Source organism: Lysinibacillus sp. 54212, from assembly GCF_036662795.1.
GTDB lineage: Bacteria > Bacillota > Bacilli > Bacillales_A > Planococcaceae > Lysinibacillus_B.
Map to the genome: position 1 here is coordinate 57,672 of NZ_JBAFWZ010000002.1, position 56,741 is coordinate 114,412.

At 37.4% G+C, this 56,741-nt stretch carries 62 protein-coding genes and 1 other annotated feature (2 of these 63 cut by a window edge); of the genes, 48 read left to right on the forward strand and 14 right to left on the reverse strand.

Annotated elements, in window-relative coordinates; genetic code table 11:
- Window positions 1-721: the 3' portion of a DegV family protein gene (locus tag V4T18_RS02045; protein WP_332646004.1), read on the forward strand. 131 nt of this gene lie to the left of the window's left edge; the window shows 721 of its 852 coding nt (coding positions 132-852); its start codon lies beyond the left edge, outside the window; its stop codon occupies window positions 719-721.
- A gap of 93 nt (window positions 722-814) precedes the next feature.
- Here the strand turns inward: V4T18_RS02045 and V4T18_RS02050 are convergent, their stop codons facing one another.
- Window positions 815-1,210, reverse strand: a complete 396-nt coding sequence (locus V4T18_RS02050) for a cobalamin biosynthesis protein CobN (RefSeq protein ID WP_332646007.1) — start codon at window positions 1,208-1,210, stop codon at window positions 815-817.
- A 191-nt stretch (window positions 1,211-1,401) separates the two neighbouring features.
- On the opposite strand from V4T18_RS02050, the gene V4T18_RS02055 reads away from it, so the two are divergent.
- The 5 genes from V4T18_RS02055 to V4T18_RS02075 all read left to right on the forward strand — a co-directional run bounded on the left by V4T18_RS02055 (window position 1,402) and on the right by V4T18_RS02075 (window position 5,440).
- Window positions 1,402-1,911, forward strand: coding sequence for a YfiT family bacillithiol transferase (locus V4T18_RS02055; protein ID WP_332646009.1), 510 nt, complete (start codon window positions 1,402-1,404; stop codon window positions 1,909-1,911).
- 208 nt (window positions 1,912-2,119) lie between these two features.
- Entirely contained in the window at window positions 2,120-2,308 is a 189-nt protein-coding gene (locus V4T18_RS02060) for a hypothetical protein (protein ID WP_332646011.1), read from the forward strand.
- Between the two features lie 173 nt (window positions 2,309-2,481).
- Window positions 2,482-3,018: a hypothetical protein gene (locus tag V4T18_RS02065; protein ID WP_332646012.1), complete on the forward strand. Its 537-nt coding sequence runs from the start codon at window positions 2,482-2,484 to the stop codon at window positions 3,016-3,018.
- 239 nt (window positions 3,019-3,257) lie between these two features.
- Window positions 3,258-3,941 (forward strand): serine/threonine protein kinase, encoded by a 684-nt coding sequence (locus tag V4T18_RS02070; RefSeq protein ID WP_332646013.1) that lies wholly within the window; start codon window positions 3,258-3,260, stop codon window positions 3,939-3,941.
- A 644-nt stretch (window positions 3,942-4,585) separates the two neighbouring features.
- Complete coding sequence (locus tag V4T18_RS02075) at window positions 4,586-5,440, forward strand: malate synthase (protein WP_332646015.1); 855 nt, start codon at window positions 4,586-4,588, stop codon at window positions 5,438-5,440.
- Window positions 5,441-5,554: 114 nt separating this feature from the next.
- On the opposite strand, the gene splB is transcribed toward V4T18_RS02075, so the two are convergent.
- A complete protein-coding gene (splB, locus tag V4T18_RS02080; protein ID WP_332646017.1) occupies window positions 5,555-6,583 on the reverse strand; it encodes a spore photoproduct lyase in 1,029 nt (342 codons plus the stop codon).
- 226 nt (window positions 6,584-6,809) lie between these two features.
- Here splB and V4T18_RS02085 point away from each other — a divergent pair, with 226 nt between their 5' ends.
- The 3 genes from V4T18_RS02085 to V4T18_RS02095 all read left to right on the forward strand — a co-directional run bounded on the left by V4T18_RS02085 (window position 6,810) and on the right by V4T18_RS02095 (window position 10,171).
- Window positions 6,810-7,637 carry a GNAT family N-acetyltransferase gene (locus V4T18_RS02085; RefSeq protein ID WP_332646019.1) on the forward strand — a complete coding sequence of 276 codons (828 nt, stop codon included), beginning with the start codon at window positions 6,810-6,812 and terminating at the stop codon, window positions 7,635-7,637.
- A 126-nt stretch (window positions 7,638-7,763) separates the two neighbouring features.
- Window positions 7,764-8,891 (forward strand): DUF4261 domain-containing protein, encoded by a 1,128-nt coding sequence (locus V4T18_RS02090; protein ID WP_332646022.1) that lies wholly within the window; start codon window positions 7,764-7,766, stop codon window positions 8,889-8,891.
- Between the two features lie 311 nt (window positions 8,892-9,202).
- Complete coding sequence (locus V4T18_RS02095) at window positions 9,203-10,171, forward strand: tRNA dihydrouridine synthase (RefSeq protein ID WP_332646024.1); 969 nt, start codon at window positions 9,203-9,205, stop codon at window positions 10,169-10,171.
- 375 nt (window positions 10,172-10,546) lie between these two features.
- On the opposite strand, the gene V4T18_RS02100 is transcribed toward V4T18_RS02095, so the two are convergent.
- Window positions 10,547-11,446 carry a LysR family transcriptional regulator gene (locus V4T18_RS02100; RefSeq protein ID WP_332646026.1) on the reverse strand — a complete coding sequence of 300 codons (900 nt, stop codon included), beginning with the start codon at window positions 11,444-11,446 and terminating at the stop codon, window positions 10,547-10,549.
- Window positions 11,447-11,569: 123 nt separating this feature from the next.
- Here V4T18_RS02100 and V4T18_RS02105 point away from each other — a divergent pair, with 123 nt between their 5' ends.
- The 8 genes from V4T18_RS02105 to V4T18_RS02140 all read left to right on the forward strand — a co-directional run bounded on the left by V4T18_RS02105 (window position 11,570) and on the right by V4T18_RS02140 (window position 22,796).
- Window positions 11,570-12,625: a 2,3-butanediol dehydrogenase gene (locus tag V4T18_RS02105; protein ID WP_332646029.1), complete on the forward strand. Its 1,056-nt coding sequence runs from the start codon at window positions 11,570-11,572 to the stop codon at window positions 12,623-12,625.
- Between the two features lie 176 nt (window positions 12,626-12,801).
- On the forward strand, window positions 12,802-13,488 hold the full coding sequence (locus V4T18_RS02110; RefSeq protein ID WP_332646031.1) for a response regulator transcription factor: 687 nt from the start codon (window positions 12,802-12,804) through the stop codon (window positions 13,486-13,488).
- Window positions 13,488-14,756, forward strand: a complete 1,269-nt coding sequence (locus V4T18_RS02115) for a HAMP domain-containing sensor histidine kinase (protein ID WP_332646033.1) — start codon at window positions 13,488-13,490, stop codon at window positions 14,754-14,756. The genes V4T18_RS02110 and V4T18_RS02115 overlap by 1 nt, the downstream gene beginning before the upstream one ends.
- A 404-nt stretch (window positions 14,757-15,160) precedes the next feature.
- Window positions 15,161-15,922 (forward strand): ABC transporter ATP-binding protein, encoded by a 762-nt coding sequence (locus V4T18_RS02120; protein ID WP_332646036.1) that lies wholly within the window; start codon window positions 15,161-15,163, stop codon window positions 15,920-15,922.
- 1 nt (window position 15,923) lies between these two features.
- The gene (locus V4T18_RS02125) at window positions 15,924-18,269 is read left to right on the forward strand and encodes an ABC transporter permease (RefSeq protein ID WP_332646038.1); all 2,346 of its coding nucleotides are present in this window, start codon (window positions 15,924-15,926) and stop codon (window positions 18,267-18,269) included.
- Window positions 18,270-18,440: 171 nt separating this feature from the next.
- Window positions 18,441-18,998 (forward strand): DUF4256 domain-containing protein, encoded by a 558-nt coding sequence (locus tag V4T18_RS02130; RefSeq protein ID WP_332646040.1) that lies wholly within the window; start codon window positions 18,441-18,443, stop codon window positions 18,996-18,998.
- A 1,232-nt stretch (window positions 18,999-20,230) separates the two neighbouring features.
- The gene (locus tag V4T18_RS02135; RefSeq protein WP_332646042.1) at window positions 20,231-21,478 is read left to right on the forward strand and encodes an MFS transporter; all 1,248 of its coding nucleotides are present in this window, start codon (window positions 20,231-20,233) and stop codon (window positions 21,476-21,478) included.
- A gap of 4 nt (window positions 21,479-21,482) precedes the next feature.
- Window positions 21,483-22,796, forward strand: coding sequence for an alkaline phosphatase family protein (locus tag V4T18_RS02140; RefSeq protein ID WP_332646044.1), 1,314 nt, complete (start codon window positions 21,483-21,485; stop codon window positions 22,794-22,796).
- A gap of 156 nt (window positions 22,797-22,952) precedes the next feature.
- Here the strand turns inward: V4T18_RS02140 and V4T18_RS02145 are convergent, their stop codons facing one another.
- Window positions 22,953-23,078, reverse strand: a complete 126-nt coding sequence (locus V4T18_RS02145) for a hypothetical protein (RefSeq protein ID WP_332646047.1) — start codon at window positions 23,076-23,078, stop codon at window positions 22,953-22,955.
- Window positions 23,079-23,223: 145 nt separating this feature from the next.
- Between V4T18_RS02145 and V4T18_RS02150 the strand changes: the two genes are divergently transcribed.
- From V4T18_RS02150 to V4T18_RS02160, 3 genes are all read left to right on the forward strand, one after another.
- Window positions 23,224-23,967, forward strand: coding sequence for a MerR family transcriptional regulator (locus tag V4T18_RS02150; protein WP_332646049.1), 744 nt, complete (start codon window positions 23,224-23,226; stop codon window positions 23,965-23,967).
- 71 nt (window positions 23,968-24,038) lie between these two features.
- Window positions 24,039-24,773 carry an ABC transporter ATP-binding protein gene (locus V4T18_RS02155; protein WP_332646051.1) on the forward strand — a complete coding sequence of 245 codons (735 nt, stop codon included), beginning with the start codon at window positions 24,039-24,041 and terminating at the stop codon, window positions 24,771-24,773.
- The gene (locus tag V4T18_RS02160) at window positions 24,760-25,503 is read left to right on the forward strand and encodes an ABC transporter permease (RefSeq protein ID WP_332646053.1); all 744 of its coding nucleotides are present in this window, start codon (window positions 24,760-24,762) and stop codon (window positions 25,501-25,503) included. The genes V4T18_RS02155 and V4T18_RS02160 overlap by 14 nt, the downstream gene beginning before the upstream one ends.
- A 402-nt stretch (window positions 25,504-25,905) precedes the next feature.
- Here V4T18_RS02160 and hepT read toward each other — a convergent pair whose 3' ends face one another.
- Both hepT and mntA read right to left on the reverse strand, forming a co-directional pair.
- Complete coding sequence (gene hepT, locus V4T18_RS02165; RefSeq protein ID WP_332646285.1) at window positions 25,906-26,313, reverse strand: type VII toxin-antitoxin system HepT family RNase toxin; 408 nt, start codon at window positions 26,311-26,313, stop codon at window positions 25,906-25,908.
- A gap of 91 nt (window positions 26,314-26,404) precedes the next feature.
- Window positions 26,405-26,716: a type VII toxin-antitoxin system MntA family adenylyltransferase antitoxin gene (gene mntA / locus V4T18_RS02170; RefSeq protein ID WP_332646056.1), complete on the reverse strand. Its 312-nt coding sequence runs from the start codon at window positions 26,714-26,716 to the stop codon at window positions 26,405-26,407.
- A gap of 112 nt (window positions 26,717-26,828) precedes the next feature.
- Here mntA and V4T18_RS02175 point away from each other — a divergent pair, with 112 nt between their 5' ends.
- Window positions 26,829-26,978, forward strand: coding sequence for a hypothetical protein (locus V4T18_RS02175; protein ID WP_332646059.1), 150 nt, complete (start codon window positions 26,829-26,831; stop codon window positions 26,976-26,978).
- Window positions 26,979-27,352: 374 nt separating this feature from the next.
- Here V4T18_RS02175 and tyrS read toward each other — a convergent pair whose 3' ends face one another.
- Together tyrS and V4T18_RS02185 are read right to left on the reverse strand one after the other, a co-directional pair.
- Window positions 27,353-28,567: a tyrosine--tRNA ligase gene (gene tyrS, locus V4T18_RS02180; RefSeq protein WP_332646062.1), complete on the reverse strand. Its 1,215-nt coding sequence runs from the start codon at window positions 28,565-28,567 to the stop codon at window positions 27,353-27,355.
- A gap of 83 nt (window positions 28,568-28,650) precedes the next feature.
- Window positions 28,651-28,894 (reverse strand) — a binding site (T-box leader).
- A gap of 110 nt (window positions 28,895-29,004) precedes the next feature.
- Entirely contained in the window at window positions 29,005-29,157 is a 153-nt protein-coding gene (locus V4T18_RS02185) for a BH0509 family protein (RefSeq protein ID WP_332646065.1), read from the reverse strand.
- Between the two features lie 184 nt (window positions 29,158-29,341).
- Between V4T18_RS02185 and V4T18_RS02190 the strand changes: the two genes are divergently transcribed.
- The 4 genes from V4T18_RS02190 to V4T18_RS02205 all read left to right on the forward strand — a co-directional run bounded on the left by V4T18_RS02190 (window position 29,342) and on the right by V4T18_RS02205 (window position 31,295).
- Window positions 29,342-29,608 (forward strand): alpha/beta-type small acid-soluble spore protein, encoded by a 267-nt coding sequence (locus V4T18_RS02190; protein ID WP_332646067.1) that lies wholly within the window; start codon window positions 29,342-29,344, stop codon window positions 29,606-29,608.
- A 289-nt stretch (window positions 29,609-29,897) separates the two neighbouring features.
- On the forward strand, window positions 29,898-30,296 hold the full coding sequence (locus V4T18_RS02195; protein ID WP_332646068.1) for a GyrI-like domain-containing protein: 399 nt from the start codon (window positions 29,898-29,900) through the stop codon (window positions 30,294-30,296).
- Between the two features lie 80 nt (window positions 30,297-30,376).
- Window positions 30,377-30,610 carry a hypothetical protein gene (locus tag V4T18_RS02200; RefSeq protein WP_332646071.1) on the forward strand — a complete coding sequence of 78 codons (234 nt, stop codon included), beginning with the start codon at window positions 30,377-30,379 and terminating at the stop codon, window positions 30,608-30,610.
- A gap of 100 nt (window positions 30,611-30,710) precedes the next feature.
- Complete coding sequence (locus V4T18_RS02205; RefSeq protein ID WP_332646073.1) at window positions 30,711-31,295, forward strand: helix-turn-helix domain-containing protein; 585 nt, start codon at window positions 30,711-30,713, stop codon at window positions 31,293-31,295.
- Window positions 31,296-31,358: 63 nt separating this feature from the next.
- On the opposite strand, the gene V4T18_RS02210 is transcribed toward V4T18_RS02205, so the two are convergent.
- Window positions 31,359-32,429, reverse strand: a complete 1,071-nt coding sequence (locus V4T18_RS02210) for a nucleotide kinase (RefSeq protein WP_332646076.1) — start codon at window positions 32,427-32,429, stop codon at window positions 31,359-31,361.
- A 173-nt stretch (window positions 32,430-32,602) separates the two neighbouring features.
- Here V4T18_RS02210 and V4T18_RS02215 point away from each other — a divergent pair, with 173 nt between their 5' ends.
- Complete coding sequence (locus V4T18_RS02215; protein ID WP_332646079.1) at window positions 32,603-32,887, forward strand: DUF5316 domain-containing protein; 285 nt, start codon at window positions 32,603-32,605, stop codon at window positions 32,885-32,887.
- 31 nt (window positions 32,888-32,918) lie between these two features.
- Here the strand turns inward: V4T18_RS02215 and V4T18_RS02220 are convergent, their stop codons facing one another.
- Window positions 32,919-33,044 carry a hypothetical protein gene (locus tag V4T18_RS02220; RefSeq protein ID WP_332646081.1) on the reverse strand — a complete coding sequence of 42 codons (126 nt, stop codon included), beginning with the start codon at window positions 33,042-33,044 and terminating at the stop codon, window positions 32,919-32,921.
- A 349-nt stretch (window positions 33,045-33,393) separates the two neighbouring features.
- On the opposite strand from V4T18_RS02220, the gene V4T18_RS02225 reads away from it, so the two are divergent.
- The 15 genes from V4T18_RS02225 to V4T18_RS02295 all read left to right on the forward strand — a co-directional run bounded on the left by V4T18_RS02225 (window position 33,394) and on the right by V4T18_RS02295 (window position 49,885).
- Window positions 33,394-34,020, forward strand: a complete 627-nt coding sequence (locus V4T18_RS02225; RefSeq protein ID WP_332646083.1) for a TetR/AcrR family transcriptional regulator — start codon at window positions 33,394-33,396, stop codon at window positions 34,018-34,020.
- 132 nt (window positions 34,021-34,152) lie between these two features.
- Window positions 34,153-36,471: an ABC transporter permease gene (locus V4T18_RS02230; RefSeq protein WP_332646085.1), complete on the forward strand. Its 2,319-nt coding sequence runs from the start codon at window positions 34,153-34,155 to the stop codon at window positions 36,469-36,471.
- A gap of 4 nt (window positions 36,472-36,475) precedes the next feature.
- Window positions 36,476-37,234, forward strand: coding sequence for an ABC transporter ATP-binding protein (locus V4T18_RS02235; protein ID WP_332646088.1), 759 nt, complete (start codon window positions 36,476-36,478; stop codon window positions 37,232-37,234).
- A 118-nt stretch (window positions 37,235-37,352) separates the two neighbouring features.
- Window positions 37,353-38,375 (forward strand): serine hydrolase domain-containing protein, encoded by a 1,023-nt coding sequence (locus V4T18_RS02240; RefSeq protein WP_332646091.1) that lies wholly within the window; start codon window positions 37,353-37,355, stop codon window positions 38,373-38,375.
- Window positions 38,376-38,420: 45 nt separating this feature from the next.
- Complete coding sequence (locus V4T18_RS02245; RefSeq protein WP_332646093.1) at window positions 38,421-39,122, forward strand: response regulator transcription factor; 702 nt, start codon at window positions 38,421-38,423, stop codon at window positions 39,120-39,122.
- The gene (locus V4T18_RS02250) at window positions 39,122-40,132 is read left to right on the forward strand and encodes a sensor histidine kinase (RefSeq protein WP_332646094.1); all 1,011 of its coding nucleotides are present in this window, start codon (window positions 39,122-39,124) and stop codon (window positions 40,130-40,132) included. The genes V4T18_RS02245 and V4T18_RS02250 overlap by 1 nt, the downstream gene beginning before the upstream one ends.
- Window positions 40,133-40,247: 115 nt before the next feature.
- A complete protein-coding gene (locus V4T18_RS02255; protein WP_442916891.1) occupies window positions 40,248-41,012 on the forward strand; it encodes an ABC transporter ATP-binding protein in 765 nt (254 codons plus the stop codon).
- A complete protein-coding gene (locus tag V4T18_RS02260; protein WP_332646096.1) occupies window positions 41,002-42,960 on the forward strand; it encodes an ABC transporter permease in 1,959 nt (652 codons plus the stop codon). Before V4T18_RS02255 ends, V4T18_RS02260 begins: the two co-directional genes overlap by 11 nt.
- 497 nt (window positions 42,961-43,457) lie before the next feature.
- Window positions 43,458-44,120: a GntR family transcriptional regulator gene (locus tag V4T18_RS02265; protein ID WP_332646098.1), complete on the forward strand. Its 663-nt coding sequence runs from the start codon at window positions 43,458-43,460 to the stop codon at window positions 44,118-44,120.
- Window positions 44,121-44,128: 8 nt separating this feature from the next.
- Window positions 44,129-45,022, forward strand: a complete 894-nt coding sequence (locus tag V4T18_RS02270) for an acetaldehyde dehydrogenase (acetylating) (RefSeq protein ID WP_332646100.1) — start codon at window positions 44,129-44,131, stop codon at window positions 45,020-45,022.
- Window positions 45,023-46,033 carry a 4-hydroxy-2-oxovalerate aldolase gene (dmpG, locus tag V4T18_RS02275; RefSeq protein WP_332646101.1) on the forward strand — a complete coding sequence of 337 codons (1,011 nt, stop codon included), beginning with the start codon at window positions 45,023-45,025 and terminating at the stop codon, window positions 46,031-46,033.
- A 13-nt stretch (window positions 46,034-46,046) separates the two neighbouring features.
- Entirely contained in the window at window positions 46,047-47,090 is a 1,044-nt protein-coding gene (locus V4T18_RS02280) for a DctP family TRAP transporter solute-binding subunit (protein ID WP_332646103.1), read from the forward strand.
- Between the two features lie 54 nt (window positions 47,091-47,144).
- Window positions 47,145-47,645 carry a TRAP transporter small permease gene (locus V4T18_RS02285; protein ID WP_332646105.1) on the forward strand — a complete coding sequence of 167 codons (501 nt, stop codon included), beginning with the start codon at window positions 47,145-47,147 and terminating at the stop codon, window positions 47,643-47,645.
- Window positions 47,642-48,916, forward strand: coding sequence for a TRAP transporter large permease (locus tag V4T18_RS02290; protein WP_332646107.1), 1,275 nt, complete (start codon window positions 47,642-47,644; stop codon window positions 48,914-48,916). The genes V4T18_RS02285 and V4T18_RS02290 overlap by 4 nt, the downstream gene beginning before the upstream one ends.
- Window positions 48,917-48,928: 12 nt before the next feature.
- Window positions 48,929-49,885: a C-terminal binding protein gene (locus tag V4T18_RS02295; RefSeq protein WP_332646109.1), complete on the forward strand. Its 957-nt coding sequence runs from the start codon at window positions 48,929-48,931 to the stop codon at window positions 49,883-49,885.
- Between the two features lie 170 nt (window positions 49,886-50,055).
- On the opposite strand, the gene V4T18_RS02300 is transcribed toward V4T18_RS02295, so the two are convergent.
- Window positions 50,056-51,663: a multicopper oxidase family protein gene (locus tag V4T18_RS02300; RefSeq protein ID WP_442916887.1), complete on the reverse strand. Its 1,608-nt coding sequence runs from the start codon at window positions 51,661-51,663 to the stop codon at window positions 50,056-50,058.
- Between the two features lie 230 nt (window positions 51,664-51,893).
- Between V4T18_RS02300 and V4T18_RS02305 the strand changes: the two genes are divergently transcribed.
- Window positions 51,894-52,328, forward strand: coding sequence for a DUF6526 family protein (locus V4T18_RS02305; protein ID WP_332646113.1), 435 nt, complete (start codon window positions 51,894-51,896; stop codon window positions 52,326-52,328).
- Between the two features lie 42 nt (window positions 52,329-52,370).
- Window positions 52,371-53,663 carry an MFS transporter gene (locus V4T18_RS02310; RefSeq protein ID WP_442916888.1) on the forward strand — a complete coding sequence of 431 codons (1,293 nt, stop codon included), beginning with the start codon at window positions 52,371-52,373 and terminating at the stop codon, window positions 53,661-53,663.
- 55 nt (window positions 53,664-53,718) lie between these two features.
- Here the strand turns inward: V4T18_RS02310 and V4T18_RS02315 are convergent, their stop codons facing one another.
- Both V4T18_RS02315 and V4T18_RS02320 read right to left on the reverse strand, forming a co-directional pair.
- The gene (locus V4T18_RS02315; protein ID WP_332646114.1) at window positions 53,719-53,922 is read right to left on the reverse strand and encodes a zinc ribbon domain-containing protein; all 204 of its coding nucleotides are present in this window, start codon (window positions 53,920-53,922) and stop codon (window positions 53,719-53,721) included.
- 111 nt (window positions 53,923-54,033) lie between these two features.
- Complete coding sequence (locus tag V4T18_RS02320; RefSeq protein ID WP_332646116.1) at window positions 54,034-54,183, reverse strand: hypothetical protein; 150 nt, start codon at window positions 54,181-54,183, stop codon at window positions 54,034-54,036.
- A gap of 173 nt (window positions 54,184-54,356) precedes the next feature.
- Here V4T18_RS02320 and V4T18_RS02325 point away from each other — a divergent pair, with 173 nt between their 5' ends.
- From V4T18_RS02325 to V4T18_RS02345, 5 genes are all read left to right on the forward strand, one after another.
- Entirely contained in the window at window positions 54,357-54,851 is a 495-nt protein-coding gene (locus tag V4T18_RS02325) for a DUF1456 family protein (protein ID WP_332646118.1), read from the forward strand.
- A 236-nt stretch (window positions 54,852-55,087) separates the two neighbouring features.
- Window positions 55,088-55,792, forward strand: coding sequence for a DUF421 domain-containing protein (locus tag V4T18_RS02330; protein ID WP_332646120.1), 705 nt, complete (start codon window positions 55,088-55,090; stop codon window positions 55,790-55,792).
- A 109-nt stretch (window positions 55,793-55,901) separates the two neighbouring features.
- Window positions 55,902-56,126, forward strand: a complete 225-nt coding sequence (locus tag V4T18_RS02335) for a hypothetical protein (protein ID WP_332646122.1) — start codon at window positions 55,902-55,904, stop codon at window positions 56,124-56,126.
- Entirely contained in the window at window positions 56,116-56,250 is a 135-nt protein-coding gene (locus V4T18_RS02340) for a hypothetical protein (protein ID WP_332646123.1), read from the forward strand. Before V4T18_RS02335 ends, V4T18_RS02340 begins: the two co-directional genes overlap by 11 nt.
- A gap of 34 nt (window positions 56,251-56,284) precedes the next feature.
- On the forward strand, window positions 56,285-56,491 hold the full coding sequence (locus tag V4T18_RS02345; RefSeq protein WP_332646125.1) for a hypothetical protein: 207 nt from the start codon (window positions 56,285-56,287) through the stop codon (window positions 56,489-56,491).
- A 3-nt stretch (window positions 56,492-56,494) separates the two neighbouring features.
- On the opposite strand, the gene V4T18_RS02350 is transcribed toward V4T18_RS02345, so the two are convergent.
- On the reverse strand, window positions 56,495-56,741 hold the final stretch of the coding sequence (locus V4T18_RS02350) for a manganese catalase family protein (RefSeq protein WP_332646128.1). 323 nt of this gene lie beyond the right edge of the window; only the last 247 of its 570 coding nucleotides appear in the window; the start codon falls outside the window, past its right edge — the gene reads right to left on this strand; its stop codon occupies window positions 56,495-56,497.

Here is a 56,741-nt window from a genome sequence, read left to right on the forward strand (position 1 = left end):
TGTAGAGGAAGTTTTTGAGTATCATAGTCGTACCAAGAAAATACCATCAACAGCCGCAACGAATGTACATGAGTATCAGGATTTATTTACACAAATTAGAGTGGATTTTCCTGATAGCATCATTATTCATATTGGTTATACGTCAAAGGCATCAGCTTCGTTTCAAAGTGCGTTAATTGCTGCAGAAGATTTTGAAGATATTTACCTCATTGATACGCTCAACGTGACAGGTGGATTAGCCGCAATCGTGATATATGCGGCCACTCTACTTGAGGAAGAACCGACAATTGACCATAATCTCTTAATAGAAAAAATAGAATCAGTGGTTCCAAAAACTAGGCTAGCTTTCATTCCTGGCAGTTTAGACTTTCTAAAAGCGGGTGGACGTGTAAGTAACATTGCTTATATTGGCGGGTCATTGTTAAAAATAAAGCCGTGCATCGAATTACAAGAAGGGAAGCTTGTATCAACAAAAAAATATCGTGGGAATATGAACATAGTGGCGGAAAAACTCATGCGAGATTACTTACACGAATACGATATTGATCGAAAACAGCTGTATTTAATTTACTCGATCGGACTTGATGAAAGTATTAAGAGACGAATAGATGAAATCGCAAAGGAAGCAGGTTTCGAAAATGTAATGTGGATGAGGGCAGGTGCGATGATTTCCACACATGCTGGACCTGGGGGCTTTGGCATTGCAGGGGTAGAATATTAATGTACTCAAGCTCAGTGTCGGAAAGTTATTCTAATGGGAAGTATAGTTGAACAAAGATGAGTAGGAATCAGAAAAATTGCAGACTGATTCCTATTATTTTTCTACGTGGAGGGATTCAATAATTTTAGTAACTGGTAAATAATGCACTGTACATTCATAAGTTCCATCCCGCAAATGATTGTATGTATCACCTTTTATTTGATAGACATTCTCGTCTATTTCAACCGTAGTCGTTGCAATACTTTTTCCGTTATCATTAAACTCAATAAAACAATTCCCTTCCGTCTTTTCTACTTCTCCAGCTTGCAATTTAATAAAGTCAAATCCATAAATACCAGAAACAAATCCTGTTAATAGCAACAGGAAGAATAAAGCTATGACATTTCCGCCCGTTGCCCTTTTCCGCTTTATAAGACTGACCAAATAAATTATCGTTACAATAAATAAAATTAAAAAGATAATAAGAGTACTATAAAAAGCTATTAACATCAATGTCCCGCCTTGTTAAATGAATGAATAACTATAAGTACGTTTTGGAAAGAGAAGGGTTTCATAAGGCAACTAGGAGAATAAAATCTTGTAGTTTTTTGTTGAAAGTTTACAACGACTTAGCCCATTGCTATATTAAAAGTTAATACCAATGAATTGGTAAATACTGAGTCGGGAAAAGGGGTTTGGAAATGGATGTTAAATTCCCAATTGGAGAATTGCAAGTTCCTGAAGAAGTTACACTTGAACATGTTCAAGAATGGTTAAAGCAGATCGAAACATACAAGGTTCGATTAAGAGAAACGGTTGATTCTTTAAGGGATGAGGAATTAAGCAAAACGTATCGTGAAGGTGCATGGACTGTTCGTCAGCTTGTACATCACATTGCAGATTCTCAGTTGACAATGTATCAACGTTTGAAGCTCGCTTTAACAGATGACAATCCAACAGTTCCAGCTTTCGATGAAGAAAAGTGGGCTGTTCAACGGGATACAGAGCTTCCGGTTGAAAGCTCTATTAAAATTCTTGAAGGCGTAAATGAGCGTATCGTATCTTTAGGACACAGTTTAACTGAAGAGGATCTGGACCGAGCATTTACTCACCAAGTAAACGGCAAAATAAAAGTTTCATCAAAGATTGCAAAGCTCGCTTGGCACGAAGAGCATCACTTAGCTCATATAAAATTGGCATTATCAAAATGATTCAATATACAAAACTAGCCTCATAATTTCTTTAAGATGAGTTACCATCCATTCTATATCATCCCCTCAACACGCATTACTTTTTGAAACGGCTGTGTAGTTGGAGTTAGTATTAAAAATTTAGAGAACAAATTCCTGTTAGAGGAATTCGTTCTTTTTTTGTCAGAATAGATTTAATAAATTTAAAAGAGTGTGAGGAGGTAGTAATATGAAGGCCGAGGAAGTATGGGGAAGTTTATTAGATGAATGTAAAGATAGTCCGATGACACTCCAAACTAAGACAGGGTTACATTTTAATTTAAAATCAAACGGGAATCGATTAATTGTAACAAGATCAGAAATAGAGCCCTCATGTAAAATCAAAATGCCACGACCGATTTATAAAGATAAATTTTAAAAAGTATTTCCCTATTATGAAAGACTTAGAGCTGGAGAAACAGGATTGAGCGCTGAAATACGTGCTAATACTAGAAATAGCGTGTACATTATGGCTGCAATTGCCTTAAAAATGACGAATGTTATTCACATATAGGAAAAAGGGATAATAAACTACAAAAGGGGAAATGTGAAATGAAAAATTTTTTTATAATTATGACCATGCTTTTGTTAGTTGTATTTGCTACTCATTACTCTTTAAAGCCCGATATAATCGATGATAATATAGATATTGTTTATGAATTGAAAAATGATACCGATGCTAAAAAAAATATACAATTACAATTAAACATAAATAATATTGAAAGAATAGATTTTGACGAAAATAATTTTTATCATGTTTATATTTTCTTACCTCATACAATAGAATCTACAATGATGAACTATCCTGATAGTCAAGATAATGATTATCATATAGGAATGGATTATCGCACATATGATATTGCGGTAGATACGTTAAAAGAACAGAATGTGAATATAGTAGACAAAAGTAAATCCAGTACAGTAGACGGATTTTTTTATTACGGCAAAAAGTCTTCGGTAGAGCTCAATTATTATTATATCCCGAATGCAGATAATAATGAAAAAGGTTATATTGTCTTTTCTTATTATGGAAAGAAATTATGGAAAGACTTAAGCTGGGCTAAAGTATATCCGATCACATTGCAATAATATGAAGGCGATAATTTCTATTAGAGTAGTAGAATTCATACATAAATTTTCTAAGAACAAACGCGAAATTTTAAGTGAAGTGAGGGGCGGGAGTGTGGCTGATGGTATTCGCCTAGTGCAACGATTCGAATAATGGCTTTATTTACTTTCCAACTCATATTTAAGGTATTTTTGATTAAATTATATTAAAATAATTGGATAGTGCAGTGTTCTTCAATGTGAATAAAGGGAGAGATTATATGGGAAATGATTGGGATATAGCTATAAGCTCTCTTTCAAAAATTAAAGTTTTTTCAAATCCAAATAATGAGCCGGTAACTATAATTGGCGAAGCGGATGATTTGAAGTGTATAGGGGTCGGGACAGATGCGGCCGTTTTTCAGTCTCTTTCAGCCCCAGCCTATGCATTTAAATTATATGCCGAGGATAAAAGAAACAAAGTAAAAATTGAAGCGAATGTTTATCAGGTTTTAGGCGATTCACCTTTCTTTTCAACATGTTTTGCTTCTTACGACGAATTCCTCGTTTTAAGCTACGAAGAAGGGATCACGCTCTTTGACTGCATTCTACAAGGTGTTCACATTCCGGAGCAGGTTGTAAAGGATGTGGAGGCAGCAAGAAAATATGTTCGGAATAAAGGCCTGAACCCACGAGATATTCATTTGAAAAATATTTTACTACAAAACGGTAGAGCAAAAATACTCGATATCTCTGAATATATACGAGCAGGAAATGATAACCGATGGGAATATTTAAAAAAGGGATATGAGCAATACTATCATTTAATAGATGGAGATTCTGTTCCGTTTTGGTTAGTAGAAACGATTCGAAAGTGGTATAACCTATGGGGGAAGAAATCCTCTTCATATGAAGAGTTTACAAAATTGATTTTTAACAGGCTGTATAAAAAAATAGATAAATAAACAGCAGTAGACGATTATAGAACATTTTTAAGAACGGCTGGGACATAAGTAAAGATTTTATAGAAATCGAGGAACACCTATAGTAAGAATTCGCTACTTCATAAATTGATTATAGAGAAGGGGCGACTCCTGGGGGAACAGCACGACGCCTGAGACTACAGGCTCAGGCCGTGCCCCCGGAAAGCGTCCCCGGAACGGAAATCAATTTTCTCCATACTAAGAAAACACCATTTTTCTCAACGAGAAAAATGGTGTTTTCGGGTTTTGTCCCAGCATGTTTATTTTTATTCAATGGAGTAGGTCCGTTGCATAGTAAGCTAAAAAGCGAAATGAGAATGAAAATGAAACGGGTTGAAAAGGATAAAACTAAATTTTACCTTGTGATAAATTATGTTGTCAATAAGAAATTTGATAAAATTTTTAAAAATGTTATAATAGTCTTACAATTGTTTTTTTCTAATCGTATTTCGAAGTTCGCTTTACATTTTTGTAGATAGAATTTGGATACGTTTTTTTATATCTTTTTTAATCGAGAAAATAAATCAAACAGTTGTGTGAGCTTTAAAAGAGAGCCGATTGAATAAATTTTTCAACTAACGATCTATTAGGAACTGAGTACTTATTCTATAAGGAGGACTAGAATAATGAATCTAATCAATAAGAAAGTTACACACAAGCTTTTTGGTGTAGGAAGTATAGTGAATCAAAATGACTCTAGTATTGAAATAAATTTCGCCTCGGAAAATAAAAAATTTATTTTCCCTGATGTTTTTGGAAAGCACTTAAAGCTACATGATAAAAGTGATGCACATTTACTTGAAAAAATTTTACAAAAGAAGGAACAAGAACGAAAGGAGGAAGAACGGAAGAAGGAAGAAGAATTAAAGCAACAGCGAATAAACCTGGAACTTCGTTTAGAACACGAAAAACTGATGAACAATCATAAGCTTCATCCAGAATCACAAATGGTTTTTTGGTGTGACAAAGACGAACAGACGAGATCTTTTTCAGAGTGGAAGGTTTTTTCAGGCGTTATTAAAAGTGGTAATAGCAACGGGAAACCAAAAAAACCAACCCGTTTGCATCAAAATAGCGCAGTCCTGTTAACAGCGATTGATGCTGGCATGCCTGAAAAAGACAGACGTATTTTAGGTGTCTACATGGTGAATGAGGAGTTTATCGGTAAGCTTTGTGAGGATGGGTATATTCCTGCGCATTCAAAATTCAAAATACAGCTTACAGAACAAGAAGCAGATAGGCTGCTTTTCTGGAACTACTATAGTAATGAAAGGTCACCTGACAAAATGACATGGAATACAGGTAAATACCGCTATTTTGATAATTTATGGATGGCTCAAATCCTACTTGATATCGTTTCGTTAAAAAGTGAAACACAGGAACAGGAGCTAGCACAACAATTTTTCAAGCATTATTGTAAAATGAATGCCATAAATGATCAAGAGTTACCAAAGCCTAATGGCACATTATTGCGTATTTAGACGTTAGATAAAAAATCTAAGTTAAAATAAAAAGCAGACGGTCAACTAGAAGTGCTAGCAACGCTCCTCTAATTTGCCGTCTGCTTTTCAGGTTATTTAACGGATTTATAGGACTCACGTAAAGTATTCGAGCTTCGCATTTGGAAAGAATTTCTCCATATAGCTGTATAGCCTCTCCTTCATTTCGTTCTCTTCTTCTTTCTGATAAATATACTTACCAATCCCGTACTTGCCCCACTTAAGACGTCTTGAAGATTCATCTAACTGTAACTTAGTCTTTGGATAGTTTTTCTCAATCACATTTTTTGCCGTCTTCGTAAATCGGTGCTGTATGAATTCAAAGGTGATATCATCCCGAGCATCGTGCGGTAACTCTGCGTCCAAGCGCTCAAACATATTATAGTAGCCCTCTTGCCAGCCTTCATGCAAATAAATCGGGGCGACGATAAATCCAAGTGGATACCCTGCTCTTGCAACTTTCCCAGCTGCTTCAATTCGTTTCGCTAAAGGTGAAGTTCCTGGCTCAAAGTTTTTAATCACATAGTCAGCGTTAATACTAAATCGAAATCTTGTGTGACCGTTATGCTTAGCATCGAGCAAGTGATCGACATGATGAAATTTTGTGACAAACCGCAATCTTCCTAATTCTGTTTGGCCAAAATGTTCAATAGCCTTTTTTAATGAGTGGGTTAAATGGTCAATCCCAACAATATCAGATGTACAAGCTGCTTCAAAACGCGTAATTTCAGGGGCACGTTCTTCGATATAGGAATCTGCCGCTTCAAAAATTTCATCGACATTCACATATGTACGAAGATAAGGCTTACTCCCCATAGTTGTTTGCAAATAACAATAATGACAATGTCCCATGCATCCGGTTGCTAGTGGAATGGCATATTCTGCGGATGGCTTCGACGTATCAAACTTTAGTGTTTTACGAATGCCCACGACGAGCGTGGACTTTGCAATCCGGTACTTTTGCAAATCATTGTCTCCAGGCAGGTTTCGTATTTGATTATGAGAGGTAGTATAGCGAATCTCGATACCTAACCCTTCAAATTTTTCTTTCAGTTCTATACCTAATGGATACTCCAACGCTTTTGGTTCAAAATAAACAAGTTGAGGCATAAATGGTTTCGTCATGATCTTCTCCAATCGAATAAAATTACAGCATCATTTTTATTGTCGTTGAAATTAGCTTGTCTAAAGAAGTGAAATTTATGTTGTGGAATATCATGGTGCAATTATTTTTAACGAAAAATTCGTTAAAGGCTTACATACAAGTGGTTAAAAAGTTAAGATGAGTTTGGTAAAATATAGTATATAGCTTCTAGGAACGATAATTAGGGTGAAGGAAGGAGACAATAGAATGATTTGTGAGTTACAGCAAAGTGATTTTCATAAATGTTTAAGAATCATAAATGAACAAGGACAACTAGAAGCTAAAGCAATCATTTCAGGAGTCAATCCTGGGCGTATATTTGTAGATGATGAGGCTACACCCCAAACAGGACTTATTTGGTTAGGGAATAATGATGGCTTTATATTTATTGGGGATGAAAGTAATGAGCGGTTTATCAAAGATATCAATGCTTATATTGACGATAGAATAGCACCGGAAGCAAAGAAAGTTAGTCTAAAGTGGTTTGAAGGGGTAGGCAATCATGAGAAATGGAATAACACGATCCAATCGATATTTAAACATCGTGAATTAGGAAGCTGGCAGCAAAAAGTTTATATATTAGAAAAAGAGCACTATAAACCTGAAAGAGAGCCTATGCTGGAAAATGGATATTCAATCCATAAAATTGATAAGATGCTCTATGAAAATGATACTAGCTTCATAAAGAACATTGAGTTTTTACACTCAAAGATTTTAGAGTTTTGGTCATCACCCGATCATTTTTTTAGTAAGGGGATTGGTTATTGTATTGTTCATAAGAATGAAATTGTCAGTGTCTGTTTTTCAGGTTTTGTTGTTGAAAATATACATTGTATAGATATTGAAACTTTAGGTACTCATCAGGGGAAAAAGTTAGCTCAAACGAATGCCCACAGCTTTGTAAAAGATTGTTTTGAGAATAATATGGTACCGTATTGGGATTGTATGGAAGGGAATAAACCTTCTATTGCAGTTGCTGAAAACCTAGGATTTTGTAATTCATTTAACTACATAGGATATGAATTTACGTTTTGAATACTATCTAAAAAATGTTCATCTGATTTGGACCCGCTTAAAAATTTTGTTTACGAACTATAAATGAATTACCGTATATTGGTATTATGATGATGTAATCAAATGATTTTAAAAGGAGAGATATGAATGACAGCTCAACAACAAGCAGCAATGCAATCAATGATTGATTGGCTTGCGGATGAACATGAACTCGGTAGACACCCTAGCCTAATAGAAATTGCAGGAGAATTCCATAGACATGATATGCACTACTACATATTCAAATATAAAAAGAACATGCTCGGAAAATGGCTCCTTGGCGTTTGTGGGGGCTATGAGGATCCGTCTGACACGGAGCATTGCGGTCATGTCTTTAGCGAGATGGAACCCTACGATCCTTCGACTGCAGAGCAAGAAGCGATAAAAATGGTAGAAATGGTCCGTGAATACTGGATGCAGCAGGCTGAAGCTTATGAGGCTACACAATCCGAAGGGGAAGAAACAGAAACCCAAGACAAAGATTCTGGTATTTTTAATGGATTCATCCTGCTTAACTCTTCGGAATGTGATCTTGAGGCGATAAAATCTAATCTTTCTAATGATTGGAATATTTCCAGCTCAATGGTAGAGGATGAGGAAAACTCCAAAGAATCAAAAGAAGGAACCCTAGTCTTTGAAGTGGATGACTGCCTTTTAGCAGTAAGCTTTGTCGATGCCCCAGTACCAGATGGTGAGGCTGAGCATTTTGCACAGGGGAATTACCTATGGAAGGAAGCTGTTGAGGTTACTAAAACGCATGTAGCTCAAATCATCCTGGCTGTATTTACCCGCTCCGGCTCTCCACTTGATAGCGGCAAGCTATTCACAAAGCTGGCGGCGAGTTGTCTTAAGCTCCCTAACGCAATAGGAATCTATACGTGTGGCACTGTATTCCAGCCTGAAATGTATTTGGATATGGCTGAAGTCATGAAGGATGACGATATGATCCCTTTACTTAATCTAGTTTATTTCGGTCTGGTCGGTACGGAAACAGGATTAGATGGATATACTTATGGACTAAAAGCCCTTGGTAAGGATGAAATTGAAATCCTAGACAGCCAAGTAAGTCCTGCCGAGCTACGTGATTTTTTACTTGATATTTCCGGCTATATTGTAGAAGAGAATGTCACTTTAAGAGATGGAGAAACAATCGGCTTCTCAGCAGAGCAAAAGCTACCGATTTCCCGTTCTGAGGGAGTGTATGTCGATGGGGACACTCTCAAAATCGAATACTAGTCTCATTTCAAAAAAGGCGCCGTAGCAGGTGTCTTTTTTGCTCTACATATAAATCTAGACACATTTTACTCAAGTCGTGCACTTACTTTTATATTGAAAAACTAATTGAAAATAGAACGGTTTGTGAAGATAAATTAAAAAAGCTAGGTTATACTATAATAATGATTTAATTACTTAAAGCTACCGACATCTCTTGAGGTGCCACATACATTCTGCACATTGTTAAGGTTGGCTTAGGTAGTTAATATAAACTTATAATATATAGATTAAACATGCATAAGTGTTCAGAGTGAGAGGATTTGAATTTGAATATGACAGAGAATTTTTGGAAGGATTTACCGAGACCGTTTTTTGTACTTGCACCAATGGAGGATGTGACGGATGTTGTCTTTCGCCATGTTGTAAGTGCAGCTGGGAGCCCGGATGTATTTTTCACAGAGTTTACAAACTCAGATAGCTATTGTCATCCTGAGGGCATGAAAAGTGTGCGTGGTCGCTTGATTTTTACAGAGGATGAACAGCCAATGGTGGCACATATTTGGGGGGATAATCCCGAATATTTCCGTCAAATGAGTATGGGTATGGCAAAGCTAGGGTTTAAAGGGATCGATATAAATATGGGCTGCCCTGTACCAAATGTGGCATCGAGAGGAAAAGGGAGTGGCCTTATTCTACGTCCGGACGTTGCAGCAGAATTGATCGGAGCAGCAAAAGCAGGTGGACTTCCTGTTAGCGTAAAAACACGTCTTGGTTTTAGTGATATAAATGAGTGGGAGGACTGGCTAACGCATATTTTAAAACAGGATATTGCGAACCTTTCGATTCATTTACGTACAAGAAAGGAAATGAGCCAAGCTGATGCGCACTGGGAGCTCATTCCGGAAATCAAAAAATTACGGGACCGTATCGCACCGAATACGCTCTTAACAATTAATGGAGACATCCCTGACCGTCAAACGGGGCTAGAGCTAGCTGAAAAATATGGTATTGATGGCGTGATGATTGGGCGCGGTATTTTCAAAAATCCTTTTGCCTTTGAAAAGGAGCCAAGGGAGCATAGCAGAAAAGAATACCTTGACCTTTTAAGACTGCAGCTTGATCTTCAAGATCAATATGCGGAGGAATTACCACGTTCAATCACAGGGCTTCACCGCTTTTTCAAAATTTATGTCAAAGGTTTCCGTGGGGCTGGCGAACTAAGAAACCAATTGATGAACACGAAATCAACAGATGATGTTCGTACATTGCTAGATAATTTTGAAGCAAACAATGTGGAATAACGACATAAGTTATAGTATTAATAATAAAATAAGAAGCAGACAGTTTAGAGGTGTAAATAAGTACCTCTAGTTAGCTGTTTGTTTTTTGCATTTTATGGATGGAGTCATCACCAAATCATGGTAGCAATGAAGAGGTTAAATTTGATTTTTTTGGGATATTCCAAATAAAGTAGAAATCTTATCGGTATTAAGAATGAGGAAGAAGGTCTAATTTCTTCATTGAATCATAAAAATAGCAGACGGTTTAGAGGTACGATTTACTACTCTAAATGCCGTCTGCTTATCTTTTACAGCGGGAAGTTGGTAGGTATTTCAATTTTGGGTTAGTTTGAATTATCGAAGGACCTTTCTTTATAAAAATCTCTTTCAATAGATTCATAAATCTAACACTTGAATCATTTTATATCTATTGATAAAACTCTTCACTTGCGAGCTTAGTGGGATATGCTTGTTACGAACCCAACCAATTTGTACAGGCAATTGTTCAAATCCTTTAATTTCTAATGGCACAAGCTTTCCTTCTAAATAAAATTGAGAAAAGTAAAGAGAATAGTCATGCCCAACACTAATGGCATTTTGGTCTGTAATCCCTAGAATAATTGCTTCAACATTATTTGTTCGAAATAGCACATTTAGATGGCCGTGTTTTTTTGTGAACTCAGATTCAAAGTGCTTTACATGGTCATCTTTATAAAAAATTAAATTCTCTTCCATTAATTGTTCAGCAGTGATGAATTTCTCTTTAGCATAGGGAGAACGATGGCTTGCCACAGCTACCATCTTTCCCTTTACAACAGGCTCGTAAATTAAATCATTTATTTCTTCTTGAAATAAGCTTGATTGTACAATAAGGCCGGCATCTAATTCTCCTTCTAAAACTTTTTTTATGATCTCTTCACTGGATCCTTCTGTTAAAAAAATTTCGGTGTTAGGATAACTCTGTTTGTAGTTGGTAACAGCTTTAACTAGTGGAAGCATAACACCTGGAATTGCAGCTAAACGTAATTCCTTTGATCCTTCCTTTTGCCAAAACAATTCATCTAGTTCTTCAAACTTTTCCATAATTTCGATTGCCTTTTTAATAATGTCCTTGCCGTTATCACTTGGATAAGTTCCAGATTTTGTTCGAATAAAGAGAGGAAATCCAATTTCTTCTTCGATTTGATATATTGCCTGACTAATTGTAGGCTGTGTGACATTTAGACTTTTTGCGGCTTTATTTATGGATTTTAGCTTTGCCACTTCGATAATGTATTCTAATTTTGCTGGAAACATATAATAATTTCCCCTTTGTTGTAATAGGAATTACCTATAACATAACAAAATAATTCGATTTTAACAATTTTGTGAACTAAATTATAATGAAGTTGTTCAAAAAATCGATCGGAGGATATAACAATGAAAGCAGCAGTTTGGCATGGTATAAAAGATATTCGCGTTGAGGATGTAACGATTAAAGAAGTAACAGGTAATAAAGTAAAAGTAAAAGTGGAATGGGCAGGTATTTGCGGAAGTGACTTACATGCGTATATGCATGATTTAAGTGGGACAGGAGCAGGTATTCAAGTTGGTCAACCACACTTCCTTTCAGGTCGAAAAGCGCCTTTGACAATGGGGCATGAATTTTCAGGGGTTGTGACAGAAGTTGGTCCGGAAGTGACAAATGTTTCTGTTGGAGATCGTGTAGCAATCGAGCCAATTATTCGTGATGAGGCTTCTTCATATGTGCAAAAAGGTTATTACAATTTAGGAAGATTTGGATTAGTAGGCTTTAGTGACGATGGTGGATTTGCAGAATATGCCGTTGTAGAAGATTATATGATCCACAAAGTACCAGATAGCGTATCGATGGAAGAGGCAGCGATGGTAGAACCTTTAGCAGTAGTGATGCGAGGGCTTACTGAAAGTAATTTTAAAGCAGGTATGACAGCAGCAGTATTTGGTGCAGGACCGATTGGTTTATTAACAGTGCTTGCTTTAAAAGCTGCTGGAGCAAGAGAAATTTATTTAGTGGATATTGTAGAAGAACGATTAGCATTAGGAAAAGAAATCGGTGCAACGCGTGTCATTAATAGCTTACAAGAAAAAGCTGAAGAGGTTATTGCCTCGTTAACGGAAGATGGAGTAGATATTGCTTTTGAAGTTGCAGGTGTGCAACCAACTTTAGATAGTGCCATTAATGTTGTTCGTAAAGGTGGCGAAGTAGTCGTATTATCTGTGTTTGCAGAATCTCCACGAGTAAACCTAACTTTAATGATGCTAAAAGAGCTTCGACTGCTATCAACTTATTGCTACCGAAACAACTATGAGGAAGTAATTGGCTTAATGGCTTCTGGTCAAATTAATGTTAAACCATTAATTACGAGCAAAATTCCTTTAGATGAAATCGTAGAAAACGGCTTCGATAAATTAGTATCTGATAAAAAACAAGCTAAAATCTTAGTAAGACCATAATCATTTTAATAATAATAGCCCATTTATTTCGATGGATTTTCGTCGAAATAGGTGGGTTTTTTATGTTGAACAGGTTAAAAGGGGGATTATATGTGTTTTTGATAAATATGTAAGATAATGTATACTAGAATTATCCTGTTAGACAAGAAGGGAAATCTTTTTCTAGGAGATTTACGATGAAATTAGATTGTTTAATTGTTGATGATGAGCTCGCTTTAGCTGAAACAACTTGTGAATATTTTAATATGTTTGAGGTCAAAACAGCATTTGCTACAAGTGGTGATGAGTGCGAGCTTTTGTTGAAGGAACATGAACCATCATTGATTCTTTTAGATATTAATCTCGGTGATGAATCGGGGTTTGATTTATGTAAAAGATTGCGTAAAACAACACAGATTCCGATTTTGTTTATAAGTGCTCGTTCCAGCGATGATGATGTTTTAATTGCACTTAACATCGGAGGAGATGATTACATTCAAAAGCCGTATACTCTAAGTATTCTACTAGCAAAAGTAAAAGCGGTACTCAAAAGATATGGCAGTGGCTCTAGTGACCAGCAAGAGGTTTTAGAATTTGGTCATATCCAAATTGATACAAAGCTTCATCGTGTTCGAGTAAAGGGTAAGGATATTAGACTAAAAACGATGGAATATAAGCTGCTTCATTATTTAGCGAGTAATAAAAACCGTATAGTTACTAAAAATGAATTGTTTCAACATGTATGGGAGGATTCCTTTGTAGGGGATGGAACCCTAAATGTGCACATTCGGCATTTACGAGAAAAAATCGAAGAGAATCCAAAGAACCCGCAATTCATCAAAACGATTTGGGGCACTGGTTATGTATTAGAGGACAATAACTAATGAGAATAAAACTGTTTATCGTCATGATATTAGTGATTTTTTCTTCAGGAATTGCTTTTCAAATAATGATGCTGAACAAGACAAATAATGAAAAAGTGGATATGGTAGATATTAATGAGGTAGTTAAAACTGTCGAGGGAAATTGGGGAAGTATTAATCAGGAAACAATTGACAATAGTGGCTTTCAACAACAACTTACAATTATAGATAACAGAGAAAACGTAATTTATCAAACCCCAAGCAATCCTTTTAATAATACATATGATGCTATAAAAAATAGGGATACGATAGTAGATGTGAAGCAAAATAATCAGGTTGTAGGGAAAATAATTATCCCCAATAACGAGCAGGAAATAGTGCAGAGAATGAAAAAAGACCTGCTTATTTCTTTTGGTTTTATCGTAGGTCTATTATTCATTGTTACGATTCTTTATAGTATCTATCTTTATAAAACATTATTGAAACCGTTTGGGCAGCTACAACAGTTCGCAGCAAATGTTGCTAGAGGTAATTTGGATATCCCTTTAAATATGGATAAGAATAATTATTTTGGGGCATTCACCGAAAGCTTTGATTTATTACGTGAGGAACTTTATGCTGCTCGTCAACGAGAGTATGAATCCAACCGGAGTAAAAAAGAGCTTATAGCTACTATTAGTCATGATATTAAAACGCCTATTGCCTCAATAAAAGCTGTCAGTGAGTTAATGCTTATGAGAATTAAGGATGAGAAGATGATTAAGCACGTCAATACCATCAATTCAAAAGCAGAGCAAATTAACTTACTTGTTACGGATATGTTTCACGCTACATTAGAAGAGCTACAACAGTTAAAATTAACTATCACGGAGGAACCGAGTGGGGTACTGGCTGAAATGATTGAAAATGTGAATTATGACCATCAAATCGGATATGAACCTATTCCAGATTGTATAATTTTAACCGATCCTGTTCGAATGCAGCAGGTTATAGATAATATCATAAGTAATTCATATAAGTATGCAGGAACGAAAATCTCGATTTCGTCTCGGATTATTCAAGACTATCTGGAGCTACATATTAAAGATTTTGGACGAGGGGTTAGTGAAGAAGAATTGCCTCTATTGTTCAATAAATATTATCGAGGTAAGAATGTTGAGGGGAAGAATGGTTCTGGACTTGGGCTTTATATATCAAAGTACTTCATGGAAAATATGAACGGCCAAATAGCCTGTTATAACCGAGAGGATGGCTTTACCACAATCCTGAGAATAAAGCTCGCTAGTTAATTAGACTCTTCACCACACTTTGGGGTTGATTTCCGTTACTTGTGCTGATAATTGCTAAAAATAATTCTGGATAATATAAATAAGCTAATATTGATGACATTATAAATAAAGCGTTTGTTGATTGGAGTGGAGCCAGCGTGACTCCTTGGGGATTAGCGCGTGCGGAAAATCCAATGATTTCGAGAGCCCTCTCGAAATCATTTAGTTGGAGCCGCGCCCCCAGGAAAGCACGCTGGCGCAACGGAAATCAACCCCTAGTTATGGTGAAGAACTTGTTAATTAAGAAATAGTTAAGAAATGCACAAAGACTTAATAAGAATTCATTTTGTATGCTAAGACTGTAATCATTATTACGGTCTTTTTCTTTAGGTTAAAAATCAATTAGGGGAGTGGCGATTTTAATTATGACAGGAATTATTATTAAGACAGAGAAGCTATGTAAAACCTTTTCAAGTGGTGGGATTCAACAGCATGTTTTGAAAAACCTAGATATTAGTTTAGTAGAAGGCGACTTTACCATTATCATGGGGAGTTCAGGATCTGGGAAATCCACGCTACTTTATGCAATGAGTGGGATGGATAAACCGACATTAGGGGAAATCGACTTTGCTGGAAAAAAGCTTTCTCAGTTAAACAACGATCAACTAGCCGTATTTAGAAGAAACTACTGTGGCTTTGTATTTCAACAAATCTATTTACTAGATAATATGAGCGTACTCGATAATGTACTAGCAAGTGGTCTTTTAGTTAATAAAAATAAGCGCGATCTCGTACCAAAAGCGAAAGAACTATTAATGAGAGTAGGGATTAATGAAAATTCATGGTCTAAATTCCCGACACAGCTGTCTGGTGGTGAGGCGCAACGAGTAGGGATTGTTCGTGCATTAATTAACAAACCAAAAATCCTCTTTGCAGATGAACCAACTGGTGCACTAAACTCTGCTTCTAGTGATAGTGTGTTAAATGTTTTTACAGATGTAAATCAAAATGGGCAAAGTGTCGTCATGGTCACACACGATATGAAAACAGCGCTGCGCGGAAACCGAATTTTATTTTTACGAGATGGTGTCATTTGTGGTGATTTACAGTTAGGGGCATACAGTGAACAAACGAATCTCGAACGGCATGAGAAACTCCATCATTTCCTAACAGAAATGGGGTGGTAAGATGAAAATCATGAACCTAGCCATGGCTAATATTAGAAAGAGTAAGTACGCAACAGCTTCCCTATTTATATTTATCTTAATTGCTGCACTACTGTTGAACATTGGTCTAATGGTTATTACTCAAATCAATGCATTCTTTGATGAGAAAGCCCAACAATTAAAAGATCCCCATGCAATAATCATGATGGATAAGGGGAGCTATGATTCAGATTATAAAGAATTCATTACGAATTATCCTGGGGTGACCAAAACAGAAACAGAAGAGGCTATCCTGATGAACATTGCCAAATTTAATTTTGGTAATAATGAATTAACTAGTGGTGCCGTTATGTTCGATGCAGATGCACATCGTAATATTGGAGAGATGCAGCTCATTGATAAGCTTGATACCTCAAAGGCTAATGATATTTATGTTCCTTACATTTTTAAAACAGATGGAGGATATGAGTTAGGTGAAGATTTTACAATCACCTATCAAAATAAAGACTATAATTTCCGAGTTGCAGGATTCTTTGAAACAACAATGATGGCTACGACAAACTTTGGCATCATGAAATTCATGCTACCTGCGACTTCCTATCAAACAATAGAGGCTGAACTTGAGGGGGACAATCTATCAAAAGGTTTCATCCTATCAGCATTGATGGAAGATAGTACACAATCCTCGGAATTGCTTAATGATTTTAATACGGAGTTTCCTCAATTAACTGTAGGTGGAGCGACTATTTGGGCACTAGATATTGAAATTACGAAAAGCGTAAGCATGATGACCATCAATATTATCGCCATGATACTAGTAGCCTTTTCAGCGATTATCGTGTTAGTTTCGCTCATTGTTATTAAGTACCGTGTATCAAATAGCATTGAGGATGGGATGTCAAATATAGGGGTTCTAAAAGCGATTGGTTATAGCAGTAGGCAAATTCTATCGTCAATTATCCTACAGTTTGTTTTTATTTCATTCCTTGCAAGTATAGTAGGGGTTGCATTATCATATGGTCTTATGCCCTTTATAGGTAACCTTATTTCCTCTCTATCCGGATTAATTTGGCATCAGAAATTTGATGTTCTTAATAATCTAGTGGATATATTCATTATTGCTTTTTGTGTTGTGATTGTAACGTTACTTTCTGCATTCCGTGTTCGAAAAATTCAACCGATTATGGCGCTTCGTGGTGGAATTCAAACACATAGTTTCAGAAAAAATCATTTTCCATTGGAAAGTTCCAGAGGTGGACTTCATTTTTTACTTGCTATTAAGTCAATGCTATCAAACTTAAAACAGAACGTGATGATTCTTTTAATTATAATCTCATTAACGTTCGCATCCGTTTTTTCGGTCGTACTTTATTACAATATTGCTTCAGACAAAACGGCATTCGTTAACGTTGTCGGCGCAGAACCAGGTAATGTTCTAATTTCAGTTAAGCCAGAAGCAGATACGGGAGAGCTTTTGAGTTACATTAAGCAAATGGACAACGTGAGGAAGGTAAATATTTTCGACCTAACAACAACAAAAATTGACGGGCAAACGATATATACGAATGTTACGGTGGATTATAATCAGCTAGAAAATAACGTTGTCTATGAGGGTCGACAGCCAAAATATGAAAATGAAATTTCTATCTCCTGGATTGTATCAGATCAAATTAAAAAAGGAATTGGCGATACGGTTGAAGTTAAATATGGAACTGAAACAGTGAGCTATTTAGTCACGGGTCTTAGTCAATCAATTGGTAATTTAGGTCAAATAGCTGGATTGACGATGGAAGGGATTAAGCAATTACATCCGGATTATAAAGGCACAACCTTATATGTATATCTAGACGATAAATCAAACGAAAAATTTATTGAGAACGTTCATGATCAATATGGTGATTATATTGTAGAAACTTTAGATATCGATGAAACAATAGAGAGCCAAACAAGTGTTTATACCGCGGCAGTATTTGCCCTTATGATCATGGTTCTAACGATTACTTTGCTAGTTGTTGTGATGATTCTGTATCTTGTGATCAAAACGATGATTACTAAGCGTAAAAAAGAGTTCGGTGTCATGAAAGCCATAGGGTACTCAACGATTCAGCTGATGCACCAAGTTTCTATTAGCTTCCTACCAGTCATTATTATAGGAGTGGCAATAGGTGGTATATTGGGGTACTTTTACACAAATCCAATGCTTTCCGTATTATTTTCAAGCTCAGGTGTGAAAAGTTTGGAATTTATCATTCATGTACCGAGCATCCTAGTGCTTTGCGTAGGTATATTAGTGCTAGCCTACTTCGTATCCGTATTTGTTTCATTTAAAATCAGAAAAATTTCTGCCTATGGGTTAATTACGGAATAGCGGTTAAAAAAATTTATGTAGCTTGAAGGAATGTTAAATTATTAAGGATGTATTCTTTTTAGGATGCATTCTTTTTATATTTAGCAGGTGATTTGTTGACTAAAGAATAGCTACTCCGTTAATTTAAAGGGAAGAACACATTCTTATTACAAATGGATAGGGAGATTTAATATGGCAAAGAGTTTAACAAGTGAGCAGCATACGGAAGTAGTACAGACCGTAAAGGATAGATTTGAGAAAAACATGCATCGTCACGAGGGGATCGAATGGGAACAGGTATTAGCAAGACTTGAACAGAGCCCAGAAAAGCTATGGTCACTATATCAAATGGAAGCTACTGAAGGTGAGCCTGATGTAATAGGGCTTGATGCAAATACAGGAGAGTACATTTTCATGGATTGTTCTGTAGAAAGTCCTAAGGGAAGAAGAAGTATTTGCTACGACCGAGAAGCACTGGAGTCAAGGAAACAACATAAACCACAGAACAGTGCTATGGATATGGCAACGGAGATGGGGATTGAGATCCTAACAGAAGAACAATATCGAGAGCTACAGAGCCTTGGAAATTTCGATAATAAAACATCAAGCTGGGTGAAAACACCGGACAACATTAGAAAGCTTGGTGGAGCGATTTTTTGTGATCGTCGCTACGACACGGTCTTTGTCTATCACAACGGAGCAGAATCCTACTATGGAGCTAGAGGCTTCCGTGGTTTGCTAAGGGTGTAGTGCAATAAAATGGAGGAACGAATTTCAAAGAAATTCGTTCTTTTTTGTATGACTATTTAAATCAACACAACTTCGGGCCAACATCAATAATAACAAAGTGAGGTAACTGGAATGGATAAAAGTGATCAAGTAAAAATGATTTTGCTCCCAATTATAGTATCGTTAATAACGTTAATAACTACACTAAGTATCTTTTTCATCGAAGGACAAGGGGAAACTGAGGGAATAGGGATGGTTTTCATTCTAGAACTTAGTGTACTACTTTTTTTGGCAATCTATTTTCTTACTATTATTTCAGCAGTACCTATTCATTTTTTTATCTCTAAAAAAATTAATAATAAGTTGATATCATTTATTGTTTTTAATGGGATAGGCTTGGTTTCCATCGTTTGCATTGATATTTGGTTTTTAACTGTGATTGAACTTAAATCACTATATTCCGTTTTTCCATTGTTCTCGATTTTATCGTTAGTCTTCACAACAGAAAGTCGAAAATGAATAAGAGCTGGAACGAAATTTCAAAGATAAAAATGGTCCTCAGAAAATATAGAAGTAAAAATAAAAAGCCAATTTATGCGATTTGTCAGAATCGATATACTACTTATTTGAAAATATGTGCAAAAAAAGGACTTTTTTCCCCTTTGACACATATTTATTTTTAAGTCGTATAAGAATCCTGCCAAATTGCGTTTTTCTCGATTGAAAATCAAAGGGTGAAAATTAATATGATAAAAAATCGAAGCTTGTTGTAATTTTTATATAAAAAGAATAAGAATGTATCAATTTTTATAGCCAGCCTCAAAACAGATAGCGCCGAGTTGTATACCTTTTACATATAAAATAATCAAAATTGTGCCTTATTCTATCAGAAATGGCGCCTTTTTTGAATACATTCTTAACGTAGTAACGAAAATTTTTTATTAAGAATATATGATTTCTGTTAACGTAAGTTTTCATAATTGCTAATTATTCATCAGAAATAAGTGCTTTTTCATCGGAATCGCTGCATTTTAGAACTATAATGGCGCTAGCATCGCTGTTTAATTTAGAAGTGAGCTGCTCCTTTTCTTATTAAATTAGTTCTCTCCTCCTCTCTCCTAACACCCCCCTTAACCACAAATTAACAAAACATTTAGCATTCTTATAAAAGTAGAATGATATAATAATAGTAAATTTTTAATTTTGAACCATAAATTAGTTGGATAAAACGATAATTTAAAGGGGGCGAATGGATGAAGCTAAGCAGGGAAGAGAAATCTTGGATACTGTATGATTGTGGGAATTCAGCCTATTCGATGGCGATTACGACTGCCTTGTTTCCAATTGTGTTTGGCATGTTTAAGGATACAAATAGTATGGACCTGGGCTATTTTAATTCACTAGCCTCAATTATTATTGCAATTCTTAGCCCAATTTTAGGCACCATCGCCGATTATAAGGATAAGAAAAAGCGCTTCTTTATCTTTTTTGCATTACTTGGTATCCTAGCCACGTTCTCGTTTACATTTATCCCACCAGAAAGTGGGCAGTGGCAGCTCATTATCGTACTGTATGTTCTCTCTGCAATTGGCTTTGCGGGTGCGAATATTTTTTACGACTCCTTCTTAGTGGATGTGACGAGTGATGAAAGAATGGACAAAGTTTCTACTAGCGGCTTTGCATACGGTTATATAAGCTCCGTCATTCCATTTGCGATTAGTCTAGCAGTCATTTTCTTTATGGGAATGGATCAAGCAATCGGGTATCAAATCGGCTTTATGATTACAGCACTTTGGTGGGGGTTATTAACGATACCGATGCTAAAGCATGTTCGTCAGCGTTACTATATCGAGCCAGAGCCTAAGCCTATAGTAAATAGCTTTAAACGATTAGGCACAACCCTATTACAAATTAAAAACTATAAAGTTGTATTTATATTTTTACTCGCCTATTTCTTCTATATTGATGGAGTAGATACGATTATAAAAATGGTCGTTCCATATGCCACAAGTGTGTTAGGGGCAGATGCTCTGGATATGTTCGCATTACTGGGCATTTTATTAATTATTCAAATCATCGCCTTCCCGTGTGCATTGCTTTACGGGAATTTAGCTAAAAAATATTCAGCTCGAACGATGATTGTTGTTGGTATTTTAACTTATATTGTTTCCTGTATAGCTGCATTTTTCATTTCGTCTGTTTGGCATATTTTCCTTCTTGGCGCGTTGATTGGCTCCGCACAGGGGGGGATTCAAGCACTGAGTAGGTCCTATTACGGCAGGATTATACCAAAGGAAATGTCGAATGAATTTTTTGGCTTCTATAATATTTTTGGTAAATTCGCGGCGATTCTTGGCCCGTTTTTGATGGCGTTAACGACTACTGTAACAGGTAATGCAAAATTAAGTATTCTATCGATTATTCCACTATTTATCATTGGTCTGATTGTATTTTTAACTTTGCCAAAGGAAAAGAAAATCGATGGAGAAGTGATAGGGTGATGGGATGAGTTCGAAATCAAAGAATGAAAAACATGTCATCGTTATTTCATATGATGCTTTTTCTCAGGATAACTGGGAGCTGGCGAGTCAACAGCCCAATCTATCGAAGCTAATTCGCAATGGTGCATGGACAACGAAGGTAAAAAGTGTCTACCCAACCCTCACATACGTAATTCATGCTTCTTATGTAACGGGGATGTATCCGAATAAGCACGGTGTGTATCATAATAATCCATTTCAGCCGTTTGTCCCTGAAAAGGATCAGGAGTGGCACTGGTATAGAAGCAATATAGGAGCACCGACTGTTTTTGATGAAGTGGCAAGGCAGGGGATGAAGGTAGCCGGAATCCTATGGCCAGTATCAGGAAAATCTTCGATACACTATAATATTCCAGAAATAAAAGCGATAAAGAATGAAAATCAAGCGTTAAAAATATTAAAAAATGGTAGTCCGGTTTATAGTGTGAGCATGGAATTAAAATACGGGCGGTATCGTAAAGGAATCGAGCAGCCATATCTTGATGACTTTTCAACAATGTGTGCAGTGGATACGATCAAGACTAAAAAGCCGAATCTGCTGCTCCTACATTTAATTGAACTGGATGATACGAAGCATGCCCTTGGAACAAAGGGACCTCATATTGAGCAGGCAATCTGCCGGATGGATAAACGGATAGGCGATCTCATGAGGGCGGTTGACGAAGCTGGAATTAGGGATAAGACTACTTTTATCGTAGTAGGTGATCATGGGCAGCTAGATGTGAGATATAAGGTACATCTCAATCGATTGTTGAGGGATCACGGGCTTATATATGAGGAGAACGGTGAAATGAAATGGCGGGCCTATGTGCAAGGAGCAGGTGGAGCCGCTTACTTGCATATTAGAGAAGGCGATTCCGAAGCTGGGAGGCTAGCACTTGAATTACTAGAACAAGCGCTAGCCCAGGATTGTTATGGAATCGAAAGCATCTTTACAAGAGATGAGCTTGATAGCTTACATGTAGATACAGCCTTCCACTACATGCTAGAGGCTAAGGAGGGCTATGCCTTTGACGATGCCTATAACGAGCCGATTGTTGTTGACTTGCATGCGCGCGGTATCAAGTATGCCACACATGGCTATTCCCCAAATAAGCCTAACTATACAAGTGCACTTGTGATCTCAGGAGAAGGGATAGAAAGTGAACTTCAGCTAGGGGAAGTAGAAGTAATTGATATTGCCCCTACGATTGCGAGCATCCTAGGTATAGACTTTTCAGCTTGTGATGGAAGAGCTTTAACGGAGATTTTTAAGGAAAAAAGTAAAATCTTGCTGTAGTTTTGCTAAAGTAATACGCCATTTGTTTTTGGTAGTAGAGAACCGTATTAGTAGTTAATCAAATAAAAGGTAAATAGGAATTTATTAAGCTGTTTATTTGTGATTAGATATCAAGGGAAATTATATAATCTTTCAGATGTGTTGATTATACAAATACTAGTAGATCGTAAACGTGCTTTTTAGTGAAATGATTAATAAAAAGGCGCTTGCTCGTTGATTGGAGCGAAGGCGACTCGACTCCAGCAGGAACAGCACGAGCTGAAAATCCATTTCTTTCGGCATTAGCCGAAAGAAATTAGTTGAAGCCGTGCCTGCGGAAAGCGAGTCAGCCGTAGCGGAAATCAACGTATTCCAATTTTCTCTTTAACAATAAGAGGTAAATCAACACGCGTGATAATCTTTATCACTATGAAAGTTGGTGAGTATAGTGAAAAAGACATATAAAACAAGTGAAGTTGCAAGAGTTATTGGAATTCATCCAAACACGGTGCGTCTGTATGAGGAATTAGAGCTCATCTCGAAGCCTATACGAAAAGACAATGGTTATCGTGTATTTACTGATATACACATCGATCAATTCAAATTAGCTCGTACCGCTTTTCAAATAGAAGTGCTTCAAAATGGACTACGAAAAAAAATGATAGCAATTGTAAAAAAATCGGCTTTGGGGCAATTTGATGATGCCATTCGATTAACAAAAGATTATATTTTTTCTATTGAAAATGAAATAGCGAATGCAAATGAATCTGTGAGCATTGTAAATAGATTATTACTAGGTAGAATAACTGAAAAAACAAGTAGCTTAAAGCGCAAAGAAGTTTCTGATAAGCTCGGCATCACTATGGACACCCTCCGTAATTGGGAAACGAATGGGCTACTGAAGGTAAAAAGAAAAGAAAATGGTTACCGTGTTTACACTGACGAAGATATTCAAAAGTTGAAAATTATTCGTTCTCTGAAATGTGCAAACTATTCTCTTTCAGCTATATTACGAATGATGAATGAATTATCAAAAAACAAGAACGCAAATATCCATCAAATATTAAATTCGCCTAAGGAAAATGAAGATGTTATTTCTGTCTGCGATAAGCTGATAGCATCATTAAATTCCGCAAAAGAAAATGCAGAAAAAATGGAATGTATGTTAATTGACATGAAAAATAAATATTAAACCTTCCACTATAACACCAGACTTTTGTTTGGTGTTATTTTTTTTATATTAAGCAAAAGGAGGATAATATGATGGAGGATATAATCAAGGTGGAAAACCTATCAAAAGCTTACGGAGAACTTAAAGTAGTAAACAATTTAAGCTTTTCTGTCAAACAAGGTACTGTATTTGGTTTGTTGGGTGCAAATGGTGCAGGAAAAAGTACAACTATTGAGTGCATATTAGGCACAAAGGAGTTAGAGAGTGGCTCGGTGTCTATATTGGGACTAAACCCCAAATTTAACCGCAAAGAATTGTTTGAAAAAGTGGGAGTTCAGTTTCAAGAAGCAAATTATCAAGAGAATATTAGGGTGGAAGAATTGTGCGAAGTGACTGCGTCGCTTTATAAAAATCCAGCCAATTACAATAATTTGCTCTCTCAATTTGGCATAGCGGATAAATGCAAAACGCTTGTCAAAGAACTTTCAGGTGGGCAAAAACAGCGACTTTTCATTATTCTCGCTTTAATTTCTAAGCCTGATGTTGTGTTCTTGGACGAGCTTACTACAGGGCTTGACGCAAGAGCCAGGCGAGAAGTTTGGCAATTTCTACGCAATTTAAAAGACAAAGGATTAAGCATTCTCTTAACTTCTCACTTTATGGATGAAGTAGAGAGTTTATGCGATACTATTTGCATTTTAAATAAAGGCGAAACAGTTTTTTATGGAACAGTAAAGGAAGCTATTGAAAAAAGCCCCTATGAAAAATATGAAGATGCGTATCTTTGGTATACAGGTGAGGAGGTAATGCAAAATGAAAACATTTAATACAATGCTGAAAACAGAACTTAAGCTATCCATACGTGGCATGGATATGTTTATATTTGCAATTTGTATGCCGATAATTGTTCTTGTGCTGCTTGGGATTATTTACGGCAACAAACCTGCTTTTGACGGTGCTACTTATACTTTTTTAGACCAGTCTTTTGGTGCAATAACCACTATTGCAATCTGTGCTGGAGGAGTGATGGGATTACCTTTAGTTGTTTCAGATTACAGAAGCAAATATATTCTAAAAAGATTCAAGGTAACACCTGTTAATCCGACAGTCATCTTGCTCGTCCAAGTAACGATCTATGCTCTTTATGCATTAGTGTCGCTGATTCTACTATTCATTTTTGCCAGGCTACTTTTCAGTTTTCAGATGCATGGAAGCTTTTTTCAATTCATTCTAGGTTGGCTACTTGTTATGGTTTCACTGTTTAGCATCGGAATGATGGTTGGTGGTATTGCCAAAAACGCAAAGATCGCGGGAGTTATTGCAAGTGCCTTGTATTTTCCTATGCTTATTTTTTCTGGTGCAACAATACCGTATGAAGTAATGCCGTCAGCTATGCAAAAGATAGTTGATGTTTTGCCATTAACACAAGGCATTAAAATACTAAAGTCCGCTACTCTAGGTTTGCCTATTGAAAATGATATTTTGTCAATTATTCTAATAGCTGTGATAGCTATCGTTTGTTCGATTATTTCCATTAGATTTTTTAAATGGGAATAAAAAACGATGTTTTAAAATTAATCTAATATAGTCAATTTCATAAATGGTTGTTTTTCATAAAAAGGCGAACGTTATTTTAGATTGAAGCAGTAGTAACGGGATGGAGAATGGCTAATAGAGTCGGAAAATTGGCGAGTATTGAATTTGAAAGGCTGGTACTATTTTTGCTCCGTTTCACATTGGCTAGTACATTTAAAATTTTGACTAGTATTTTGAAAAAAGTGGCTAGTATTTTCGAAATTTCGGCTAGTATTTTAAAAATAATGGCTAGTAACCTTGGACTCCAGTAGTTACGTTGAACCTTATCATAAGTAGAGCATACTAACAAAAAGACGAATTAAAACGTTGAATTGACAACATTTTAATTCGTCTTATATTTTTTATCCGATGATTTATAAGTATTTAGGACTCAAGCTGCAACATTACCCTCGTATAATCCTTAAAAGCATCAATATGCTCTTCTAAAATGGATTCTAAAATATCAAGCTCTAATGCTTGATAATCATGTACGGCAATATAGCGGAATCCAACCATATTCATCAATGTTTTGGCTAGTACTGCATCAATCAGTCCAGCCTCTTGCAGCAGTTTAAACCCTTCACGACTTGCTTTTGGCACGCCAAGCTTACGTTCGCTGACGATACTCATGGCTAAATCAATGCTTGCCTCACAAGCACGCTGAATGTTTAAAATGATACTGTCTTGTTTGGTGAAATCTGTTAAGTTTGCAGGGGTGCCCTCGTATACTTCATGTATTTGGTTCAAAGAGCGTTCAATTGTCGCCGTTTTATTTAAGATAACATCATTCATCGCCAAATACACTTCCTCTTTCTTTGATTTCTTTAATTATGCCCGCTCGTTGCTCACTTAGTGTTGCATACATACTATAAGTACGCATTTTTTAGCGTGTAAATTCATTCTTGTCCTGCATGTAAATCGGCGTACCTTGCTCAAAAATTTGCATCGTAAATACGGTGTCTATTTGATTAATATCGACTAAATCTACTTCACGACCGGCAAGTGCTGCAAGCTCTCCAGCTAAAATAAAACGTTCATAAGATGATAGCTGCTTGTCGCTGAAATAGGCAAAATCGATGTCACTTTCATTGTGGGTCATACCCCTTGCAAACGAGCAGAATAGTATGATAAAAGCTGGTTGTACTTTCTCAACAATTATCCGAATTAAGCTTTGTTGAATTTCCTCTGCTAGCATGCATATCACCATCCTTTTTATCATTGTAAAGCTTACATGAAATAACCGCACTTAAACTTCATGCGAATAATTTCTCATATATCACTCACAATAAGAGTGGAGGTGATATGGAATGGGTAGTAACAAACATAAAAACAATAAAACGCAGGATAATAAAAAACAGCAAAATCAAAATCAAAACGCTAACCGAGAGCGTAAAAATAAGGAAGAGTTTGCAGAAGAAGCAAACTTCACTTCTAATCAAAATAAAAACAAACAATAGCTTCTATACTGTAACCCCAATCTATCCTTTCGAAAAGGTGGATATTGGGGTTTACTTATTTTATAAATAGTGGGGGGCGAAATATGGTCAGAATAAAAAAGACCCGGAAAATTTTTTCCGGGTTTTTGATTCGCACTTACTTATACTCCTCCATGACACACTGCCTCGCTTTCGCATCTATTCTTAAGGGAGCCTTAAGAAAACGTTGCTTTAGCTTTTCAGCTTCGATAGTCTTATCCTTCAGAGAAACGGTCATTCGCACTCATCGGGTTAACCCTCCTAGTCACTTGGATTGGAAGTGAAATCTTTAATAGTATAGGGCAATTTCATTTTTTTATACACAAGAATAAAAAAATGAGCTTATTTTTTTCTACTTACTTTTGAAATTTTAAAAAGCGTTTCTTTCCTATTTGGAACACGTCATCATTCATTAAAATACGGTCCATCTCATCTACTGAAAGCTTTTCTCCATTTAGTGAGACACCATTTTGCTTCACTAATCGTATAAATTCACTTTTACTTTTAATAAATTCCTGCTGGATTAGTGACGGAATGCTATCTAAAACTGTTTCTTTCCCAATTTCAATTAAAACAGTTGGAATATTATTGGGTATTTGCTTCTTTTGGAAAGCTATTTCAAAGTAATGCTTTGCTTCTTTCGTTGCTTCATCCCCGTGATATAAAGAAGTAATCAATGCTGCTAATTCCAATTTAATATCGCGCGGATTTTCCCCGTGTTCTATTCTTTCGGTAATGTTGCTTATTATTTTAGGATGTACATCCGTTGCTAACTCAAAGTATTTAATAATTAGTTGGTCTGGTACTTCCATAACCTTTTTAAACATGACTTCAGGCGCTTCATTTACGCCAATGTAATTTCCTAAACTTTTGCTCATTTTTTCAATGCCATCTAATCCTTCAAGTAAAGGCATAAAAATGGCAATTTGCTTTTCTAATCCTAAATGCTTTTGTAATGTACGTCCCATTAAAATATTAAATGTTTGATCTGTGCCACCTAATTCGATATCGGCATTTAATTCTACTGAATCGTATGCCTGCATTAATGGGTAGAAAAATTCATGAATACCGATAGGCACTCCATCCTTATAACGTTTTTGAAAATCATCTCGTTCTAAAATTCGTGCAACAGAGGTTGTTGCAGCTAATTTTATTACCTCTTCAAATGATAGTCGAGATAGCCATTCACTATTAAAGCGAACGGTCGTTTTATCTTTATGAAGTACTTTGAAAATTTGCTCACAATATGTTTTTGCATTTTCCTTAACAACCTCATCACTTAGGGCTACACGACCTTTTACTTTACCTGTTGGATCACCAATTCGTCCTGTAAAATCACCGATTAAAATTACCGCATGATGACCTAAATCTTGCATTTGCTTAATTTTACGTAAAACAACAGCATGACCTAAATGAATATCCGGTGCTGACGGATCTAAACCGAGTTTAATTGTTAACGGCTTTTGTTGTTCATATGAACGTTGCAGCTTTGCTAAGAGTTCGTCCTTATCAACAATCGTGTTTGCGCCCTTCTGAATAATTTCTAGTTGTTCTGCTGGTTTTAAAAACATACTTAACATCTCCTTGTAATATTAAAAAATTAATATTGCAAGATCTATAAGAGCAAAATAAAAACGCCCATTAGGCTAATTGCCTAAAGGACGTATAGAAAACGTGTTACCACCTTTATTCAAGAGCTGCTCACACAACTCTTCTTCATAGGTACGGCTAGATGCGATACCTTTGCAATGATTACGGATGCAACCCCGTCGTAGCCTACTAAGTGTTCGGTACGCAACTCCGAGATGTATTCACTTTAACTTTTACTTGCGCCTCTCAGCAACCGGCTACTTTCTGTAAGTTCCATTAAAGCTACTCGTTCTCTTCAACGCTTTTCCTCTTATACTCCGAAATGTAAAAACAAATCTTCGTTATGCAGATATTAAATATCATTATAGCGCCATAAATAAAATTGTCAATCATCCTACTGAGAAATTGGTTGGAATATTTAGAAATCACATTCCATTACTGTTCGAGTGTAAGCAAATTCGTATGTTGTTTCTAGCATAGAATCAGAAAAATTATTCAACTGATTTGGATCTGAACCAAAATACATCACTAAAAAATGAACCATATTTTTACGCTCTTGCTCTGAAATCATTGCAAATTCCTCCTTTGGTATATAACAATTTAATTTTATTGAATCTATTATATAACAGAAGAAAAGAAATAACCACAACAATTAACTGAATTTTATAAAATTTTAGAAATTTAAAGTGTGCTTTTTATTTACACCACATTTTCTACTTTAGAATGGCCATGCTAAATCAAAAGGAGGAATGTGAATGGGAAGAAACAGTCGAAACCGGATTCTTGTACCAGAAGCCAGACAAGCACTCGATGAATTAAAAGCTAAGGTGAGCGGTACAAGCAAACAGGAAGAAGCAAAGTTAGAAGTAGCGAAAGAATTAGGCATACCGCTGGAAGATGGATATAACGGTCAGCTTACTTCTGCTCAAGCAGGGCAAATAGGCGGAAAAATTGGTGGAAGTATGGTCAAGGAGCTAGTGAAAATAGCGCAAGAAAACATGGAGAAGGGCTTGAAACCATAAAGGGAAACGTGAGGGACTGTCCCATTTGATTGTTTTCATTTCATTCTTTTTCAAAATTATTGATGATGGAAAGATGAATTGTGAAATTGACTCAAATAAATAGAAGTTAATAGTAGGCTAAATGGCGAATTCTTTCATTAGAATTCGTTTTTTGTACTGTTTATTATAGGTTTTAAATAAAGTTAGATTGGTTGTAAGTAGTTTCCCTAAATTTTCTTACTTTGCTTTTTAAGATAAATTTTACAAAAAGAACAAATGTTTGTATTATAAATATAGGGAGGTGGTATATATGGAATTAAATGTATTAAGTAGCATAAAGACAAATAATTTTGAAGACCCTAATATGCCGATAGTTATTGGAGAGCTTTGGGAACGTACAACAGCAATGTTACAGGACTATGAAGGTGCGATATATGGTGTGTATGATACATATATGTCTAACTATAAGGGTGATTATCGATTGTCAGTTGCGGTAGAGTCTTCTAGAGGTGGCGAAACGATTAGAATAAAGGATGATCAAAAATATCGTGTATTCTCTGTAGATAAAGAAATCGAGCAAGGTGTATATAAAATGTGGCAAACAATATGGGGGCTTGAAGAAGCGGGAGATTTGCAACGTGCTTATACAGTTGATTTTGAAAGATATTCTCCAGCAGGTGAGATTGAAATTTATATTGCTTTAAAATAATAAATTGTAGCAACTATCAGTAAGTAACAAACTTTATTATTAAGTGCTCATACTTAGCTCCATTAAAGGGGGTGCTCAAAATGGAACAATTAGCTTTCTCAGGAAGTATCGGAATATGGATAGGTATATTCTCGGCTTTTATGTTTACGGTTTGCCTATATTTTTCACTTACATACTTTGAACATTTAAAAAATGGCGACCATCGTTTGATAAGACAATCCAAATTATTTGCAGTGATTAGTCTAGTACTTGCATTAATGGTGCCTGCATTTTATCAACTTTATGTATTTAATGAAATGATGAGCTTCAACTAAAATAACCTTACTTTTGATGGAAGTTATAAAGTACTCTACGGAGCGTTTGTTGCGGGTAAAGAGTGTACCTACTAAGATAAATGTATTAGGGGGTGAAGAGATGGATAGCGGTAAAATTGGCAATTTAATTTTAAAATTGCGGAGAGAAAAGGGATTTACGCAAAAGCAATTGGCGGACCTTATGAACATTTCTGATCGCACTGTTTCAAAATGGGAGCGTGGTCAAGGGTGCCCAGACATATCTCTCTTACCAGAATTATCTTCCCTCCTCAGTGTAAACATTGAAGAGATTTTAGATGGTGAATTGACCGCCAATGATTTCGTAGGAGGAAATATGAAAAAATCAAAATACTTTGTATGTCCATCCTGTCAAAATATTGTTATATCGACAGGTAATGCAATGATGTCTTGCTGTGGCAGAAAGCTATCGGAATTAGTGCCGAATAAAGCAAAGGACGAGGAGAAGCTAGAGGTTTCACAGGTGGAGGATGAGTGGTATATTACAAGCGATCATCCGATGAATAAAGATCATTACATTTCATTTATCGCCTTTGCTACAGGAGACGGAATACAGGTTATAAAACAATACCCAGAATGGGCGTTGCAGACAAGACTTCCAAAACGGAAACATGGCATGCTGCTCTGGTACTGCACGCAGCATGGCTTGTTTTATCAGCTGATTTAACGAAAAGAAGACGATTAAGAAACGCAAGGAGAAGCATTTCTTAATCGTCTATTATTTATTTTTTCATAAATATTGAAATAACTTTGCTGTTCGTTTGTTGAATTCATCCAGATTTAGTGCAGCATCAATCGCTTCCCGAACTTTTCTTTCTTCCTCAGCATAAAGTTTAGCATAATGAATTGCCTCAGCCATTGAAGCTTTATATTTAACGACAATTTCTTTTATATTATTTTCTTCCTCTTGAGTTGGATGGCAGTGCTTGGCAATGTCAAATATCTCATCGCCAGGACGATTTTCATCTGGGAAGTAAACATGTGGCTCAGTACTATCGAAGATGCAAAACTTTAATTGGGGCAGTATCACCATATCGATTGAATTGGAATCTAACCCACACCAGACGAGCTGCACGTCGAAGCCGCGATTTAAAGCCTCGTTCGCCAATTTTTTCATCATCGAGGATTTTCCTGTGCCTGGGTAACCTTTGATAAATAGTCGTTTTTCAAGATTTTGTGTAATGCTTTGAACAGTATCGCGAGCTCCTGCTGGTGTTAATGTTCCAAGTAGGCGATGTGTTAGCTTACCGGTTTTATTTAAATTGCTTTCTCCAAAAAGCCGCTCTGTTAATTCGGCAAACTGTTGATTTAATCCACTCCAATTCATACTTTTTCTCGTTTCAACTTCCCAATCATCGTGAATCCCAATAGCATTTGAAAGTGAGGCAAAGCATTGATCAAAGTATGCTTGCTTTGCTTCGTTAATCAAACTCAGGTCTATATTTGAAGATAGCTTTTCCCCATCCACACAATCGTAAAGTGAAATCACAAAATCCCGAGCACCAATCATGACTGGTTCAATCGCTGGATTGGATGCTTGAAGAAATAGAATGGCATGTGGTGCTTTAACGAATGTGGCTTCAATCGTATTTTGGAATAGAGGATCATGAAAATATTCGATTTCAGCTCCATGATCATGATAGTAGCTGCCTATTTTTTGTAGGAGCTCGGAAATTTTAAAGCCATGTGCACCTTTAAGTAAATACACCGTTTTTGCTTCATTCATCACGTCCGTATATACATTTTTTTTGCCCTGTCCTGTCATTGCCTGCCCAAAGAAATTGGTAATCTTACCGCTCAAAACGTCATCCTTCCATCAGCTTGTTAATCTTATTTTTATGTTAATAGCCTAAAAAAGGTACCATGCTTGTAGTTGTAGAATTATTGTAATCTGAGTGAATGGAGAGTTTTGTCACTAAAAATGAAACAATTGGAAATTAGGAGTCGTATAAGTATAAAGGGGGACTGCAAATTATGAAATATTTATTAATTGGAGCTCTTTTGTCGCTAATAGGTATTATCGTATCGCTCGTCTTTTGGGATATCGGCATGGTGTATCAGATTCTAGGTGCTATTGCTTTGTTATTTATTGTTGTAGCGATGATTTTTTCGGGTTCTTTAGTAAGTGGAGACAGAATGAGAGCTAACGTAGCAATAGAATCAGACACTAACAGAGAGTATCGAAATAAAGTGTTCACTAGTTCTTTTTTAATTGCAATGCCTAATCTAATTTTGGCGTTATTGTTTTATTTTTTGTGATAACTAATCAGATGTGTTGATTATACAAATACTAGTAGATCATAAACGTGCTTTTTAGTGAAATGATTAATAAAAAGGCGCTTGCTCGTTGATTGGAGCGAAGGCGACTCGACTCCAGCAGGAACAGCACGAGCTGAAAATCCATTTCTTTCGGCATTAGCCGAAAGAAATTAGTTGAAGCCGTGCCTGCGGAAAGCGAGTCAGCCGTAGCGGAAATCAACGTATTCCAATTTTCTCTTTAACAATAAGAGGTAAATCAACACGCGTGATAACTAATAAGTCTAATTTCATGTTTGATGGAAAATTAAAAGAGGATGGTTGAGAAATTTTTATCTCTAATGCCATCTGCTTCATTATTTAATTAGTACAAGTTATATTCAGTGATTTTATTTGAAATATTGAAGCTGTTAATCTAAAAATGAGAAAAAATAGAAAAGATATTGAAAATTACTGGTATAATGTTACAATATTATCGACAGGCAGTCGGTCTATAAGGAGGTTGCATAATGAGAAAGGGAGCAAATGAGCGTAGGAACGAAATTCTTGATGTAGCGGATGAGCTTTTCGGACAAAAGGGGTTCGACGGTACAAGTACAAACGATATTCTCGAAAAGGTCGGAATTGCACGGGGGACGTTATATCATCACTTTAAATCAAAGGAGGATATTATGGATGCTCTGATTGATAGATATAGTATCAGGCTTTTAGAGACAGGTCGGGGGATTGCTGCAGACAAAAATATACCCGTTGTCGATCGAATTATCCGTGTGGTGATGTCAATGAACATGAGTGGCGGAAGCAGCGAGGAAATTATGGATCATATTCATAGACCACAAAATGCACTTATGCATCAAAAAATACAGAAGGTCATCATCAATGGTTTAACGCCGATATTGGCAGAAATTATTAGTGAGGGCATCGAGCAAGGACTATTCAATACGCCATTCCCGTATGAATGTATGGAAATGGTTGTAACATATGCAAATACTATCTTTGATGATGATATGGTCGAAATGACAATTGAAGAACGAGCTACACGTGTTGGGGCATTTGTTTTCAATGTAGAGAGGCTACTCGGTGTTGAAAATGGAAGTCTTATGTCAGTTATTGGGATGTTTGATAACAATGGATAGCTCGTATTGTGTTATGGAAAAGGTAAAGATGCCACAGGGAAATGGTATTTCTAGTCTATGTCATAAGATGTGTAGCTGTGGTAATTGTGTACAATTGTAAACCGGTCAAAAATTTAAAGACAGAGGTGACGTATGTATTTCAGATTAATCCGAAATGACATCTTAAAGAGTAAGTTAATATCGCTGACAACAGTACTATTTGTTGCTTCGGCAGCTATGCTTGTTTCTCTTGCTGCGATACTTATGGTTAATTTATCAGGTGCACTAGATACGCTTATGATAAAAGCGAAAACACCACATTTTATGCAAATGCATTCAGGAGAAATTGATACTGCACGGCTTACCTCTTTTGCAGAGGGGAATAGTAATGTCGATGAATTTCAAATCGCTGAGTTTCTCAATATCGATGGAGCACAGATTACTTTAGGGGAAAATTCACTGGCAGGGAGTGTCCAGGATAACGGTTTTAGCACGCAAAGTGAGAAATTTGATTATCTTCTAGATCTTGAAGGAAATATTATTCACGTATCTGACGGACAGATTTATGTTCCAGTAAATTATATGAGGGAAGCTATTGCAAAAGTTGGTGATAAGGCAGTAATTGGTGGGAAGGAATTTACCGTTGCAGGATTTCTACGTGATTCGCAAATGAATTCTACACTTTCCGCCTCAAAAAGATTTCTTGTTAGTGATAATGATTATGAGGCAATAAAAGGCTTTGGGAACCTAGAGTATCTGATTGAATTCAGATTAAAGGATGCATCTAAGGTGGGAGCATTTGAAACGGCGTATGCCTCTGCAGGACTAGAAGCCAATGGTCCAACTGTTACATATAAACTTTTTAAAATGATGAATGCACTATCAGATGGGATGATGATTGCAGTTATTCTTCTTATAAGTGTACTTGTTGTTGCAATCTCATTTATGTGCATTCGCTTTACGCTACTCGCAAGGATCGAAGACGACTACCGCGAAATTGGCGTTTTGAAGGCGATAGGGTTACGTGTTTCCTATATAAAAAAGATTTATCTTGCAAAATATGCAGTAATTGCTGTAGTAGGAAGTGTACTCGGTTTTGGGTTATCCCTTGTGTTTAAGGATATGCTCCTAAAAAATATTCGGCTCTATATGGGTGAAAGCGATAATTCCTCTATTGCTACGGCTTTAGGAATCTTGGGCATATTCCTTCTATTACTTTTAATTCTTATCTATGTAAATAGAGTGTTAAAACGTTTTCGTAAAATATCTGCTGCGGAAGCAATACGCTTTGGCATTTCACAGGATAATAGTGCAGGAGCAAAACGGTTTGTCTTAAGCAAAAATAGGCTACTTAATACAAATGTTTTTCTCGGTATGAAAGATGTTCTCACAAGGAAAAGACTGTACGCCACGATGCTTGCTGTACTGGTGATATCGTCATTTATTATTATTGTTCCGCAGAATCTGTCTAACACGATTTCATCCAAAAGCTTTATTGGATACATGGGGATTGGTAACTACGATATGCGGATCGATATTCAGCAAACGGACAATATTGCCGATAAAGCTGCTACTATTTCAAAGAAAATGAGCAGCGATCCAACCATTTCAAATTATGCCATTCTCACAACAAAAGTCTTCAAAGTAAAAATGGAAGAAGGGTCTGAGGAAAATATCAAAATTGAACTCGGAGACCATTTGGCATTTCCTATCGAATATTCTGACGGTAAAGCACCAGACACAGAAAATGAAATCGCACTTTCGACTATGAATGCTGATGAAATGAACAAAAAGGTCGGGGATGGCATCACACTAGTATTTGAGGGGAAGGAGAAAGAGTTAGAAGTAAGCGGAATATATTCGGATATTACGAATGGTGGAAAAACTGCAAAGGCTAGTTTTATAGACAATTCGTCAGACATAGTTTGGAGCATAATCTGTGCTGAAGTTTCAGATAAAAGTCTAATGAAAAACGTGGTTACGGATTATACGAGCAGTTTCAAATTTGCTAAAGTCTCGGATGTTGATGAATATGTTATGCAGACATTTGGCTCGACAATTAGCTCGGTCAAGATAGTCTCTAATGCTGCTGTTGCCATCGCGCTTAGTATAACGCTACTCGTTACATTGTTATTTATGAAACTTCTTGTCTCAAAGGATAGATATTCTATAGCAGTAATGAAGACAATAGGCTTTACTAACGCTGACATTAAGATTCAGTACGTTGCACGGTCGATATATGTTCTAATACTCGGGATTATACTTGGTACTATTCTTGCAAACACCCTAGGAGAGATACTTGCTCGTTCAGCTATTTCCTCATTTGGAGCGTCATCGTTTAAATTTGAAATCAATGCACTTAAAGCGTACCTGCTTGTTCCATTGTTAATGATGTTCACGGTACTTATCGCAACACTAATTGGTATTTCGGGTGCGGGACGAATAAAAATTTCGGAAAATATAAAGGGGTAGGCATATGAATAAAATTGTTATCGGTGAACAGATAGTAAAGTCTTTCGGTGAGGGCAATGAAATGCGTAATGTTCTCGACGGAGTATCCGTAGAAATAGACGAAGGAGAGTTTGTTTCGGTAATGGGGCCATCAGGGTCTGGAAAATCAACACTGATGTTTGCTTTAAGTGGAACAGATGGTATTAATAGCGGAAAGGTAATCTTTGATAACACAGATTTATCAACGATTAACGAAGAGAATGTTTCAGATATACGTAGATCAAAAATGGGCTTTGTCTTTCAGCAGCCGACTATGCTGAAAAACCTGAATATTCTTGATAACATTATTCTTCCAGCGATGCACACTAATAGAAAAAATACTGAAAATATTATGACGAAAGCTCGAGCACTTATGAAAAGAGTAGGAATTAGCGACCTAGCAGAGCGCGACATTACACAGGTTTCCGGAGGTCAGCTTCAGCGTGCAGGTATTTGTCGAGCACTTATGAATAATCCAAAAATCATATTCGGTGATGAGCCTACCGGTGCACTCAATTCCAAATCTGCTCAGGAGATAATGGACCTATTTTCTGAAATCAACTCAGAAGGTACTGCTATTATGCTTGTCACTCATGATGCGAAGGTTGCGGCACGTACTGACCGTATTATGTTTATGCATGATGGAAAAATCGTGAGTGAAATAAAGCTTTCGAGGTTTGACGGGACAGATATAGATGGCAGAGTCGAGAGGATAGCTGAAAAAATGTTGGAGATTGATATATAAATTATTAGAGCGGATTCCTATTAGTGGAATTCGTTTTTTTTGTAGGCTTCTTTAAGCGAGGATTTACAGGGGAGTTTGTAGAATATAGTAATAATCATGGAACAAAGGAAGTAGTAGAATGATAAATAAGAATAAAGAGACAAGCAAACGATTCGATTTAGCCGTATTTAATGTAAGAAAAACCTCTCAACAGGTGGATTGCTCAGGAGCAGCAATTTTTATTATTCATAACGATAAGATTGTTACTGAACAATATTGGGGTAGGCATTCCGAAGAACCGAACTCACGACAGATTCAGGAGGACACTCAGTTTCATGTAGCATCAGTTCGAAAAAGCTACATAGGATTAGCAGTTGCATATGCAGTAAATGAAGGTTGTATTGGCTCAATAGATGACCCTATAACGAGTTATCTCCCTAATAAGAGTTCGATATTAGAAGGAACAACAATAAGGCATTTATTAACTCATACACATGGTTTAAGGGAAAGTAACGGGTCGATCTATCGAGAGTTTCCCGCTGGTGAGAAATGGGCGTACCGTGGTATTGGCATTGATATGCTAACAAAAATGGTGAAAATCACAACAGGTAAATCCGTAGCTGAGATTGTTACGAATGGAGTTTTTAAGCCACTGAGCTTAATGGAAACTGGATGGTACGGAGAAGCTAATGAAAAACTTGTAGATGTAATAAGAAGTCCTAACGATACAAACTGGTGTAAGAGTAGCAGTATCGAAGGCGACAAAATGAATATGTATGTATCGCCGAGAGATTTGGCGAAATGGGGGTACTTACATTTGAAAAAAGGAAATATCAATGGAGAACAGATAATCTCCAAAAAGATGATAGATAGTGTTATCTCCGTTCAAAGCCCAAATCTAGTTGATAAAGAGCTACCACAAAACGGTTACTTATGGTTCGTAAAAGATTCTCCAGCAGGAAAGTCTGAAATTGGTGAGCTAGTACCGAAAGGCTCCTTTCAGATCCTAGGCTATACAGGCGTTACACTTCTTGTTGTTCCCCAGCATAATCTTGTGGCAGTACGTGCATTTAACAGCTTTGGTTCTCCTGATGGCTTTGATTATTTAGCGGATGTTCGAAGCTTTGGTGATACGATAATGACATGTCTGTTAAATGAATAGTCAACGTATAAGAAGTAGCTGCTACATCAGGAGGGAGAGTAGGCTATGTACAAACTGATGCTAATTGAAGATGATACACAATTAAGCTTGTTGATCCAGGAGCATTTGGAGCGCTTCGGGTATCAAGTTTTTCAACCCGAAAGCTTTTTAAATATAGAAGAGACATTTAAAAAAATACAACCCGATTTAGTCCTATTAGATATTAATTTGCCTTATTTTGACGGCTATTATGTTTGTCGGGCTATACGCAAGGAATCCCATATCCCAATCTTAATTATTTCTGCTCGAAATACAGAGCTTGATCAAATTATGGCAATTGAGTTAGGGGCAGATGATTATATATCTAAACCATTTACATTTGATATTTTAATATCGAAGGTAAAGGCAGCTGTTCGAAGAGCCTATGGAGAATATGCCCCAAAGGAAAGAATACATACAAATGTGGGTGAGCTATCTATGGATGGAAATACGCTCACATTAACCTTCCGAGAAAGAAGGATTGATCTTACGAAAAACGAATACAAATTACTGAAGAAGCTATTAGAAAATAATGATACGTTCGTTTCGAGAGAGGAGCTTATCGAAGAAGTGTGGGATTCACATACGTTTGTTGAAGATAATACATTAACTGTAAATATAACGAGAATTAAAAATATACTAGCTCAGCTTGGCTTTGAGGATGCAATTAGGAGTAAAAGAGGGGTAGGGTACATGTTTCAATATCCTATTTCCATGAGGGTAGAGTGATGAGAAAACAACTTTTCCTTAGCTTTATAAAGGACAGATCCCTACTCATCCTATTTTATTTATTCAATATGAGCTGCATTATCGCCTTCTTTCATCTGAATGAACGAGCCAATACCGAAATTCTTTATCCATTTTCGATCGGGATTTTTTTATTAACGGTTTATTTGATGATCGATGGGCTTAACTATTATCAGGGGAACAAAGCGATACAGCTGATGTTGAGGGGGGAATATGCCGAACTGAAGCCCAATACAGAAGAACAAAAGGCATTGTACCAGCTGCTACAGCAAAAGATAAGTGAACATACGCGAAAATACAATAAGATGAAGGAGCAAAAGGAGGAAAGCCTTTATTTTTTATCACATTGGCTGCATTTTTTAAAAACGCCTGTTTCTGTTATAGAACTAATAATGAATAGCGATCAGTCTCCAACTATAGAAAAAATTCGGCGAGAAAACGCCCGTATCTATACATCCATCGAGCAAGCATTAACGATGGTGAGAATGGAGAGCTTCGAAAACGATTTAGAAATAAAGGCAGTTGACGTTCTATCGACATTGAGAAAAATCATTAATGAACGAAAAAGAGAATGTATCTCTCAATCGATATTTCCGATGGTTGAATGTAATACGGAGCAAGCTTTCGTTGTGACAGATGAAAAATGGAATGAAATATTGATAGACCAAATTATTTCGAATGCGATTAAATACTCTAGTACGAAAAAGGGAAGCAAGCGCCTACTTTTCAAAATCGAAAAGCAGGAGAGGTATGTCACTTTGGCGATTATCGATGAAGGTGTTGGCATCCCATCCTATGATTTAGATAGAGTATTTCAGCCATTTTTTACAGGGGAAAACGGTAGAAAAGTAACGAATTCTACAGGAATTGGACTATATATTAGTAAAAAAATTGCGGATAAGCTTGGGCAACAAATTACAGTTCAATCCGAACTAGAGAGGGGTACTACGGTTACAATTCGTTGGCTTGCGGGAAGTAATAAACTGTTTTAATAGAGGTTAGCTAGAACCTTACGAAAATGTAAGGTTTTTTTAGTGTTTCAAATTCTATCATTCCAATAGGTACATTACAATGAAATAAAATCCTTTCCAAAAAGGAGGAACAGCAATCGTGATTATAGATGCAAAACATATTGTGAAAATTTACGGAGAATCTAATGAAGATGGCTCTACGACTGCACTTGGTGGTATAAGCTTCTCAGTTAAAAAAGGTGAATTTGTTGCCATTATGGGACCGTCTGGAAGTGGGAAGACCACCCTACTGAACATCCTCAGCGGAATCGATTCACCAACCTCTGGTGAAGTAATCATCGAAGGGAAAGATATAAGTAATATGCGTGTGGATGATCTAGCCCTGTTTCGCCGTCAGCAGTTAGGGTATGTGTTTCAGGAGTTTAATCTATTAGATAGCTTAACCGTCAAGGAAAATATCATCCTACCTATGATATTAGAAAAGAAAAGCGCGGCAGAAATGGATAGGAAAGTGCAAAGCTTAACAGAGCTTTTTGGAATTGAAGATATCCAAAATAAGTACCCTTATAACATTTCAGGTGGGCAAGGGCAGCGTACGGCTGTCAGTAGAGCCTTAGTGAATGACCCTCAAATAATTTTTGCCGATGAACCGACAGGAAATTTAGACTCGAAATCCTCCGAGACTATTATGGAATGCTTTGAAAAAATTGTGGGGGAGCTGAATACGACCGTTCTTCTTGTTACACACGATGTTTTTGCAGCGAGCTATTGTCAAAAGGTCATTTTTATTAAAGATGGACTCGTTCATTCGGAAATTGTCAAAAAGGGAACGAGGAAAGAGTTTTTTAATAGCATCCTTGATAACCTAGCAGTCTTAGGGGGAAGAACCTATGACATTTAATGAGATTGTGTGGAAAATGGCAAAGGTGCATTATAAAAAATATATCCTCTACTTTTTATGTAACTCCTTTGCCGTACTATTTTTCTTTATGTTTGCAACTGTATATTTTAATGAGCATGTGGAGGAAGTAAAGCAGTCAGAATCTATCCAATCTGTACTAGGGGTTCCAGCTGCTGCCCTCATTGTATTTACCGTTTTTTTTATTAATTATGCACACCATATTTTTATTAAAAGAAGAAAAAGTGAATTTGGTCTATTCATGACTCTAGGCATGACCAATCGTGATATCGGTAGATTAGTAGTTTTAGAAAACTTGATCATCTCTATATTTTCTATGGCGACTGGAATCGTTGCCGGCATGATTTTTTCTAGATTGTTTTTCCTGCTATTAATGAATAGTGTGGGCATGCATGATATTTCCTTTCATTTAAACAGTCGGATGTTTTTCTATGCAATTATTACTTATGGCATTATTCAAACCTTTGTAGTGGGAAAATCTCTATATTTAATTTTAAAAGATAATCTTATTCAAAGCTTAAAAAGCGATAAAGTGGCAGAGACGATAAAATTTAAAAGTCCAATGCTAGGTGGTATTGGGCTTGCGATGATTGTTGGCTCTGTTGGTGGGCTTTATATGACATATGGATTGAATGCTATTGATGGTGGTATTTATTTGCTTTTATGGGCAATTGTCACCTTTGTCGGATTATACCTATGTCTTTCGCAATTTACTAGCTTCTTTATTGAAGTGGCGAAGAAGGATAGCGCGTTTTATTATCGAGGATTGTTATTCCTATCGAGCATACAATACAAGTTTAAAAGGCTTACATCAATCCTAATGCTCGTAACAGTTATGATTATGATCACCATCCTGTATGGCACAATCATTTTGTCTACCTATATATTAGAGGAAAGGGAAGTGATGGCTAACAATCCCTTTGACCTAGCGTATATCCAGACAGAAACGAAAAATAATTTGCCTGAAGATGAACTGTATTCCATCTTTGAAGACAATCCTATTCAACAGCGTGTGGAGATACCGATTTATTCCTATTATGAAAAAACGTATGATAATTTGTACAAGGAATATCACATTATTTCCCCAGAGAGTTTTAAAGAATTAACCTCTCAAGATGTAAAATTACAAGGTCGTGAATTCGTTTATTATGTGAATGTACAGCAGGAATTTATGGGGGATCGGGATGCTTATGAGGATGAGCTTATTTTTCCTACGAAGGATGGGGAAATCGCCTTCGAAAGAAAGGAATTCGTTGTAGAAAGGACGATGAATTATCAGCTTGGCTTACATGATTTTATCGTTGTAAGCGAGGATGAAGTTGAATTTTTGAAAAAGTATGTTATAGGTTTTGAAGCGAATATCCATTTAATGAATGTAGCGGATTGGGAAGAGTCTGCTACGGCGGTGAAGGATTTAGAAAATCGTTTTATGAACTTCAATAAATCAACTCCTCCTATTGCAGATGCCCGGGTAGAGTTTACGACAGAAGAGAATTTGTTTCAAGTTGGCTCGAAGGTAGGCGATACTAATCGCAATAGAAGCTCCAATGGTATGCTATTCTTTATCATGTCTTTCCTAAGCATTATTTTCTTTTTCGGCGCCTTTATTTTATTATACTTAAATTTATTTTCCGAGATTGACAAGGAAAAGACGAAATATAAAAAGCTATATAATGTCGGTGTTACCTCCAAGGAAGTAAAACGTATGATTTCGCAGGAGGTTGCAGCCATTTTCTTTGTCCCTACATTTATCGGTACAGGCCTAGCTCTCCTATATATTGTGGCAATGGCCAATGATATCGGCGGTATTAAAGAAAACCCAGAGCTCCTCCTACAATTCTTTATCATTGCAGGTTTTTACCACATCATCCAAATTAGCTTTTACCTGTATGCAAGGAGGAAGATGTTCGTTTATTTGGTTGAGAGGTAGTTTGTAATATTTCAAGATATAAGCATGGGTAAACCTCTAAATCTGTGTGGAAATTTTAAGAGTAAAACCATCTGTTTTGGTAGCAGAAGTAAAAATGATTAAGATACTTTCTATTAAAAAAGAGCCCTCAAAATAAGCACTGTATTAAAAGAGAAGAACCATTTCTAACAGTCTATCTATTTACTAAAATATCACAGTAAATATAAAGCTCATAGGATAAGAGTAAATTCTATGAGCTTTTTTTGTGTGGTTTTTTAGCAAAAGTAGCTCGAATAAAATTATTGTGAGATAGTATCTGGTAACTGTGAGTGTTTATTATATAAGTAAAATTGTGAGGAATGGTTTGGTTACAGAAATCGGGTGTATGTAAAATGTAAGAAAAAATGTAACAGAAGAGAATAAAACCTCTTAAGCTAGAAAAAACTGTTGACAGAAATTTAGAAATTTAATAAAGTGTAAATAGTTAACTGTTAACACTTCAAAAAGGAACGATTGCGATGAAAAACATTAAACGTAATTTAAGTGAGCATATTGAAACGATTATTAGAAAAAGAATTATGCTGTTGGAGTTCAAAGAGGGTGAGCATATTAAAGAAAACAAGCTTGCTGAGGAGTTCAATATTAGCCGAGGTCCGATTCGCGAAGCTATTACGAAACTTGAAATTGAAGGACTTGTTACGCGTGCTCTAAATGGAAGAACCTTAGTTTCAAAGTTTGATATTCAGTATGTAAAAAATTTATATGATGTACGAATCTTATTGGAAAAGTTTGCTATTCAGGCGCTTTCGAACGGTGTAGCAGTAGAGGAGCTAGAGGAGCTACAAGCCTATGTCGATGAAATGAATAACCAAAGAGACGATTCAGATGCGTACCGCGAGGCTGATATTAATTTTCACTTCCTACTAGTCAAGTTATCGAAGAATAAAACATTGATTCAGTCCTGGCTCGCATTGAAGGATTTACTCCTTACACTTATTGAGGTAACGACAACAGCATCTCATGAAAGACGTGATGATATCATTGATCAGCATGATGCTATCATTGTTGCAATTCGCAATGAGAAGTATGAGGAGGCAAGTGCGTATTTAGAGGAGCATTTAAACAGTGCCTCACAATATTATCGAGATGCGGTTTTCCGCTTACAAAATGAGGAGGAATGAAGATCATAATGGGTAATAAAATTAAATGCGCTATTGTAGGTTCTGGAAATATCGGAACGGACTTAATGTATAAGCTTCAAAGAAGTGAGCTGCTTGAGCCAGCTGTTATGGTTGGAATTGATGAGCAATCTAAAGGACTAGCTCTCGCGAAGGAGAATGGCTTACAAACAGTATCAAATGGTGTGAAGGGGCTTGATGAGCTTAAAAATGAAATCGCTATCATTTTTGAGGCAACTTCTGCTAAGGCCCATTTAGCAAATGCACCTCTTTATAAGGAATGGGGAAAGAAAGTAGTTGACTTAACTCCTGCAGCAGTCGGGCCGTTTATGATTCCAGCAGTTGGTCTAGATCTATTAGCTAATGGTGAAGTAGACAATGTCAATATGGTAACTTGCGGCGGGCAGGCAACGGTTCCGATTGTAAACGCCATTTCGCGAGTAGTCGATGTCGAATATGCTGAAATTGTTTCTTCGGTGTCGAGTAAAAGTGCAGGACCCGGAACGCGCCAAAACATCGATGAGTTTACTGTAACAACTGCCAAGGCATTGCGTGAGGTTGGAGGAGCGAAGGAGTCAAAAACAATTATTGTATTAAACCCAGCTGACCCGCCGATTTTAATGCGAAATACAATTTATGTAAAAATTTCGGAATGTTCAGAAATTATATATTCAGATATTCAAAAGTCCTTAGATGAAATGGTGCAAACACTTAAAAGGTATGTACCGGGCTATCGCTATAAGTCACAACCTGTGATGAAGGATGATGTAATAACTGTCCAAATCGAAGTGGAGGGCATGGGAGACTTCCTTCCCGTGTATGCAGGGAATTTAGATATTATTACCGCTGCAGCTGTGAAAACAGCAGAGGTAATGGCAGCAAGTCTGAATAAGGGAGGAGAGTAAATGTCGAAAAAAATAGTTGTTAATGACGTGACGTTACGTGATGGAATGCACGCCATTTCTCATCAATATAGCAAGGAACAAATCGCCGAATTAACGAAAGTTCTCGATGAGGCAGGAGTAGATATTATTGAGGCAACACATGGTGATGGGTTGGGCGGTAGCTCGATTCAATATGGCTTTTCAAAGGAAAGCGAGGATGATATTATCCGCACAGCTGTGGAAAATACCAAAAATGCGAAGGTTGGTGTTTTACTTGTTCCTGGGATTGGGACGATTGAGCATTTGGAAAACGCACATCAACTTGGGGCACAGACGGTACGTGTTGCGACTCACTGTACTGAGGCAGATGTATCGGAGCAACATATTAAGGCAGGTGTTCGCCTTGGAATGGATACGGTCGGCTTCTTAATGATGTCCCATCGTACAACAGCAGAAAATCTACTAGAAGAAGCGAAAAAAATGGAGTCCTACGGTGCAGAGACGATTTATGTTGTGGATTCTGCAGGTGCTCTCACAATGGATGATGTGCGCAGTCGCGTAAGTCTATTCAAAAACCATTTAACATCTGCGAAAATTGGATTCCACGCACATAATAATTTATCGCTCGGTATTGCTAACTCCATCATAGCGATTGAGGAGGGGGCAGACCGAATTGATGCAAGCCTAGCTGGAATGGGTGCAGGTGCGGGAAATGCTGCGCTGGAGCAATTAGTCGCTGTGATGAATCGGCTTAACATCGACCATTCAGTAAATCTTTACAAGGTGATGGATGCAGCAGATTACTTGATGAAGCCGATGATGACAAGACCTGTTCAAATCGACCGATTAAGTTTGATGCTCGGTTATACAGGTGTTTACTCAAGCTTCCTATTATTCGCAGAGCGGGCTGGGAAGGAATACGGGGTCGATGCACGAGATATTTTACTAAAAATTTCAGAGATGAATGCAGTCGGTGGTCAAGAGGATTGGATTATTGGAGTGGCACAAGAGCTAGCAAAACAAAATGCATAGGGGGAGTTTAATCATGATCAAAGGGAAGAAATGGGGTACTTTAATCGGAGCAATGATGCTGGTGCTACTTTTAGCGGCATGTGGAAATTCAGATGAGGGTGATGCCTCTGAAAAAGATAAAGGTACAGATGACGATAAGAAGACTTATGTGATTAAAGCAGGTCACGCTGCATCTGAAGAGCATTTTGCACAAGCGACATTTGAAAAGTTTAAAGAACTTGTGGAGGAAAAATCAGACGGTCAAATTAAAGTAGAGATTTATCCAAACGGTCAAGTTGGTGGAGAGCGCGAAATGATTGAAGCGCTTCAAATTGGCAACTTAACGATGGCTGCTCCTTCGAGCTCCGTTGTAACAGCCTTCTCTCCAAGTATGTTCTTATGGGATTTGCCATTCCTATTTAAGGATGCAAGCATGGCACATGCTGTGTTAGATGGAGATGTTGGTCAGCAAGTATTAACGGATTTAGAATCTGTTGGTATTAAAGGGTTAGGTTATTGGGAAAACGGCTTCCGTCACATTATGAATGACAAAAAGCCAGTGAAAAAGCTAGAGGATATGAAAGGCTTGAAATTTCGTACATTAGAAAGCCAGCAGCAAATTAGCATGTGGAATGCAACAGGGGCAAATGCTACACCAATCGCGTTTACAGAATTATATTCTGCTTTACAGCAGGGGACAGTAGACGGGGCAGAGTCTCCGCTTGCACTAATGTATGCTCAAAAATTTCAAGAGGTTCAAAAATACTTAACATTATCTGGTCACCTCTACTCACCATGGCCAGTATTAATGAACAAGGAGTTCTTTGACTCCCTACCAGCCGATTTACAAAAAGTGGTAGAAGAGGCAGTTAATGAAACGAAGGAAGTAAATCGCCAATTATCTGCGGACGATGAAGCAAAATCGTTAAAGCTTTTAGAAGATGGCGGTATGAAATATTACGAGCTTTCAGTAGATGAAAAAGCACGATTCCAGGAAGCAATGAAGGTTGTTTATCCAGAAATCAGTAAATTAGCGGGCGAAGAGATTTACGAGAAATTAATGGAAGCAATAAAGTAATCTTTTGCGGTAGTCAATCGTTGGCTACCGCTTTCTTAAAAAGGGGATGACAGGATGAAGCAGGCACTCAAACTGTTAAACAATATAGAGCGCGCACTGATTACGCTTATGATGGCAATTATGGTAGTGTTAATTTTTGTTCAAGTATTTACAAGATATGTCTTGAGTGATTCACTTGGATGGACAGAGGAAGCATCGCGCTATTTGTTTATTTGGCTCATCTTTTTATCCATTGGCATTGCCTTCGTGGATAAAAAGCATATTAGCATTGATGTATTACTCGATGCATTACCTCGTACTCTTCAAAAAGTTATTTTACAACTTAGTTATATTATTTTAATGGTTTTATCCTTATTTTTATTTATTCAGGGCTGGGATTTAGTCGAATCTTTACAGCAATTTTCTCAAAAATCCTCGACTCTACAAATTCCGATGTGGATGGTGTATTTATCGTTACCAGTCGGTTTTTTACTCGCCTTCCTACGATTAATACATGTGTCGATTTTGCTTTATGTTAAGGACCCATCGCAGAAAAGTGGGGTGGATATCGTATGATTTCACCAACAATTGTATTATTTGGATTGTTAATCGTGTTTTTACTTTTATCAATTCCCGTCGGCTTTGCGCTACTATTAGCGAGCCTTGGAACGATTATTTTAACAGATGTAGAAATTCCATTTAGTATTTTAACGCAGGTGCTAGTAACCTCAAATGACTCTTTCCCTCTTATGGCAATTCCATTCTTTATTTTGGCGGGAGTGCTGATGGGAAGAGGTGGCGTTTCGGAGAGGTTGTTAAACATTGCCAACTCCTTTGTTGGACATTATCGTGGAGGCTTTGCGATTGCTGCGGTATTAACGGCGATGTTCTTCTCAGCCATTTCAGGTTCTGGTCCTGCTACGGTTGCCGCAATTGGCTCGATTATGATTCCGGAAATGGTGAAGCGCGGATATAAGAAAACCTTTGCGACAGCATTAATCGCAGCCTCGGGAACGATTGGTATCGTGATTCCGCCAAGTATTCCACTCGTGATTTATGGAGTCTCCTCTGGAACATCTATTGGTGAGCTTTTTAAAGCTGGAATAATACCAGGATTTATAATGGGTGGTGCTTTAATGATATGGGTGTATATCCATGCCGAAAAGGAAAAATATACACCAGATCCTCGCGTTACGTGGAAGGGTCGTCTACATCATATTAATCGCGGGAAGGGCGCACTTTTGATGCCAATCGTTATATTAGGTGGAATTTACGGTGGGATTTTCACACCAACAGAAGCTGCTGTAATTGCTGTTGTGTATGGCTTAGTGCTCAGCTTCTTTATATATCGTGAGCTCAATTGGAGGGATACGATTGCCTTATTTTATGATTCGGCATTATCGACAGGTTCAATTATGGTAATTGTAGCGGCTGCTGCAGTATTCGGACGTATTTTAACATTAGAGCAAATTCCAAACAATGTTGCGACGACGATGCTATCACTAACAGAAAATCCGTGGGTGTTCCTGTTGCTCGTCAATGTTCTTTTACTCATTGTGGGGACGTTTATGGAAACGATTGCGGCTGTCATAATTTTGACGCCAATATTATTGCCGCTTAGCACACAGATGGGTATTGACCCTGTACATTTCGGCATAATTATGATTGTGAATTTAAGCTTAGGATTCATTACACCACCATTAGGATTAAACTTATTTGTAGCATCAAGCGTTTCAGAAATTAAGGTCGTACAGATTAGCAAATCTATTATACCGGGATTCGTGGCGTTAGTGATTGTATTGCTTGTCATTACATACATCCCGTGGTTTGCTTTAGCATTTATGTAGGAGGGACGGACAATGTTTAAAGTGACAATTGTTGATTATGAGTGGGAAGATATTGAGTTGGAGAAAAAGATGTTTGCAGAAGCGAATATTGAATGCATTGTGTTGCAGTCAAAGGAGAAGGAGAAAATCATCGAGGCAGCTAAGAGTTCAGATGCATTGCTCGTACTTTATGGAAATATTGACAGAGAAATTTTGGAAGGTGCACCAAATCTTCAGCTCGTTTCTCGCTACGGGATTGGTGTGAATATGATTGATGTTGACGCTGCAACAGAGATTGGAGTTCAGGTAGCGAATGTAAATGATTATTGTGTAGATGAAGTATCTGACCATGCGCTAGCAGGAATTTTAGCAGGAGCCCGCCGATTATTTGAATACAATTTTCATACGATGGATGGAGGCTGGGATTTTAAAAGTGTTAAACGGCCTCTCCGTGCATCTAAAGCGGTTGTTGGTTTATTAGGCTATGGTAAAATTCCGAAGCGGCTAGCAGAAAAACTTGTGGCAATAGGTTATCAGGTGATTGCCTATGATCCATTTGTCGAGGCAGAGCAAATGCGCGGGGATGGCGTAATTAAGGCTACGGTTGAAGAAATTATGCAGCAAAGCGATTTCATTTCTGTGCACGTGCCACTTATCCAGTCGACGCGCCATTTACTTGGAAGGGCAGAGTTTGAGCTTGCGGGAAAGAAGCCGTATATTATTAATACGGCTCGAGGTCCAATTATTGATGAGCAGGCGATGATTGCAGCTCTAAAGACTGGTCAGCTCGCTGGCGCATTTTTAGATGTGACAGAGGAGGAACCCCTGCCTGTACAGCATCCACTTCGAAATTTACCAAATGTCGTTTTGTCTCCGCATGCAGCATGGTACTCTGAGGATGCGTATCGAGAAATTCGAGAAAAAGCAGTGATGAATATTATTGAAAAAGCGCGCGGACAAATTCCAACTTACGCACTAAATCTTCGATAAAAGCAGTAAGGGGTATAGTCTAAACTAGACTGCCCCCTTATCTTGATGGGTGAATTGTTAGCGAATATAATTGGGGTTGAATGCTGTCTACAAGCATACGTGCCCATTCTGAGAGCGGCCTGATAGGATTGATTTCAAGGATTGTTTTAGTATCGTCTCTGCTGTAAAGCCTAGTTAGATTCCCTATCAGGCTCGTGTGGTTCGCTAGCATGTGGCATTTGAACTGGATGAACGTCCTTGATGACAGTTATAGGCCGCATCATGTCGTGGTCCTCATGCTCTAAGAAGTGACAGTGCCAAATGTAATTGCCCTTGAACTCCTTCCAGTGCATAATGATTTTCGTCACCATGCCGCCCTCTGCTCTTACGACGTCCTTCCAGCCACGTTCATAGTCATTCGGCTCTACAGGGTCCCCGGTAAATTTCAGAACTCCCTCAGTTTGATAGAGCTCCACATCAAAAGGTCTTCGCTCCAAAATTTTGAATTGCACTAGATGTACATGAATTGGATGAACAAAAGGTGTAAGGTTTATGAAGTTCCATGTTTCGATACTGTCTACAGCAGGCTTTTCAGTAGCAGGATCATGATACATCCGATCATTTAATAGGAGCATCGGCCTTCCGTATTGATCCTGCGAAAACGATAATGGTAAGTTTCTTGAAATATGAGCATGATGCTCGTGCAGCTCCATTTCCGGCTGAAGCTCTTCAGGTATATCCCGACTGTCACAGCCTTTTAACGAAAGATCTACTAGGAATTGCATGATGACACCTGTATGCTCCCCTGGAAACTCTTGATCCGTGTTTAGTAACGTAATCTTCTCCCCTTTATGCTTGGAAAAATCGATAACAATGTCTACCCTTTCAGCTGGCAGTAGACCGATTGAAGTAACATCTGCACGATTAGAAAGTAAGCCGCCATCTGTCCCAATCTGTATAAATGATTCATTATTGGAAAGCTCTAATTTGTAGCCTCTTCGATTGGAAGCATTAAGTACTCTAAATCGATATTTTCTTGGCTCAACGCGCATATATGGCCATACTTTTCCGTTGACCATTATCGTATTGCCAACAAATCCTGGTGTGATGGACGGATGCACTGGTACTGGGAATGGAGGAGAATCGGGATAGAACATCGACCCATCCTCATTAAATGATTTATCCTGTATCATTAAAGGCATTTCATACTCGCCACTAGGTAGCTCGAGTCTTTTTTCGAGAGAGTCTCTTAGCAAATAAAATCCGGCTAGACCTGAGTATACATTTAAGCGTGTTAGTGACATGGCATGGTCATGGTACCATAGCGTAGCACTTGGTTGATGGTTAGTATAATGATGGACTTCTCTTCTAAATTTTGGTCCTGTCATTTCATAATTTTTTGTATACCATGCTTCAGGGTGGCCATCACTTTCCCAATCCACATGAGCACCATGGAGATGGACGACTGTTCGAACTTCTTTTGAATTTACAGAACTGTGTAATGTATGATCTATCGGCAAAAAGTGCTTATCTGGTAGATTATTAATATATTTTACATAGGTAGACTTATCCTTTGTTGCTTCAATCGTAGGGCCGGGAACTAACCCGTCATAGCCCCAAACCTTTGTAAGTGGAAAATAGCGATGAAAACGATGATATGCTGCGTGCATTTCTATTTCATAATAGGAATTATGGGGATAATCCTTGTTCGGCGTTGGTTTAGCCTTAGAGGGTTTAGGCAGCTTATCAACAAACTTTGGAATAGACGCAGGATCGGCAGGGTTAACGCTAGGCTTCAAGAGTGCACAACCTTTCATTTTATTATTGAAGCTATTATATTCTTAGATTTTTACATAGAATGGACAATTGTGTAGGGAGTTTGAAAGAATTTTTCCCTAGTGCTAAAAGTTATGAACTTATATTAAGAGCCGGGATGCTATAAACTGAGAATAGAGAGGGCAAAACAAAATAATCGCTTCTTTACATCAAAATATATATAATACCCATAAAGGTATATGGAGGTGAAGAAATGAAAAGGCAATCAGCAACAAACCATACACGATATCAGCCATTACAGCATTTTGTATGGTTACCATTAAGTTTTACTATGCTTGTCTCAACGGTTGTGTACATAATTTACCGTGTTATAAATGGTACATTTTCGGTATCATTACTATTATTATTGGGAGTAGTAATACTGGCAATTATTCCCGGAATGCTAGCTCGTATTTATGCATTAACTCTACAAGACCGTTTAATTCGAACAGAAGAGCAATTGCGATATTATATGTTAACAAATAAACGTATAGATAGTAGCATTACAACAAAGCAACTAATCGCTTTACGCTTCTCATCTGATGAAGAGTATGTAGGGCTAGTAGAGAAAGCAGCAGCAGAAAATTTATCGCCGGATGAAATTAAACAGGCGATCAAAACATGGCGTGCTGACCACCATCGAGTATAGCCATTCTAATACCTTTTCGGGTATAAGATAGGGGGCGATTTTATGATGAAAAACAGTTCGGCTGAATTCGATAAATATGTAAGCTCAACCGAGGAACAGCAAAAGCTATATAAACGCACTTTAATCATTGTTTTGATGTCCCAAATGTTTGGTGGAGCAGGGCTTGCAGCAGGGATAACGGTAGGTGCCCTACTAGCGAAGGATATGCTAGGAACAGAAAGTGTTGCCGGCTTACCCTCTGCTCTATTTACATTAGGTTCGGCTCTAGCTGCATTTATTGTAGGCCGGGTGTCACAACGCTTTGGAAGAAGATACGGTTTATCATTTGGCTTTATTGCTGGTGGGATCGGTGCATTAGGTGTTATCCTTGCTGCTAATATAAATAGCATCGCGCTATTATTTATTGCGTTATTTATTTATGGAGCAGGTACTTCAACCAATTTACAAGCCCGCTATGCAGGGACGGATTTGGCGAGTGAAAAGCAGCGTGCAACGGCGACAAGTATTGCAATGGTTGCTACAACCCTTGGTGCAGTTGCAGGTCCAAATCTAGTTACGCCAATGGGGAAAGTGGCGACTGCTATCAATATGCCAGCATTAACAGGCCCGTTTATGCTAGCGGCGGTAGCTTATATATTGGCAGGTCTTACATTGTTCTTTTACCTGCGTCCAGATCCATTACTAGTGGCCAAGGCGATTGCAGATAGGCAACAAAAGATTCAGCAGCAAACATCGAAGACAGTGTTTGCTGAGCAAAATAAACTGAACAAGATTGGTATTTTTGTAGGAGCTCTCGTACTAGTACTTTCTCATGTGATTATGGTTGCCATCATGACAATGACACCTATTCATATGCAAGGTCATGGAAGTAGCATGAGTGCAATTGGAATGGTCATTGGCTTACATGTAGCAGCGATGTACCTACCTTCTCTTGGAACAGGTTTACTTGTTGATAAGATGGGTCGCACATTCGTCGTAATCGCTTCAGGCGTTACGTTAGCACTTGCCGGCTTATTAGCAGCATTTGCACCAGGCGATTCATTGTTCTGGCTAACAATTGCTCTTATGCTGTTAGGACTTGGCTGGAATTTCGGCTTGATTAGTGGCACAGCGATTATTATAGACTCAACGACAATCCATACAAGGGCTAAAACGCAAGGCTCTGTGGATGTTTGGGTTGCACTTGGTGGCTCAGCAGGTAGCTTATTATCAGGCGTCATAGTAGCCTATTCAAGCTATGCCTACCTAGGATTTATAGGTACTTATTTAGCCCTACTTCTAGTGCCAGTCGTTCTATGGGCTCGAATGAAGCAAAAGAAAAATATGATAGCGTAATAGAGAAAGAGGTAATCCACTCCCGTATTGGATTGCCTCTTTTTAACGAGAAATATTAACCAAAGAATAAATCTAATATGTTCGAGCCTGCTGAAGATTTCTTGTTATAAAACTCAGAATAGCCACAATTCTGGCAATACACGACAATAAATTGATTGTGCTGAATATCGAACATTTTGGATAAGCCCGTACCTGTCATTGCCACCTCTTTTTGTGCTGCATCTCGACTTCCACATTTTAAACAACCTTTATCATTCATCCTATTTGGCCCCCTTTGTAACTATATGTACGAAAGGATTGGAAAATAGTTTCAAAGGGCTGAACGGTAATAAAAGGATGGGGCAATTATTACCCCATCACCTCCATGAGTCTACTGCTTGTTTTGCTGTTTTTGTTGGGTTGTATTTTTCTGTTCTGCAAAGGTAGCTTCTAATGCAATTTCCACAGTATTTGTTGTGGGATTCTTTTTCTTCTTTTCTTTCTTATCTTTTTTAAAGCTTGTTTTCCCTTTCTTCGCCATATTCTTTCACCTCCATTTGTTATTGTGAGCTAAATAAAGTAATGAAATTCATAAACTGTCGAAGTTGTTCAACTATCAGCATTATTAATGATTTACATAGGAAACCCGTGGTACACTGTATGGGACAAGCAGGACACACATTTATGATGTTGAATAATTCAGGAGGTTCATGTATGACAAACAACGATATTTTAATTCGATTACGATATGCATTTGATATAAAAAATGTAGATATGGTAGAAATTTTTAAGCTTGGTGGTATGGATTTTACAAAAGAAGAAGTGATGGACATGCTTATCAAGGTAAAAGAGGACGAGGAGGAACCAGAGAACTTCAAAAAGGTTAATAATAAAATGTTAGAGGCATTTTTAAATGGTTTTATTACGTATAAACGAGGACCACAAAAATCAAAAGATGGTGAAACGGCTGGACCAATGCCTGTAACAGGAAAAGAAAGTCCAAACAATATGCTGTTAAAGAAAGTGAAAATTGCATTAGCATTAACAAGTGAGGATATGCTAGATCTATTATATGAAGGCGGTGTGTCCGTCTCGAAGGGCGAGCTTGGAGCGATTTTACGAAACCCAAGCCATAAAAACTACAAGGAATGTGGCGACCGCTTCGCACGAAATTTCCTGAAAGGCTTAACATTTAAATATAGAGGATAGTTCACATATAAAGCACGAGTGGTTCTTCGCTCGTGTTTTTTTGTAGAAAGTAAAAGGCTGTGCCGTTCGGGCAGTGTCTAGCTCCATCGCCCAGCCACTCAGTCGTAAACAGGAAAGCTGCTTTCGATTCAGGTCTGCAAGCAACTGTCGGGGCTAAACAGGCACTTTATATTTTCTTAGTATTAAATTGCTGGAAGGTTGGTGATAAATATAGAAGAATAACATGGAGGGAAGGAATGAATATTTTACATCTAACGATTGAATTAGTCATTGGATTTTTTCTACTCTTTTTGATTGTTAAGTTTGTTGGGAGAAAGATTATCAATCAAATAAGTCCCTTTACATTTATAGCTGGAATTGTGTTAGGAGAGCTACTTGGTAACGGCTTGTATAATGAAAAGGTTCATATAGTATATATAATTTACGCCATGATTCTGTGGGGGGTGTTACTTTTTTCTGTAGAATATCTTGGACAAAAATTTTTACCCGTTCGGGGACTATTTGAGGGGAAACCTTCTGCACTAATAAAGGATGGTGTGATTGATCGGGAGGCTTTAAAGAAGAACCGAATGAATATAAATCAACTACAAAGCTTATTAAGGCAGAGTGAGACGTTTTCCGTCAGAGAGGTTGCCTATTGCTATTTAGAGCCGAATGGTGCCATTAGTATTTTGAAAAAATCACAATACCAAAAAACAACGCAGGAAGATTTTAATCTAGGGAATAAGCCAGTATATGTACCAGTGACGATTATTCGAGATGGTAAGGTTTTATGGGATGAAATCAAAGACTTAGGATTTAATGAGCAATGGCTAATAAAGCAGCTCAAACAAAAAGGGATCGTTAGTTATGAAGGGATTTTTATCGCAGAATGGTTAAAGGGAGACGGACTTTTTGTACAACGGCTTGAAGATTCACCTCCATCATCTGATAAATATTGAGAAACCACTCAAATTGACTGCACGTGCCCATAAGCTGGTAAAATTATAGTCTTATGTGGGCACGTGTTCGTACTTTACAAAGTGAAACGAGAGGGTTATTTGAACAAAAGTGTGTGCTATCCGCACGAAAGGAGTAGCTATCCGAACAAAAGCATGTGCTATCCGCACGAAAGCGTGTGCTATCCGAACAAAAGCAGTGTCCATCCGAACAAAAGCGTGTGCTATCCGCACGAAAGGAGTAGCTATCCGCACAAAAGCATGTGCTATCCGAACAAAAGCAGCGTCCATCCGAACAAAAGCATGTGCTATCCGCACGAAAGCGTGTGCTATCTGAACAAAAGCAGGTCATCCGCACAAAAGCATGTGCTATCCGCACGAAAGGAGTAGCTATCCGAACAAAAGCGTGTGCTATCCGAACAAAAGCATGTGCTATCCGCACGAAAGCGTGTGCTATCTGAACAAAAGCAGGTCATCCGCACAAAAGAGTAGCCTATGCGCACAAAAGCAGTTTCCATCCGAACAAAAGAGCAGTCCATCCGAACAAAAGCAGCGTCCATCCGCACAAAAGCGTGTGCTAACCGCACAAAAGCACGTGCTATCCGAACAAAAGCAGCGTCCATCCGAACAAAAGAGCATCCCAACCAAAAAACCTCCCCAAACTATCAACAAAGCAAGCATATCAATAAAAATTCGATTTAATAATTAAAAAATCTTCCTAGTATCTTTATCATCCTTTAGCATCTCCACAGCCTCTCTAAATCGAAGAGAATGAACGATTTCGCGTTCTCTTAAAAATTTTAAGCTATCATTTAAATCCACATCATCTGACATATCAATAATCCATTGATAGGTTGCACGGGCTTTTTCCTCGGCGGCTATGTCCTCGTACAGGTCTGCAATCGGGTCGCCCTTTGCTTGAATGTAGGCGGCTGTAAATGGTACCCCAGAA

What these genes read in the sequence shown, in the direction of transcription:
- V4T18_RS02245 (WP_332646093.1), top strand. Translation starts at nt 38,421, where the DNA reads ATGTACAAACTGATGCTAATTGAAGATGATACACAATTAAGCTTGTTG.
- V4T18_RS02140 (WP_332646044.1), top strand. Translation starts at nt 21,483, where the DNA reads ATGAGTTCGAAATCAAAGAATGAAAAACATGTCATCGTTATTTCATAT.
- splB (WP_332646017.1), bottom strand. Translation starts at nt 6,583, where the DNA reads ATGACGAAACCATTTATGCCTCAACTTGTTTATTTTGAACCAAAAGCG.
- V4T18_RS02280 (WP_332646103.1), top strand. Translation starts at nt 46,047, where the DNA reads ATGATCAAAGGGAAGAAATGGGGTACTTTAATCGGAGCAATGATGCTG.
- V4T18_RS02160 (WP_332646053.1), top strand. Translation starts at nt 24,760, where the DNA reads ATGAAAACATTTAATACAATGCTGAAAACAGAACTTAAGCTATCCATA.
- V4T18_RS02190 (WP_332646067.1), top strand. Translation starts at nt 29,342, where the DNA reads ATGGGAAGAAACAGTCGAAACCGGATTCTTGTACCAGAAGCCAGACAA.
- V4T18_RS02345 (WP_332646125.1), top strand. Translation starts at nt 56,285, where the DNA reads ATGCGCACAAAAGCAGTTTCCATCCGAACAAAAGAGCAGTCCATCCGA.
- V4T18_RS02135 (WP_332646042.1), top strand. Translation starts at nt 20,231, where the DNA reads ATGAAGCTAAGCAGGGAAGAGAAATCTTGGATACTGTATGATTGTGGG.
- V4T18_RS02270 (WP_332646100.1), top strand. Translation starts at nt 44,129, where the DNA reads ATGGGTAATAAAATTAAATGCGCTATTGTAGGTTCTGGAAATATCGGA.
- V4T18_RS02295 (WP_332646109.1), top strand. Translation starts at nt 48,929, where the DNA reads ATGTTTAAAGTGACAATTGTTGATTATGAGTGGGAAGATATTGAGTTG.
- dmpG (WP_332646101.1), top strand. Translation starts at nt 45,023, where the DNA reads ATGTCGAAAAAAATAGTTGTTAATGACGTGACGTTACGTGATGGAATG.
- V4T18_RS02265 (WP_332646098.1), top strand. Translation starts at nt 43,458, where the DNA reads ATGAAAAACATTAAACGTAATTTAAGTGAGCATATTGAAACGATTATT.
- V4T18_RS02290 (WP_332646107.1), top strand. Translation starts at nt 47,642, where the DNA reads ATGATTTCACCAACAATTGTATTATTTGGATTGTTAATCGTGTTTTTA.
- V4T18_RS02145 (WP_332646047.1), bottom strand. Translation starts at nt 23,078, where the DNA reads ATGCCGAAAGAAATGGATTTTCAGCTCGTGCTGTTCCTGCTGGAGTCG.
- V4T18_RS02320 (WP_332646116.1), bottom strand. Translation starts at nt 54,183, where the DNA reads ATGGCGAAGAAAGGGAAAACAAGCTTTAAAAAAGATAAGAAAGAAAAG.
- V4T18_RS02105 (WP_332646029.1), top strand. Translation starts at nt 11,570, where the DNA reads ATGAAAGCAGCAGTTTGGCATGGTATAAAAGATATTCGCGTTGAGGAT.
- tyrS (WP_332646062.1), bottom strand. Translation starts at nt 28,567, where the DNA reads ATGTTTTTAAAACCAGCAGAACAACTAGAAATTATTCAGAAGGGCGCA.
- mntA (WP_332646056.1), bottom strand. Translation starts at nt 26,716, where the DNA reads ATGCTAGCAGAGGAAATTCAACAAAGCTTAATTCGGATAATTGTTGAG.
- hepT (WP_332646285.1), bottom strand. Translation starts at nt 26,313, where the DNA reads ATGAATGATGTTATCTTAAATAAAACGGCGACAATTGAACGCTCTTTG.
- V4T18_RS02060 (WP_332646011.1), top strand. Translation starts at nt 2,120, where the DNA reads ATGAAGGCCGAGGAAGTATGGGGAAGTTTATTAGATGAATGTAAAGAT.
- V4T18_RS02115 (WP_332646033.1), top strand. Translation starts at nt 13,488, where the DNA reads ATGAGAATAAAACTGTTTATCGTCATGATATTAGTGATTTTTTCTTCA.
- V4T18_RS02185 (WP_332646065.1), bottom strand. Translation starts at nt 29,157, where the DNA reads ATGATTTCAGAGCAAGAGCGTAAAAATATGGTTCATTTTTTAGTGATG.
- V4T18_RS02120 (WP_332646036.1), top strand. Translation starts at nt 15,161, where the DNA reads ATGACAGGAATTATTATTAAGACAGAGAAGCTATGTAAAACCTTTTCA.
- V4T18_RS02330 (WP_332646120.1), top strand. Translation starts at nt 55,088, where the DNA reads ATGAATATTTTACATCTAACGATTGAATTAGTCATTGGATTTTTTCTA.
- V4T18_RS02205 (WP_332646073.1), top strand. Translation starts at nt 30,711, where the DNA reads ATGGATAGCGGTAAAATTGGCAATTTAATTTTAAAATTGCGGAGAGAA.
- V4T18_RS02315 (WP_332646114.1), bottom strand. Translation starts at nt 53,922, where the DNA reads ATGAATGATAAAGGTTGTTTAAAATGTGGAAGTCGAGATGCAGCACAA.
- V4T18_RS02070 (WP_332646013.1), top strand. Translation starts at nt 3,258, where the DNA reads ATGGGAAATGATTGGGATATAGCTATAAGCTCTCTTTCAAAAATTAAA.
- V4T18_RS02215 (WP_332646079.1), top strand. Translation starts at nt 32,603, where the DNA reads ATGAAATATTTATTAATTGGAGCTCTTTTGTCGCTAATAGGTATTATC.
- V4T18_RS02305 (WP_332646113.1), top strand. Translation starts at nt 51,894, where the DNA reads ATGAAAAGGCAATCAGCAACAAACCATACACGATATCAGCCATTACAG.
- V4T18_RS02075 (WP_332646015.1), top strand. Translation starts at nt 4,586, where the DNA reads ATGAATCTAATCAATAAGAAAGTTACACACAAGCTTTTTGGTGTAGGA.
- V4T18_RS02325 (WP_332646118.1), top strand. Translation starts at nt 54,357, where the DNA reads ATGACAAACAACGATATTTTAATTCGATTACGATATGCATTTGATATA.
- V4T18_RS02055 (WP_332646009.1), top strand. Translation starts at nt 1,402, where the DNA reads ATGGATGTTAAATTCCCAATTGGAGAATTGCAAGTTCCTGAAGAAGTT.
- V4T18_RS02085 (WP_332646019.1), top strand. Translation starts at nt 6,810, where the DNA reads ATGATTTGTGAGTTACAGCAAAGTGATTTTCATAAATGTTTAAGAATC.
- V4T18_RS02230 (WP_332646085.1), top strand. Translation starts at nt 34,153, where the DNA reads ATGTATTTCAGATTAATCCGAAATGACATCTTAAAGAGTAAGTTAATA.
- V4T18_RS02240 (WP_332646091.1), top strand. Translation starts at nt 37,353, where the DNA reads ATGATAAATAAGAATAAAGAGACAAGCAAACGATTCGATTTAGCCGTA.
- V4T18_RS02130 (WP_332646040.1), top strand. Translation starts at nt 18,441, where the DNA reads ATGGCAAAGAGTTTAACAAGTGAGCAGCATACGGAAGTAGTACAGACC.
- V4T18_RS02250 (WP_332646094.1), top strand. Translation starts at nt 39,122, where the DNA reads ATGAGAAAACAACTTTTCCTTAGCTTTATAAAGGACAGATCCCTACTC.
- V4T18_RS02125 (WP_332646038.1), top strand. Translation starts at nt 15,924, where the DNA reads ATGAAAATCATGAACCTAGCCATGGCTAATATTAGAAAGAGTAAGTAC.
- V4T18_RS02110 (WP_332646031.1), top strand. Translation starts at nt 12,802, where the DNA reads ATGAAATTAGATTGTTTAATTGTTGATGATGAGCTCGCTTTAGCTGAA.
- V4T18_RS02200 (WP_332646071.1), top strand. Translation starts at nt 30,377, where the DNA reads ATGGAACAATTAGCTTTCTCAGGAAGTATCGGAATATGGATAGGTATA.
- V4T18_RS02220 (WP_332646081.1), bottom strand. Translation starts at nt 33,044, where the DNA reads ATGCCGAAAGAAATGGATTTTCAGCTCGTGCTGTTCCTGCTGGAGTCG.
- V4T18_RS02225 (WP_332646083.1), top strand. Translation starts at nt 33,394, where the DNA reads ATGAGAAAGGGAGCAAATGAGCGTAGGAACGAAATTCTTGATGTAGCG.
- V4T18_RS02095 (WP_332646024.1), top strand. Translation starts at nt 9,203, where the DNA reads ATGACAGAGAATTTTTGGAAGGATTTACCGAGACCGTTTTTTGTACTT.
- V4T18_RS02235 (WP_332646088.1), top strand. Translation starts at nt 36,476, where the DNA reads ATGAATAAAATTGTTATCGGTGAACAGATAGTAAAGTCTTTCGGTGAG.
- V4T18_RS02155 (WP_332646051.1), top strand. Translation starts at nt 24,039, where the DNA reads ATGGAGGATATAATCAAGGTGGAAAACCTATCAAAAGCTTACGGAGAA.
- V4T18_RS02090 (WP_332646022.1), top strand. Translation starts at nt 7,764, where the DNA reads ATGACAGCTCAACAACAAGCAGCAATGCAATCAATGATTGATTGGCTT.
- V4T18_RS02065 (WP_332646012.1), top strand. Translation starts at nt 2,482, where the DNA reads ATGAAAAATTTTTTTATAATTATGACCATGCTTTTGTTAGTTGTATTT.
- V4T18_RS02195 (WP_332646068.1), top strand. Translation starts at nt 29,898, where the DNA reads ATGGAATTAAATGTATTAAGTAGCATAAAGACAAATAATTTTGAAGAC.
- V4T18_RS02175 (WP_332646059.1), top strand. Translation starts at nt 26,829, where the DNA reads ATGGGTAGTAACAAACATAAAAACAATAAAACGCAGGATAATAAAAAA.
- V4T18_RS02100 (WP_332646026.1), bottom strand. Translation starts at nt 11,446, where the DNA reads ATGTTTCCAGCAAAATTAGAATACATTATCGAAGTGGCAAAGCTAAAA.
- V4T18_RS02310 (WP_442916888.1), top strand. Translation starts at nt 52,371, where the DNA reads ATGATGAAAAACAGTTCGGCTGAATTCGATAAATATGTAAGCTCAACC.
- V4T18_RS02260 (WP_332646096.1), top strand. Translation starts at nt 41,002, where the DNA reads ATGACATTTAATGAGATTGTGTGGAAAATGGCAAAGGTGCATTATAAA.
- V4T18_RS02050 (WP_332646007.1), bottom strand. Translation starts at nt 1,210, where the DNA reads ATGTTAATAGCTTTTTATAGTACTCTTATTATCTTTTTAATTTTATTT.
- V4T18_RS02285 (WP_332646105.1), top strand. Translation starts at nt 47,145, where the DNA reads ATGAAGCAGGCACTCAAACTGTTAAACAATATAGAGCGCGCACTGATT.